This window comes from Rhodococcus sp. IEGM 1370 (assembly GCF_033142325.1).
In the GTDB taxonomy this organism is placed as follows: domain Bacteria; phylum Actinomycetota; class Actinomycetes; order Mycobacteriales; family Mycobacteriaceae; genus Rhodococcoides.
Map to the genome: position 1 here is coordinate 1 of NZ_JAWLRY010000023.1, position 56,263 is coordinate 56,263.

Annotated in this window: 61 protein-coding genes (1 of these 61 cut by a window edge); 20 read left to right on the forward strand and 41 right to left on the reverse strand. The window is 65.9% G+C overall.

What is annotated here, in order from left to right; genetic code table 11:
• Positions 1–157: 157 nt before the first annotated feature.
• On the reverse strand, positions 158–1,264 hold the full coding sequence (locus R4P47_RS21445; protein WP_068053785.1) for a LacI family DNA-binding transcriptional regulator: 1,107 nt from the start codon (positions 1,262–1,264) through the stop codon (positions 158–160).
• A 142-nt stretch (positions 1,265–1,406) separates the two neighbouring features.
• Between R4P47_RS21445 and R4P47_RS21450 the strand changes: the two genes are divergently transcribed.
• Genes R4P47_RS21450 through R4P47_RS21475 form a run of 6 tightly spaced genes read left to right on the forward strand, consistent with a single transcriptional unit; the run spans position 1,407 to position 6,382 of the window.
• On the forward strand, positions 1,407–2,420 hold the full coding sequence (locus tag R4P47_RS21450; protein WP_149406483.1) for a metal ABC transporter solute-binding protein, Zn/Mn family: 1,014 nt from the start codon (positions 1,407–1,409) through the stop codon (positions 2,418–2,420).
• A gap of 31 nt (positions 2,421–2,451) precedes the next feature.
• The gene (locus tag R4P47_RS21455; protein WP_094640928.1) at positions 2,452–3,285 is read left to right on the forward strand and encodes a metal ABC transporter ATP-binding protein; all 834 of its coding nucleotides are present in this window, start codon (positions 2,452–2,454) and stop codon (positions 3,283–3,285) included.
• Positions 3,282–4,160 carry a metal ABC transporter permease gene (locus R4P47_RS21460; protein ID WP_068053774.1) on the forward strand — a complete coding sequence of 293 codons (879 nt, stop codon included), beginning with the start codon at positions 3,282–3,284 and terminating at the stop codon, positions 4,158–4,160. The genes R4P47_RS21455 and R4P47_RS21460 overlap by 4 nt, the downstream gene beginning before the upstream one ends.
• 10 nt (positions 4,161–4,170) lie before the next feature.
• Entirely contained in the window at positions 4,171–4,929 is a 759-nt protein-coding gene (locus R4P47_RS21465) for a 5-oxoprolinase subunit PxpA (RefSeq protein ID WP_317785675.1), read from the forward strand.
• Positions 4,929–5,531, forward strand: coding sequence for an allophanate hydrolase subunit 1 (locus R4P47_RS21470; RefSeq protein ID WP_317785676.1), 603 nt, complete (start codon positions 4,929–4,931; stop codon positions 5,529–5,531). Before R4P47_RS21465 ends, R4P47_RS21470 begins: the two co-directional genes overlap by 1 nt.
• Entirely contained in the window at positions 5,528–6,382 is an 855-nt protein-coding gene (locus R4P47_RS21475) for a biotin-dependent carboxyltransferase family protein (protein WP_317785677.1), read from the forward strand. The genes R4P47_RS21470 and R4P47_RS21475 overlap by 4 nt, the downstream gene beginning before the upstream one ends.
• Here the strand turns inward: R4P47_RS21475 and R4P47_RS21480 are convergent.
• On the reverse strand, positions 6,372–7,208 hold the full coding sequence (locus R4P47_RS21480) for a hypothetical protein (protein WP_317785678.1): 837 nt from the start codon (positions 7,206–7,208) through the stop codon (positions 6,372–6,374). The two genes, R4P47_RS21475 and R4P47_RS21480, sit on opposite strands and share 11 nt — an antisense overlap.
• The gene (shiA, locus tag R4P47_RS21485) at positions 7,205–8,572 is read right to left on the reverse strand and encodes a shikimate transporter (protein ID WP_037178120.1); all 1,368 of its coding nucleotides are present in this window, start codon (positions 8,570–8,572) and stop codon (positions 7,205–7,207) included. The genes R4P47_RS21480 and shiA overlap by 4 nt, the downstream gene beginning before the upstream one ends.
• Positions 8,573–8,716: 144 nt before the next feature.
• Between shiA and R4P47_RS21490 the strand changes: the two genes are divergently transcribed.
• Positions 8,717–9,490 carry an IclR family transcriptional regulator C-terminal domain-containing protein gene (locus tag R4P47_RS21490; RefSeq protein ID WP_317785679.1) on the forward strand — a complete coding sequence of 258 codons (774 nt, stop codon included), beginning with the start codon at positions 8,717–8,719 and terminating at the stop codon, positions 9,488–9,490.
• A 2-nt stretch (positions 9,491–9,492) separates the two neighbouring features.
• Here the strand turns inward: R4P47_RS21490 and rlmB are convergent, their stop codons facing one another.
• Genes rlmB through R4P47_RS21515 form a run of 5 tightly spaced genes read right to left on the reverse strand, consistent with a single transcriptional unit; the run spans position 9,493 to position 13,543 of the window.
• Positions 9,493–10,476: a 23S rRNA (guanosine(2251)-2'-O)-methyltransferase RlmB gene (gene rlmB / locus R4P47_RS21495; protein ID WP_149406477.1), complete on the reverse strand. Its 984-nt coding sequence runs from the start codon at positions 10,474–10,476 to the stop codon at positions 9,493–9,495.
• Positions 10,476–11,891 carry a cysteine--tRNA ligase gene (gene cysS / locus R4P47_RS21500; protein WP_149406476.1) on the reverse strand — a complete coding sequence of 472 codons (1,416 nt, stop codon included), beginning with the start codon at positions 11,889–11,891 and terminating at the stop codon, positions 10,476–10,478. Before cysS ends, rlmB begins: the two co-directional genes overlap by 1 nt.
• A gap of 23 nt (positions 11,892–11,914) precedes the next feature.
• A complete protein-coding gene (gene ispF / locus R4P47_RS21505; RefSeq protein ID WP_094640924.1) occupies positions 11,915–12,379 on the reverse strand; it encodes a 2-C-methyl-D-erythritol 2,4-cyclodiphosphate synthase in 465 nt (154 codons plus the stop codon).
• Complete coding sequence (ispD, locus tag R4P47_RS21510; protein ID WP_317785680.1) at positions 12,376–13,053, reverse strand: 2-C-methyl-D-erythritol 4-phosphate cytidylyltransferase; 678 nt, start codon at positions 13,051–13,053, stop codon at positions 12,376–12,378. The genes ispF and ispD overlap by 4 nt, the downstream gene beginning before the upstream one ends.
• Position 13,054: 1 nt before the next feature.
• The gene (locus R4P47_RS21515) at positions 13,055–13,543 is read right to left on the reverse strand and encodes a CarD family transcriptional regulator (protein ID WP_027494344.1); all 489 of its coding nucleotides are present in this window, start codon (positions 13,541–13,543) and stop codon (positions 13,055–13,057) included.
• 288 nt (positions 13,544–13,831) lie between these two features.
• Here R4P47_RS21515 and R4P47_RS21520 point away from each other — a divergent pair, with 288 nt between their 5' ends.
• From R4P47_RS21520 to R4P47_RS21535, 4 genes are all read left to right on the forward strand, one after another.
• A complete protein-coding gene (locus R4P47_RS21520; RefSeq protein ID WP_317785681.1) occupies positions 13,832–14,440 on the forward strand; it encodes a hypothetical protein in 609 nt (202 codons plus the stop codon).
• A 43-nt stretch (positions 14,441–14,483) separates the two neighbouring features.
• A complete protein-coding gene (gene radA, locus R4P47_RS21525; RefSeq protein WP_068053746.1) occupies positions 14,484–15,881 on the forward strand; it encodes a DNA repair protein RadA in 1,398 nt (465 codons plus the stop codon).
• A 155-nt stretch (positions 15,882–16,036) separates the two neighbouring features.
• Positions 16,037–17,122, forward strand: coding sequence for a DNA integrity scanning diadenylate cyclase DisA (gene disA, locus R4P47_RS21530; RefSeq protein WP_068053740.1), 1,086 nt, complete (start codon positions 16,037–16,039; stop codon positions 17,120–17,122).
• A gap of 54 nt (positions 17,123–17,176) precedes the next feature.
• A complete protein-coding gene (locus R4P47_RS21535; RefSeq protein WP_317785682.1) occupies positions 17,177–17,818 on the forward strand; it encodes a TetR/AcrR family transcriptional regulator in 642 nt (213 codons plus the stop codon).
• 33 nt (positions 17,819–17,851) lie between these two features.
• Here the strand turns inward: R4P47_RS21535 and R4P47_RS21540 are convergent, their stop codons facing one another.
• The gene (locus tag R4P47_RS21540) at positions 17,852–18,343 is read right to left on the reverse strand and encodes a VOC family protein (protein ID WP_317785683.1); all 492 of its coding nucleotides are present in this window, start codon (positions 18,341–18,343) and stop codon (positions 17,852–17,854) included.
• Between the two features lie 145 nt (positions 18,344–18,488).
• Here R4P47_RS21540 and R4P47_RS21545 point away from each other — a divergent pair, with 145 nt between their 5' ends.
• On the forward strand, positions 18,489–19,082 hold the full coding sequence (locus R4P47_RS21545; protein WP_317785684.1) for a nitroreductase family protein: 594 nt from the start codon (positions 18,489–18,491) through the stop codon (positions 19,080–19,082).
• Between the two features lie 4 nt (positions 19,083–19,086).
• Here the strand turns inward: R4P47_RS21545 and R4P47_RS21550 are convergent, their stop codons facing one another.
• The 3 genes from R4P47_RS21550 to R4P47_RS21560 form a co-directional block, all read right to left on the reverse strand.
• Complete coding sequence (locus tag R4P47_RS21550) at positions 19,087–19,971, reverse strand: SCO6745 family protein (RefSeq protein ID WP_317785685.1); 885 nt, start codon at positions 19,969–19,971, stop codon at positions 19,087–19,089.
• 15 nt (positions 19,972–19,986) lie between these two features.
• On the reverse strand, positions 19,987–20,724 hold the full coding sequence (locus R4P47_RS21555) for a hypothetical protein (protein ID WP_317785686.1): 738 nt from the start codon (positions 20,722–20,724) through the stop codon (positions 19,987–19,989).
• A 91-nt stretch (positions 20,725–20,815) separates the two neighbouring features.
• Entirely contained in the window at positions 20,816–21,442 is a 627-nt protein-coding gene (locus tag R4P47_RS21560; RefSeq protein WP_068053727.1) for a carbonic anhydrase, read from the reverse strand.
• Between the two features lie 90 nt (positions 21,443–21,532).
• Between R4P47_RS21560 and R4P47_RS21565 the strand changes: the two genes are divergently transcribed.
• The gene (locus R4P47_RS21565) at positions 21,533–22,417 is read left to right on the forward strand and encodes an A/G-specific adenine glycosylase (protein ID WP_317785710.1); all 885 of its coding nucleotides are present in this window, start codon (positions 21,533–21,535) and stop codon (positions 22,415–22,417) included.
• Between the two features lie 7 nt (positions 22,418–22,424).
• Here the strand turns inward: R4P47_RS21565 and R4P47_RS21570 are convergent, their stop codons facing one another.
• Positions 22,425–23,234 (reverse strand): alpha/beta hydrolase, encoded by an 810-nt coding sequence (locus R4P47_RS21570; RefSeq protein WP_317533891.1) that lies wholly within the window; start codon positions 23,232–23,234, stop codon positions 22,425–22,427.
• 5 nt (positions 23,235–23,239) lie between these two features.
• Entirely contained in the window at positions 23,240–23,977 is a 738-nt protein-coding gene (locus R4P47_RS21575; protein ID WP_317785687.1) for an alpha/beta hydrolase, read from the reverse strand.
• A 36-nt stretch (positions 23,978–24,013) separates the two neighbouring features.
• Here R4P47_RS21575 and R4P47_RS21580 point away from each other — a divergent pair, with 36 nt between their 5' ends.
• A complete protein-coding gene (locus R4P47_RS21580) occupies positions 24,014–24,325 on the forward strand; it encodes an antibiotic biosynthesis monooxygenase family protein (RefSeq protein ID WP_149406467.1) in 312 nt (103 codons plus the stop codon).
• Positions 24,326–24,331: 6 nt separating this feature from the next.
• Here R4P47_RS21580 and R4P47_RS21585 read toward each other — a convergent pair whose 3' ends face one another.
• On the reverse strand, positions 24,332–26,644 hold the full coding sequence (locus tag R4P47_RS21585) for a bifunctional diguanylate cyclase/phosphodiesterase (RefSeq protein ID WP_317785688.1): 2,313 nt from the start codon (positions 26,642–26,644) through the stop codon (positions 24,332–24,334).
• 175 nt (positions 26,645–26,819) lie between these two features.
• Positions 26,820–27,257: an OsmC family protein gene (locus tag R4P47_RS21590; protein WP_068053702.1), complete on the reverse strand. Its 438-nt coding sequence runs from the start codon at positions 27,255–27,257 to the stop codon at positions 26,820–26,822.
• 101 nt (positions 27,258–27,358) lie between these two features.
• Here R4P47_RS21590 and R4P47_RS21595 point away from each other — a divergent pair, with 101 nt between their 5' ends.
• Positions 27,359–28,573: an alpha/beta fold hydrolase gene (locus tag R4P47_RS21595; RefSeq protein ID WP_317785689.1), complete on the forward strand. Its 1,215-nt coding sequence runs from the start codon at positions 27,359–27,361 to the stop codon at positions 28,571–28,573.
• Positions 28,574–28,748: 175 nt separating this feature from the next.
• Positions 28,749–30,074: a serine hydrolase domain-containing protein gene (locus R4P47_RS21600; RefSeq protein ID WP_317785690.1), complete on the forward strand. Its 1,326-nt coding sequence runs from the start codon at positions 28,749–28,751 to the stop codon at positions 30,072–30,074.
• A gap of 204 nt (positions 30,075–30,278) precedes the next feature.
• Here R4P47_RS21600 and R4P47_RS21605 read toward each other — a convergent pair whose 3' ends face one another.
• From R4P47_RS21605 to dacB, 19 genes are all read right to left on the reverse strand, one after another.
• Positions 30,279–32,819 carry an ATP-dependent Clp protease ATP-binding subunit gene (locus tag R4P47_RS21605; RefSeq protein ID WP_094640916.1) on the reverse strand — a complete coding sequence of 847 codons (2,541 nt, stop codon included), beginning with the start codon at positions 32,817–32,819 and terminating at the stop codon, positions 30,279–30,281.
• Between the two features lie 275 nt (positions 32,820–33,094).
• Positions 33,095–34,618 (reverse strand): lysine--tRNA ligase, encoded by a 1,524-nt coding sequence (gene lysS, locus R4P47_RS21610; protein WP_149406463.1) that lies wholly within the window; start codon positions 34,616–34,618, stop codon positions 33,095–33,097.
• Positions 34,619–34,654: 36 nt separating this feature from the next.
• Positions 34,655–35,077 carry a rhodanese-like domain-containing protein gene (locus tag R4P47_RS21615; protein WP_317785691.1) on the reverse strand — a complete coding sequence of 141 codons (423 nt, stop codon included), beginning with the start codon at positions 35,075–35,077 and terminating at the stop codon, positions 34,655–34,657.
• A gap of 11 nt (positions 35,078–35,088) precedes the next feature.
• Complete coding sequence (locus tag R4P47_RS21620) at positions 35,089–35,658, reverse strand: cysteine dioxygenase family protein (RefSeq protein ID WP_317785692.1); 570 nt, start codon at positions 35,656–35,658, stop codon at positions 35,089–35,091.
• Positions 35,659–35,795: 137 nt separating this feature from the next.
• Entirely contained in the window at positions 35,796–36,596 is an 801-nt protein-coding gene (locus R4P47_RS21625; RefSeq protein ID WP_269595900.1) for a type III pantothenate kinase, read from the reverse strand.
• A 4-nt stretch (positions 36,597–36,600) separates the two neighbouring features.
• A complete protein-coding gene (gene panD / locus R4P47_RS21630; protein WP_068053679.1) occupies positions 36,601–37,032 on the reverse strand; it encodes an aspartate 1-decarboxylase in 432 nt (143 codons plus the stop codon).
• Positions 37,033–37,041: 9 nt separating this feature from the next.
• A complete protein-coding gene (panC, locus tag R4P47_RS21635) occupies positions 37,042–37,944 on the reverse strand; it encodes a pantoate--beta-alanine ligase (RefSeq protein ID WP_094670018.1) in 903 nt (300 codons plus the stop codon).
• Positions 37,941–38,852, reverse strand: coding sequence for a Rossmann-like and DUF2520 domain-containing protein (locus R4P47_RS21640; RefSeq protein WP_149406459.1), 912 nt, complete (start codon positions 38,850–38,852; stop codon positions 37,941–37,943). The genes panC and R4P47_RS21640 overlap by 4 nt, the downstream gene beginning before the upstream one ends.
• A gap of 114 nt (positions 38,853–38,966) precedes the next feature.
• Entirely contained in the window at positions 38,967–40,292 is a 1,326-nt protein-coding gene (locus R4P47_RS21645; RefSeq protein WP_317785693.1) for a DUF6779 domain-containing protein, read from the reverse strand.
• 90 nt (positions 40,293–40,382) lie between these two features.
• Positions 40,383–40,853, reverse strand: a complete 471-nt coding sequence (locus R4P47_RS21650; protein WP_149406707.1) for a DUF3180 domain-containing protein — start codon at positions 40,851–40,853, stop codon at positions 40,383–40,385.
• A complete protein-coding gene (gene folK / locus R4P47_RS21655; RefSeq protein WP_317785694.1) occupies positions 40,850–41,392 on the reverse strand; it encodes a 2-amino-4-hydroxy-6-hydroxymethyldihydropteridine diphosphokinase in 543 nt (180 codons plus the stop codon). Before folK ends, R4P47_RS21650 begins: the two co-directional genes overlap by 4 nt.
• Entirely contained in the window at positions 41,389–41,793 is a 405-nt protein-coding gene (gene folB, locus R4P47_RS21660) for a dihydroneopterin aldolase (protein ID WP_317785695.1), read from the reverse strand. Before folB ends, folK begins: the two co-directional genes overlap by 4 nt.
• A complete protein-coding gene (gene folP / locus R4P47_RS21665) occupies positions 41,790–42,638 on the reverse strand; it encodes a dihydropteroate synthase (protein WP_317785696.1) in 849 nt (282 codons plus the stop codon). Before folP ends, folB begins: the two co-directional genes overlap by 4 nt.
• A gap of 19 nt (positions 42,639–42,657) precedes the next feature.
• The gene (folE, locus tag R4P47_RS21670) at positions 42,658–43,257 is read right to left on the reverse strand and encodes a GTP cyclohydrolase I FolE (RefSeq protein ID WP_037195562.1); all 600 of its coding nucleotides are present in this window, start codon (positions 43,255–43,257) and stop codon (positions 42,658–42,660) included.
• Positions 43,258–43,476: 219 nt separating this feature from the next.
• Positions 43,477–46,368, reverse strand: coding sequence for an ATP-dependent zinc metalloprotease FtsH (gene ftsH, locus R4P47_RS21675; RefSeq protein WP_317785697.1), 2,892 nt, complete (start codon positions 46,366–46,368; stop codon positions 43,477–43,479).
• Between the two features lie 298 nt (positions 46,369–46,666).
• Positions 46,667–47,218: a hypoxanthine phosphoribosyltransferase gene (gene hpt / locus R4P47_RS21680; protein ID WP_317785711.1), complete on the reverse strand. Its 552-nt coding sequence runs from the start codon at positions 47,216–47,218 to the stop codon at positions 46,667–46,669.
• 11 nt (positions 47,219–47,229) lie between these two features.
• The gene (tilS, locus tag R4P47_RS21685; protein ID WP_317785698.1) at positions 47,230–48,180 is read right to left on the reverse strand and encodes a tRNA lysidine(34) synthetase TilS; all 951 of its coding nucleotides are present in this window, start codon (positions 48,178–48,180) and stop codon (positions 47,230–47,232) included.
• A 41-nt stretch (positions 48,181–48,221) separates the two neighbouring features.
• Positions 48,222–49,319: a zinc-dependent metalloprotease gene (locus R4P47_RS21690; protein WP_300521113.1), complete on the reverse strand. Its 1,098-nt coding sequence runs from the start codon at positions 49,317–49,319 to the stop codon at positions 48,222–48,224.
• Positions 49,304–50,707, reverse strand: a complete 1,404-nt coding sequence (dacB, locus tag R4P47_RS21695; RefSeq protein ID WP_411567368.1) for a D-alanyl-D-alanine carboxypeptidase/D-alanyl-D-alanine-endopeptidase — start codon at positions 50,705–50,707, stop codon at positions 49,304–49,306. The genes R4P47_RS21690 and dacB overlap by 16 nt, the downstream gene beginning before the upstream one ends.
• 142 nt (positions 50,708–50,849) lie before the next feature.
• On the opposite strand from dacB, the gene R4P47_RS21700 reads away from it, so the two are divergent.
• Both R4P47_RS21700 and R4P47_RS21705 read left to right on the forward strand, forming a co-directional pair.
• A complete protein-coding gene (locus R4P47_RS21700) occupies positions 50,850–51,341 on the forward strand; it encodes an inorganic diphosphatase (protein WP_068053642.1) in 492 nt (163 codons plus the stop codon).
• 63 nt (positions 51,342–51,404) lie between these two features.
• Complete coding sequence (locus R4P47_RS21705; RefSeq protein ID WP_032395173.1) at positions 51,405–51,854, forward strand: PAS domain-containing protein; 450 nt, start codon at positions 51,405–51,407, stop codon at positions 51,852–51,854.
• Positions 51,855–51,903: 49 nt separating this feature from the next.
• Here the strand turns inward: R4P47_RS21705 and R4P47_RS21710 are convergent, their stop codons facing one another.
• From R4P47_RS21710 to R4P47_RS21725, 4 genes are all read right to left on the reverse strand, one after another.
• Positions 51,904–52,683, reverse strand: a complete 780-nt coding sequence (locus R4P47_RS21710; protein WP_317785699.1) for a GGDEF domain-containing protein — start codon at positions 52,681–52,683, stop codon at positions 51,904–51,906.
• On the reverse strand, positions 52,658–52,981 hold the full coding sequence (locus tag R4P47_RS21715) for a hypothetical protein (protein WP_317785700.1): 324 nt from the start codon (positions 52,979–52,981) through the stop codon (positions 52,658–52,660). The genes R4P47_RS21710 and R4P47_RS21715 overlap by 26 nt, the downstream gene beginning before the upstream one ends.
• A gap of 78 nt (positions 52,982–53,059) precedes the next feature.
• Positions 53,060–53,524, reverse strand: a complete 465-nt coding sequence (locus R4P47_RS21720; RefSeq protein WP_068053636.1) for a MarR family winged helix-turn-helix transcriptional regulator — start codon at positions 53,522–53,524, stop codon at positions 53,060–53,062.
• A 1-nt stretch (position 53,525) separates the two neighbouring features.
• Positions 53,526–54,353, reverse strand: coding sequence for a crotonase/enoyl-CoA hydratase family protein (locus R4P47_RS21725; RefSeq protein ID WP_068053633.1), 828 nt, complete (start codon positions 54,351–54,353; stop codon positions 53,526–53,528).
• A 118-nt stretch (positions 54,354–54,471) separates the two neighbouring features.
• Between R4P47_RS21725 and R4P47_RS21730 the strand changes: the two genes are divergently transcribed.
• A complete protein-coding gene (locus tag R4P47_RS21730) occupies positions 54,472–54,969 on the forward strand; it encodes a 2-oxo-4-hydroxy-4-carboxy-5-ureidoimidazoline decarboxylase (RefSeq protein WP_317785701.1) in 498 nt (165 codons plus the stop codon).
• A gap of 36 nt (positions 54,970–55,005) precedes the next feature.
• Here the strand turns inward: R4P47_RS21730 and R4P47_RS21735 are convergent, their stop codons facing one another.
• Positions 55,006–55,230, reverse strand: coding sequence for a DUF6480 family protein (locus R4P47_RS21735; RefSeq protein ID WP_068283967.1), 225 nt, complete (start codon positions 55,228–55,230; stop codon positions 55,006–55,008).
• A gap of 28 nt (positions 55,231–55,258) precedes the next feature.
• Positions 55,259–55,903: a TetR/AcrR family transcriptional regulator gene (locus R4P47_RS21740; protein ID WP_179271959.1), complete on the reverse strand. Its 645-nt coding sequence runs from the start codon at positions 55,901–55,903 to the stop codon at positions 55,259–55,261.
• A gap of 52 nt (positions 55,904–55,955) precedes the next feature.
• Here R4P47_RS21740 and R4P47_RS21745 point away from each other — a divergent pair, with 52 nt between their 5' ends.
• Positions 55,956–56,263 carry the 5' portion of a hypothetical protein gene (locus tag R4P47_RS21745; RefSeq protein ID WP_317785702.1) on the forward strand. Its footprint extends 697 nt past the window's final position, so the window shows 308 of its 1,005 coding nt (coding positions 1–308); the start codon lies at positions 55,956–55,958; the stop codon falls past the right edge of the window.

Here is a 56,263-nt window from a genome sequence, read left to right on the forward strand (position 1 = left end):
TGCACGCATACAAAACTCCCCGGTAGTCGGAACTGAATTACTCAGTCCAACTTCCGGGGAGCGGTGCACATACGTCTGAGCCGTGCAGTGGTCCATTGACGCGAACTGGGGCGGGCGAACGCGGGCGGGCGGCGGGGGCGAACGGGCGAGGGGCAGTTCAGGCGATAGCGGGCGGCTGTTTCGGCGGCGGTCCTGCGGTTCGTCCGCGGAAGAGTTCGGTCGGCAGAGTTTCGGCGGCGACGATGCCCGAGTGCGAGGACGAGAGCACCAGTTTTCCTGCTCGACGGCCTTTTTCCTCGGCGTCCTGGCGCACGGTGGTGAGGTTTTCGCGGATGGCGTCGGAGATGCCGTCGAATCCGGTGACCGAGAGTTGGCTCGGCACATCGATTCCGGAGACTCGGGCGAAGTTGAGTGCACCGAGGGCGATGACGTCGGTGGTGCACAGCAACGCCGTGGTTTCGCGGTTGGCCTGCAGTGCTTGGGCGGCGGCGGAGTGGCCTGAGCGAACGGTGTGGTCGAAGCGTTCGACCACGGTGAGGGTGTCGGGGTCGAGTCCGGCGTCGATCATGGCGGCCTGAACTCCGGCGATACGTTCGCGTTGGACGTGGAAGTGACTGTCCGCCAACCGCCCCGGGGGTACGACGCCATCGCGGCGGTCGCGTCCGAGCCGCATGCACAGTACCGCGAGGTGTTCGTGACCGAGCGCGATCAGATGTGCGGCAAGCATTTTCATCGCGCCGCGGTCGTCGATGGCGACGAGGGCGGCTTCGGGGATGTTGCGGGGCTGGTCGCACACGACGATCGGTAGGTGGCGTTCGCGCACGGCAGCGAGGTAGGGGTCGTCGTCGGCGACGGAGTAGACGACGAATCCGTCGACTCCTGCCTGTTGCACCACGGCAGCTGCTTGCACGTCGTCGCGTTCGGCTCCGGCGGGGATCAGCAGCAGGCCCTGTCCGGCGGCTTCGCAGGATTCGGCGAGTCCGGCGAGGAAGCTCATCGCGGCTGGGTCGCGGAAGGAGTAACTGAGTGCTTCGGTGAGGAGCAGCCCGATGGCACCTGCTTTACGGGTGCGCAACGATCGGGCGACCGGGTCGGGGCCGGCGTAGCCGCGGCGTTTCGCGGCCTGGAGCACGCGTTCGCGAAGCTCCGGGGAGAGCTGATCGGGTCGGTTGTAGGCGTTCGAGACAGTGGTGCGAGAAACCTTGAGCTCGGCAGCGATCGACGCCAACGTCGCCTGACGTCGCGGTTCGCTTGACCTGGCCATAACCGGGACGTTAGTCCCACAACGTGGCGCAGAGAAACTCGAGGTCGCGTTCATCCGATTCGATCCGCCACCCCACTGCGCGCTAGAGTACAACGGTAACGGTTTCCATTAGCGTCAAGTTCCGCTCATCAGGAGTACATCGATGTCGTCCAACCATCGCGCGTCCCGGACCAAGCTCACGGCCGTACTGGGCCTGACCTGCGCCGCAGCGCTCACGCTCAGCGCGTGCAGCTCCACCGAATCCGCGAGCACCGAATCCGCACCGGCCACCGCCGTCGACGGACCGATCACGATCGTTGCATCCACGAACGTGTGGGGAAGCGTCGCCGAGGCAGTCGCAGGCGACCTGGCGACAGTGACATCGATCATCTCCGATCCCTCTGCCGACCCGCACTCCTACGAGGCCAGCCCGGCCGATGCCGCCGCCGTCGCCGAGGCGTCGCTGGTGGTCTACAACGGTGGCGGCTACGACGAGTTCATCGAGGACATCCTCGCCTCCGAGGGCCAGAACGTACCGTCCGTCGACGCGTTCACGCTGCTCGACGACAGCCATGATCACTCCTCCGACGAGCCCACCTCGGATGCAGCAGCCGAACCGGCGAGCGAGGACGGCCATTCACACGGTGAGGTCAACGAGCACGTCTGGTACAACGCCGAGGTCGCCGCGCACACCGCCGAGGAGATCGCCGAGAAGCTCGGTCAGCTCGACCCCGACAACGCCGCGCAGTACACCGCCAACGCCGAGACTTTCCACGAGCAGGTGCACGCCATCACCGACGTGACGGCGCAGATCGCCGCCGATTTCCCGAACGCACCGGTGGCGCAGACCGAGCCGATCGCGCATTACCTCATCGAGGAATCCGATCTCGACGATCGCACTCCCGAGGACTTCAAGGATTCCATCGAGGAGGGCAACGATCCCTCGCCCGCTTCCATCGCTGCGACGCGAGATCTGTTCACGTCGAACTCGGTTCGCGCGTTGATCTACAACATCCAGACCGAGGATGCGGTCACCCAGGACATCCGTTCCACCAGCGAGGCGGCCGGCATCCCCGTCGTCGAGGTCACCGAAACGCTGCCTGCCGGCATGACGTACCTCGAATGGCAGACCAAGGCTGCAACGGATCTGCAGGCCGCGCTCACCACCGCCTCCTGACCCGAACCGGCGTGATGGAAAGCTGTAGTACATGCCTGCTGTAGAACTGCGCGATGCCGGACTGGCGTTCGGCGAGCGCACGCTGTGGCAGAACTTGGACCTGACGGTCGAGAAGGGTGAGTTCGTCGCCGTTCTCGGCCCCAACGGCTCGGGTAAGACCTCTCTGCTCAAGGTGTTGCTCGGCCAGAATCACCTCACGTCCGGCACGGCCGCGATCGACGGCAATCCAGTCCGTCGCGGCCAGTCGGGCGTCGGTTACATCCCCCAGCAGCGCAACATCGACGACGATCTGCCGCTGCGCGGACGCGACCTCGTGGGCCTCGGCTGGGACGGCCATCGGTGGGGCATGGGCCTGCGCGGCATACGAAGGCGCAAGGAGACGGTGCAGCGAGCGATCGATCAGGTCGACGCCAATTCGTTCGCGGGTGCGCCGGTCGGCTCCATGTCCGGCGGTGAGCAGCAGCGACTGCGCATCGCCCAGGCACTCGTCGGCGATCCGTCGGTACTGCTGTGCGACGAGCCCCTGCTCAGCCTCGATCTCGCCAACCAATCCCTGGTCTCGAGCCTCATCGATCGCCGACGGCGGGAGCACGAGACCGCCGTGTTGTTCGTGACGCACGAGATCAACCCGATCCTCCCCCTCGTCGACCGCATCGTCTACATCGTCGACGGCCGGTTCCGCATCGGAACTCCCGAGGACGTCATGACCACCGAGGTCCTCTCGGAGCTCTACGGCACCGAGGTCGAGGTCCTGAAGGTCCGCGGCCGGCTCATCGTCGTCGGAACCGGCGATTCCATCGATGCGCTCGGCTCGGCCGGCGCACACCACCCACCCGTGCCGCACGACAGAGAAGACAAGGCATGAACGAGAAGGTTCTCGACGCATTCTCGAAGATGCTCGACTTCGACACCACCGCCAACCTGCTGACATACGACTTCGTCCAGCAGGCACTCATCGCGGCCGCCATTCTCGGGCTGCTCGCCGGTGCCCTCGGACCGTTGATCGTCAGCCGTCAGTGGGCGTTCGCCGTGCACGGATCCAGCGAACTCTCGCTCACCGGTGCGTCCGCTGCACTGCTCGTCGGAATCACGGTGGGCCTCGGTGCCATCGTCGGATCCGTTGTCGCAGCGGTGATGTTCGCGCTGCTCGGCAGCAAGGCCCGCGACCGCGACTCGGTCATCGGCGTCATCATGTCCTTCGGCCTCGGCCTGTCGGTGCTGTTCATCTGGCTCTACCCCGGCCGAACCGGAACCAGCTTCTCGCTGCTCATCGGCCAGATCGTCGGCGTCGGACAGAGCGGTATCCAGCTGCTGCTGGTCTGTGCGGTGTTGGTACTGATCGTGCTGACCGTCGTCTACCGGCCGCTGCTGTTCGCCAGCACCGACCCCGAGGTGGCGCTGGCCCGCGGCGTTCCCGTCCGTGCCCTCTCGGTGGTGTTCGCCGTACTCGTCGGCGTCGCATGTGCACTGGGCGTCCAGATCGTCGGCGCACTGCTGGTGCTCTCGCTGCTCATCACCCCGGCCGCCGCTGCCGCGCGAGTGACGGCCAGCCCTCTCAAGGCGACGCTGCTGTCCATTCTGTTCGCCGAGGTCGCCGCCGTCGGCGGCATCCTGCTCTCCCTCGCCCCCGGCCTGCCGGTGTCGACGTTCGTCACCACCATCTCGTTCGTCATCTATCTCGTCTGCCGCGCGATCGGCGGAACCCGCAAGGCCAATTCCGGACGGCTCGTCGCCGCCTAGGATGTCGAGGGTGACGTCCATCGATCTCAACGCCGATCTCGGCGAAAGCTACGGTGCATGGACTCTCGGCGGCGACGACGCGATGCTCGCCCTGGTGTCGAGCGCCAACGTTGCGTGCGGCTTCCATGCCGGTGATCCCACCACTTTGCTGCGTACGTGCCGTTCGGCCTCGAACGCAGCCGTGCGGATCGGGGCGCAGGTGGGGTACCACGACCTGGCCGGGTTCGGCCGACGTTTTCTCGACGTCTCCCCCGCCGATCTCACTGCCGACGTGATCTATCAGATGGGTGCACTCGACGGCCTCGCCCAGGTCGCCGGATCGGCCATCGCCTACGTCAAACCACATGGGGCGCTGTACAACGCGATCGTGCACCATAACGGCCAGGCCAAGGCCGTGGTCGACGCCGTCCTCGCCTACGACCCCACGCTGCCGGTACTGGGGCTCCCCGGTTCGATCTTCCTCGAAGAAGCCGAGCGAGCCGGACTACGCACCGTCGCAGAGGCTTTCGCAGATCGCGCGTACACCCCGCAGGGCACGCTGGTCTCGCGCTCGGAACCCGGCGCGGTACTGTCCGATCCCGACGCCGTCGCCCAGCGCGTGTTGACCATGATCAGCGACGGCACCGTGCAGGCGGTGGACGGCTCGAGAATTGACGTTCGGGCCGAGTCGATCTGCCTGCACGGCGACTCCCCCGACGCGGTCGCGATGGCCACTGCCGTCTCGGAGTTGCTCCGCGCCAACGACATCGATATCACCGCTTTCGTCTGATGCGCATTCTCTCTGCCGGCGAGGGTGCAGCACTCGTCGAATTCGACGGACTGAACGAGACGATGGCCTATTACCGTGCGCTCACGCTGGACCCACCGGCCGGCGTCGTCGATCTGGTTCCCGCTGCTCGGACCGTGCTGGTGATGTTCGGCGGGCCGAAGCAACCGATACTGGACTGGATCGCGGCAGTGACACCCGCCGCGACGCCCGATGGAGATCACTCGGAGACCGTCACGATCCAGGTGGTCTACGACGGCGAGGATATCGCCGACGTCGCCCGTCTGACCGGGCTGTCCACCACGGACGTCGTTGCGGCACATACCGATCAGACGTGGACCGTCGCGTTCGGTGGTTTCGCACCCGGCTTCGGCTACCTCGTCGGCACCGATGAGCGGCTACACGTCCCGCGCCGCTCGTCGCCGCGCACCAGCGTCCCTGCAGGTTCGGTGGGCCTGGCAGGTGAATTCTCGGGCATCTACGCGCGGTCCTCGCCGGGCGGTTGGCAGCTGATCGGCCGCACCGACACACCACTCTGGAACCTCGACCGCGACCCACCGGCGCTGCTCCGGCCCGGCACCACCGTCCGATTCGAGCAGGCATGAGAGCCCTCACCGTTCTGCAGACGGGACCGCTGTGCACCGTGCAGGATCGCGGTCGCCCGGGGCATGCGTCGATCGGGGTCGGTCGCTCGGGAGCGGCAGACCTGCTCTCGCACGATGCAGCGAACAGGCTGGTGGGCAACACTTCCGACGCCGCAACACTGGAAGTGACGTTCGGTGGGCTTAAGGTCCGCGCCGAGTTCGACGCGATCGTGGCCGTCACCGGGGCGCAGGTGACCTGCCGAGTGGACGGCACAGAGCAGGGACTACATACGGCGCTCGTGGTCAGAGCCGGACAGACACTGGAATTATCCGCGCCCGCATGGGGTCTGCGCAGCTACCTCGCCGTGCGGGGCGGGATCGGCGTTCCTACCGTCCTCGGCAGTCGGTCGACGGACACGATGTCCGGTCTCGGCCCGGCTGTGGTCTCCCCCGGTACCGCCCTGCCCGTCGGGAACGACAAAGCCGGGTGGCCTGCAGCAGAGTTCGTTCCACCGCCCGCGTGGCCCGACACACTGCGCATCACCTTCGGTCCACGTGCAGACTGGTTCACTGCCCGCGCCCGATCGATTCTGCTCGAGCAGTCGTGGACCGTCACGCAGGATTCCGATCGCGTCGGGATCAGGCTGGACGGTGCCGAACCCTTGCGCCGCACGAGAGACGACGAATTGGCCAGTGAGGGAATGGTTCTGGGTGCGCTTCAGGTTCCGCCGTCCGGGCAGCCGGTGCTGTTTCTCGCCGACCACCCCGTCACGGGCGGTTATCCGGTGATCGCGGTTGTCACTGCGGCAGACGTCTCCGCAGCCGCGCAACTGACGCCGGGAACGCAGATACGCTTCCGCGCTATCGGTTGATCCCGGCTGCAGCGGGGCAGATCTCACGAATGCTGCGACGCAGTGCATCCGACATCCGATCGGGCAGGCCGAGCGGGCGAACCATGGCGTCGGCCTGGTGGAACAGGTGAGTCCATCCGTCGATCAGTTCGATTCCTCGGTCCGCCGCATAGGACTCGATGGCATTGCGCGTGTCGGCATAGACGAAGTCGTACACCGTCGCCGTTGGCCCGAGTTCACCTGCACCCCAGGCGAGTTGATCCTCCGAGCCGTCGCGGCCGATCGGCGTCGCGTTGATCACCAGGTCGTAGCACTCCAGATCCACTGCTCGGTCCGACCAGTCGACGACCGAGGCGGAACCGTCGTACCCGTCGAGTTCGCCCACGAGACCTTCCGCCGCACGACTGTCGACATCCGAGACCACCAGCCTCTCGATGTGGCCCCGCAGCGCGAAGGCTGCGGCGTGCGCGGCACCGCCGGCCCCGAGCAGGAGCGCCGAGCCGAAGGTACGTCCCGAGGTCGCCGCTCGCACCGCCGCGATGTCGGTGTTCATGGCGAACAGTGCACCCGATCGCAGAAACAACAGATTCGCCACCCCCGACACCACCACATCGGGATCCGCCTCGTCGGCAACCGTTGCAGCCCAATGCTTCCAGGGCATGGTTACGTTCGCAGCATCGGTACGGCCGCCCCTCAGGGCATCCTCGACATCGGGTAGGTCGGCAACGTCGGCGACCTCCCAGGCGTCGTAGCGGGACGGCACGTCGGCGATCTCGAACGCACGCGTCCACAGCGCGGGTGACATCGCTGTGGACGCGTGCGAGCCGACCAGGGTCAGCGAGCTCATACCGACTTCGAGACACGCTCTGCAACAACGGCTTCTGCTGCAGGGGCGGCCTGATCGGAGATGGAGGTGACATCCGAGGAGCCCATGTTCTTCATCAGCGCGGCGACCACGGCCGAGATGATGCAACCCAGGGCCAGGTACGCCGCGACGTAGTGCCAGGAGCCGTCGTTCCAGCTGACCAGAGCGGCTGCGATGAAGGGGGTGAAGCCACCGGCGATCGCGCTGGCGACCTGATAGCCCACACCTGCTCCGCTGTAGCGCAGTTCGGGGCCGAACATCTCGGTGAACAGCGGCTGCTGCACCGAGACAACCATGTCGTGCGAGACATTGACCAGGATGACGGCGAGGATCACGATGGCGACGACCGAGGCTGCCTGCAGGGAGAGGAAGAACGGTACGGCCGCCAGTGCGCCGACGACTGCACCGGTGACGAAGATCGGCTTGCGGCCGAAGCGGTCGGCGATGGCCGCGTAGGTCGGGATGCTCAGGATGCCGATGCCGCCGACGAGCAGCGCGACGTTGAGCATGAACTGACGCTCGTAGCCGAGTTCGTTGACGGTGTAGCTCAGGGCGAACGTGGTGACGATGTACATGGTGAACAGCTCGGCCATACGCAGCGCGATGATCTTGAGGAAGGAACCGGGGTGCTCGGTGATCGCCTGGATGACCGGCAGCTTCTTCTTCTCGCCGCTCTCCTCGACTGCCTGCTCGAACACGGGCGATTCTTCGACACCGGATCGGATCCACAGGCCGAACAGTACGAGCACGGCGCTGGCCAGGAACGGTACGCGCCAGCCCCAGCTGGTGAATGCGTCGTCGCTGAGCAGGTTGCTCATGATGGTGACCGCGCCGGTCGCGAGGATGAGACCGACGGAGTAGCCGACCTGGACGCCGCTGCTGTAGAACGCCTTCTTCTTCGCCGGCGCACTTTCGACGGCCATCAGCGATGCGCCACCCCATTCGCCACCGACCGCGAAGCCCTGGATCGCACGCAGCAGCACCAGCAGTAGCGGCGCGAACCAACCGATCGACTCGAAGTTGGGAACCAGGCCGATCAGCGCGGTTGCGACGCCCATCAGCAGCATCGTCCAGATCAGCATGCGCTTGCGCCCGAGGCGGTCACCGAAGTGGCCGAAGAAGATCCCGCCGAGAGGACGGAAGAGGAAGCCGACGCCGAAGGTGGCGAATGCGGCCATCACGCCGACGGCGGGCGAGACGCTCGGAAAGAACTGGGAGTTGAACACCAGCGCGGCGATGATGCCGTACAGCAGGAAGTCGTACCACTCGACCACGGCACCGACGAAGCTGCCGATGGCAGCCTTCCGTGCTCTGGATCCGTCCGCGACTGCGACGTCAACGTTCACTTGTCGGCCCTTCGATTTTGTGCGGATAGCGCACAGTTGTTTGTTATTCGCACAACTGTAACCAGATGCGCCATCTGTGGTCAAGACCACAAGCACCGAGCGATGTGATGCGGCGCGAACAGAGCAATGAGGCAGACTCGAACCATGACGGCCGAGATCGCTCCCGACGACCAACGCCCCGCCTGGTTCGTGCAGTCACTCGAACGCGGCCTGAGCGTGCTGCAGTGCTTCGACGACGCGCACCCGGCCCGCACCCTCACCGAGGTCGCCGAGGCCGTCGGAGTCACCCGAGCGACCGCCCGTCGACTGTTGCTGACGCTGACAGAACTGGGATTCGTGCGCCAGGACGGCCGTCAGTTCACCCTCACCCCGCGGGTGATGAATCTGGGCTTCTCGTTCCTGTCCGGCATGGACCTACCCCGTCTGGCCGAACCCCACATCGAGGCGCTCGCACGACAATTGGGCGAAACGACCTCGGTGGCCATCCTCGACGGATTCGACATCGTCTATGTCGCGCGCGTTCCGTCCTCGCGCATGTTGCGGGTCGTCATCACGCTGGGCACTCGATTCCCCGCACACGCGACGTCATCGGGCCGAGTGCTGCTCGCGGCCCTCCCCGAGAGCGACCTCGAACGCTATTTCGCCGACGCCCCCATCGAAGCCCTGACCCCGCGCACGCTCGTGGATCGAGATGCACTGCGCGCCGAGATCACTCGGGTACGCAACGCCGGTTGGTCCGAGGTGGTCGACGAACTGGACGTCGGAATGCGTGCTGCCGCAGTGCCGTTGCGCAACAGCAACGACACCGTCGTGGCAGCACTGAACACATCACTGCACGCAAAGAACTACAGCGCCACCGACATGGTCGAAATCGTCGTTCCCGCGATGCACGAGACCGCAGGCCGCATCAGAACCTAGGTCTATCCCCGGCGTTGCCGGGCGATGTCGGCCAATACGACGCCCGCCGCGACGGATGCGTTGAGCGATTCCACCGGTCCGGCCATCGGGATCGACAGGATGTGGTCGCAGGTCTCGCTGACCAGACGCGAGAGACCCTTGCCCTCGGATCCGACGACGATGACCACTGGGCCCTTGCCGTCGAAGGTGTCGAGTTCGGTGTCGCCGCCTGCGTCGAGGCCGACGACGGTGACGCCCTTGGACTGCCAATCCTTCAGTGTGCGAGTCAGATTGACTGCGCGTGCAATCGGCAGGCGAGCTGCCGCGCCGGCACTGGTTCGCCATGCCACCGCGGACACGCTCGCGCTGCGTCGCTGCGGGATCACGACGCCGTGGCCGCCGAACGCCGCCACCGATCGCACGACGGCACCCAGGTTGCGCGGGTCGGTGATGTTGTCGAGCGCGACGAGCAGCGCGGGTTCCTGGTGCGTGCGCGCGTTCGAGATCAGGTCGTCGGGGTGCGCGTAGCGATACGGCGGCACCTGCAGGGCCAGGCCCTGGTGCAATCCGTTGGCGCTGAGCTTGTCCAGATCGGAGCGGGGAACTTCGAGGATGGAGATCCGCGCGTCGCCTGCACGCTGCACGGCTTCCTTGAGTCGATCGTCGCTGTCGGTACCGACGGCAACCCACAGGGCCGTCGCGGGGACGCCCGCACGCAGGCACTCGACGACCGGGTTGCGACCGAGCACCACCTCGGGACCGTCCTCGGCCTTGCGTCCGGCCGGTCGTCCACCCGCGCGGCCACCGGTGGTGCCGCCGCGGTTCTGGGCAGACTTCTCGGCGAGCTTGGCCCGACGCGCGGCGGGATGCTTGGTGCGCTCGGAGGCGGGAGGCGTCGCGCCGCGGCCTTCGAGACCCTTCCGACGCTTGCCGCCCGATCCGGCGACCTGCCCCTTCTTGGTGCCGTCCTTGCGGATCGCGCCGCGCCTACTCGAATTGCCTGCCATCACAAACCTGCTTCGTCGGTCTTGCTCGTACCCAGCGACCATTCGGGCCCGTTGGGTGTATCTGTCACGTCTACTCCGGCCTTGGCCAGTCTCGTCCGTATCTCGTCTGCGGCGGCCCAGTCCTTGGTCGCCTTCGCCGTTGCCCGACGCTCCAGCTCGGCCTCGACGAGGACGCCGAGCGCACCGAGAGCTGCTGCGTCGGAACCACTGTCGCTGGCCCAATGCGGATCGAGTGGGTCCACGCCGAGGATGTCGAGCATCGCCCGGACGCTGCCTGCGTACTCCACCGCGGCCGGTAGGTCTCCGGATTCGAGTGCGGTGTTGCCGAGAGTGACGGTCGCGTGAATCTCGGCCAACGCCTTGGGAACTCCGAGGTCGTCGTCGAGAGCTTCGGCAAATCCGGCGGTCCACTTACCCAGCGGCACCTCGCCTGCACGTTCGACGGCTCGTCGAACGAACCCTTCGATGCCCCGGTAGGTCACGGCCGCCGTTTCGAGCGCAGTGTCGGAGTACTCCAGCATCGAACGATAGTGCGCTCCACCGAGATAGAACCGAAGTTCTTGCGGCCGAACCTTTTTCAACACATTGGGTACCGAGAGCACGTTGCCGAGAGACTTCGACATCTTCTCGCCGCCCATCGTCACCCAGCCGTTGTGCAGCCAGTACCGAGAGAAGCCGTCACCGGCCGCCATGGACTGGGCCCGCTCGTTCTCGTGGTGCGGGAACACCAGATCCAGTCCACCGCAGTGGATGTCGAAATCCGAACCGAGGTAGTTCTCCGCCATCGCGGAGCATTCGAGGTGCCAGCCGGGCCGACCGGGGCCCCACGGCGTCGGCCACGACGGCTCGCCCGGTTTCGCGCCCTTCCAGAGCGTGAAATCGCGAGGGTCGCGTTTACCCTCGGCGACGCTCTCGCCCTGGTGCACGTCGTCGAGCTTGTGACCGGACAGCGCGCCGTAGCTCGGGAAGCTCTGCACGTCGAAGTAGACGTCACCGCACTCGTCGGCGTAGGCATGGCCGCGTTCGATCAGTCGCTCGATCATCTGGACCATCTGGGTGATGTGCCCGGTGGCGCGTGGCTCGGCCGACGGCGGAAGTACCCCGAGTCGGTCGTACGCCCAGGTGAAGGACCGCTCGTACGTCGCAGCCCATTCCCACCACGGCCGGCCCGCGTCGCGTGCCTTGTTGAGGATCTTGTCGTCGATGTCGGTGACGTTGCGAACGAAGGCGACGTCGTAGTCGTGGGCGAGCAACCAGCGACGCAGTACGTCGAACGCGACACCGCTGCGCACGTGACCGATGTGCGGTTCGCCCTGCACCGTCGCCCCACACAGGTACACCGATGCATGGCCAGGGACCAAGGGGGTGAATTCCCGCAGGGCCCTCGTCTCGGTGTCGTGTAGGTGAAGGGTCACGACCAGCAATGCTACCGGTGGTTTTACCTCGTCATGACAAGTGCGGTCGCGATGGCCGCGATTCCTTCGCCCCGACCGGTCAGCCCGAGCCCGTCGGTGGTGGTCGCAGACACCGATACCGGCGCACCGAGTACCCGCGAGAGCACTTCCTGGGCCTCGGCGCGGCGCGGTCCGATCTTGGGCCTGTTGCCGATGATCTGCACCGCAGCGTTGCCGATCGCGAATCCATCGGCGTCGAGCAGTCGTTTGACCTCGGTCAACATGGCAGCTCCGCTGACGCCGTCCCATTCCGGACGCCCCGTCCCGAACACCGATCCGAGATCGCCCAGTCCGGCCGCGGAGAGCAACGCGTCGCACAGGGCGTGGGATGCGACATCGCCGTCGGAATGCCCGTCGAGTCCGTCCGCGTCGTCGAACAGCAGTCCGGCCAGCCAACAGGGCCGGCCGGGGGCGATGGGGTGCACATCGGTACCGATGCCGACTCTCATGAATCGCCTCTCGTCAGAGCCTCGGCCAGCAGCAGGTCGAGGGGTGTGGTGATCTTGAACGCGAGGGCGTCACCGACGATGGTGTGCACCGTCTCACCGATGCGCTCGACCAGGCCCGCGTCGTCGGTGGAGATGTCGGTGGTCGCGTCGTACGCGCGGCGCAGGACGTCGGCGTCGAAGCCCTGCGGGGTCTGTACCGACCGCAGGCTCGCGCGGTCCGGGGTGCCCACCACTGCGCCCATGATGTCGACTTCCTTGATGGTGTCGACGACCGGGAGAACCGGGATGACGGCGGAGCGGCCGGCGCGCACCTCGGCCACGACGCGGGCGATCAGCGTCGGTGGGGTGAGGGCGCGGGCGGCATCGTGGACGAGAACGACGGCTGCGTCGCCGACGGCGGCGAGACCGGCGCGCACCGAATCGGTGCGTTCGAGGCCTCCGGCAACGACGGTGACGTCGTCGCCGACATGACGGCGGGCCGCGTCGAGCAGCTCGGTCGGCACGATGACGACGATGCGGTCGACGGCACCCGAGGCCCGGAGGCCGTCGACGGACCGCGTCAGGAGAGAGTCCGTACCCAGACAGACGAATGCCTTCGGCTCGTCGAATCCGAGCCGAAGGCCTTTGCCTGCAGCGGGTACCAGGGCGACCACGTCGCCGGAAGTACCGTTCACTCTAAGAAGCTGTAGCGAGAACTTCGTCGAGCATGGTGTCGGCCTTGGCCTGGTCGGTTCCTTCGGCCAGTGCCAACTCGCCGACCAGAATCTGCCGTGCCTTGGCGAGCATGCGCTTCTCGCCTGCCGACAGTCCGCGGTCCTGCTCGCGTCGCCAGAGATCACGGACGACCTCGGCAACCTTGTTCACATCACCGGAAGCGAGCTTCTCCAGGTTGGCCTTGTACCGACGCGACCAGTTGGTGGGCTCTTCGGTGTGCGGCGCGCGGAGCACCTGAAAGACTTTGTCGAGACCTTCTTGCCCGACGACGTCGCGAACGCCTACGTACTCTGCGTTGTCCGCGGGAACTCGAACGGTGAGGTCGCCTTGCGCGACCTTGAGAACCAGATACTCTCTCGGTTCACCCTTGATGGTGCGTGTCTCTATCGCTTCGATCAGCGCCGCTCCGTGATGGGGGTAAACGACGGTGTCTCCGACCTTGAAAATCATGTGACAAGTGCCCCTTTCGATTTATCAAGAATACCACGGCCAATATCAACGGTGCAGGTCAGGGGCATAGCGGTGCCGAATCAGGGGTTGACACAGAGGATTCGACGTGTATCCGACGCCACATTTTCGGTCGGTTCGTTCCACTGTCTCCACTCCCGACAGGCACCCTCACCTGGCGTCATCGGGCCGTCGGCAGACCCCACGAGCGGCCGGTGGACCAGAACTACTACTCTGCCTAGTGGACGAGAAGGACCGAGCCGGCCCGGCACCACATGGAGGACGACCGAAGTGACTGCAATCGACGCTGCGACACCGCTTGGCCGCCATCGCAGGACGGCCGCCGCCCTCGCTCTTCTCGCCGGTGGCGCGCTCGCCCTCACCGCGTGCGGCGCAGGTCAGATCTCCCAGACGGCCACTCAGGTCGCCGCGGTCAACGGTAACTCCGCCGACGTCGGAGACATCCAGCTCCGCAACGTGCACGTGGTGTACCCCACCTCCGAGGAGTACAGCCTCGAGCCCGGCGGCACCGTCGAGCTCGGCTTCACGGCCATCAACGCCAACACGAGTGTGGCCGACGAGCTGACCGGCATCTCCTCCCCCGAGGCACAGGTCACCATCGTCGACGAGGCGGAAGCGGGCAGCAACGAGATCGCTCCGCAGACCGCGCTCGGCGCAGGTTCACCCGCCGACGTTCAGCTCGACGATCCACTGCTGCCGATCCAGCTGATCAAGGTCGAGATGGCCGACATCTCCGAGAACGTTCGACCGGGCCTGACGCTGCCGGTCACGTTCGAGTTCGCGAACGCGGGCGAGGTCGTCGTCAACGTTCCGGTCGATGCCGGTATCGAGCTCGAGCGCGACCCGTCCGCGGTCACCGAGCACAGCGAAGGCGAATAGCCGCCGCTCCGACCCTGTCGGTGCCGATCGTTAGGCTGCCGACGTGGTCAAACTGAAGTCGAGCTACCGCTGCTCTGCGTGCCGTCACTCGGTCTCGAAGTGGGTCGGTCGCTGTCCCGAATGCGGTGACTGGGGCTCGATGGAAGAGGTCCAGGCCACTGCGGCTCCGCTCGCGACGCGGGCAGGCGCATCATCCCTTCGCTCGGGCGGCGGAGCCATGATTCCCAGCACGCCCGCTGCTGCTCTGACGACCATCAGCAGTGCCACCTCGCAGGCCAACACCACCGGGATCGACGAGTTCGATCGCGTGCTCGGGGGCGGGCTCGTTCCCGGTTCGGTCGTCCTCCTTGCCGGCGAACCCGGAGTCGGCAAATCGACGCTGCTGCTCGAGGTGGTGCACCGATGGGCCCGCTCGGCACCGGATCGACGCGCGCTCTACGTCACGGGCGAGGAGTCGGCGGGGCAGGTGCGGTTGCGTGCCGATCGCACCGGCGCGGTACACGAACGCGTCTTCCTCGCCGCCGAATCCGATCTCGCCACCGTCTTCGGCCACGTGGAGCAGGTCAAGCCCAGCCTGCTGATCGTCGATTCGGTTCAGACGATGCTCGCCGCGGACGTCGACGGCGTCATCGGCGGCGTCACCCAGGTTCGCGCCATCACCAGCGCGTTGACCACGCTGGCCAAGACCACCGGCGTCGCGGTACTGCTCGTCGGGCACGTCACCAAGGAAGGCGCGGTGGCCGGTCCGCGATCTCTCGAGCATCTCGTCGACGTGGTGCTCAACTTCGAGGGCGACAAGCACTCCACCCTGCGGATGATTCGGGGCGTCAAGAACCGGTTCGGAGCCTCCGACGAGGTGGGTTGCTTCGAGCTCCGCGAGACCGGCATCGTCGGCATCAGTGATCCGTCCGGGTTGTTCCTGCATCATCGGAACGACGCCGTACCCGGCACTGCCGTCACCGTCACGATGGACGGCAAACGGCCGCTGTTGGCCGAGCTGCAAGCGCTGATCGTCGACACCACGATGCCATCGCCCCGGCGCGCGGTGAGCGGGCTCGATCACGCCCGCGTAGCGATGATCCTGGCCGTGCTGGAACGTCGCTGCGGCGTCAAGGTGTCCAAGGCGGAGGTCTACGCGGCGACGGTCGGTGGGATGCGCACCAGCGAACCGTCCGCCGATCTCGCGCTCGCCGCAGCGGTGGCCTCGGCGGTTCGCGATCAACCACTTCCCGCGGGCATGGTGATTCTGGGCGAGGTCGGTCTGGCCGGAGAGGTGCGCCGCGTCGCCGGGCTGGGTCGCCGTCTCGCCGAGGCCGCCCGATTGGGGTTCAACTACGCCATCGTCCCCGAGGACGCCGGTCCCATACCCGACGGCATCAAGGTCAAGACCGTCACCAACGTCGGAGAGGCGTTGACCTACACGCGTATGCGGCCCGTATGACACCGGGCAGTATTCTTCGTCCGACCGCCCGCGTGTAGCAGCGCAGTATCCTTTGTCTGGCTGCCTGCACGTGGCAGCGAAGTACTCTTTGTTCGCACGCACAGAAATCCGCAGCCCGAGCCGTAGCCGCTGCCAAGACACGAGGGGGTTGGCCGATGGAGGGCACCACGCCGTCCCCAGCGTTGCGCGAGACCATCGCCCGGCTCGCACCGGGAACCGCACTGCGAGACGGTCTCGAGCGAATTCTGCGCGGCCGCACCGGCGGGTTGATCGTCCTCGGCTACGACGACGAGGTCGAGGCGATCTGCGACGGCGGGTTCGAGCTCGATGTCGAGTTCGCCCCAACCCGGCTGCGCGAATTGTCGAAAATGGATGGCGCAGTGGTGCTTTCGACCGACGGCAAGCGCATCGTCCGATCCAACGTCCAGCTGGTCCCCGACCACAAGATTCCCACCGTCGAATCCGGTACCCGGCACCGCGCCGCCGAGCGAACCGCCATGCAGACCGGCTATCCCGTCGTCTCGGTGAGCCAGTCGATGAGCATCGTCAGCGTCTACATCGGTGGCATCAGGCACGTCGTGGAAGGCTCGGCCACCATCCTCTCGCGCGCCAATCAGGCCGTCGCGACTCTCGAACGCTACAAGGCCCGGCTCGACGACAACACCCGTCAACTCTCGGTGGTGGAGATCGAGGACTTCGTGACACTGCGCGACGCCCTGACCGTCGCGCAGCGTCTCGAGATGGTGCGGCGAGTGTCGGTGGAGATCGAGCAGAACGTCCTCGAACTCGGCACGGACGGCCGCCAGCTCGCTCTTCAGCTCGAAGAGTTGTTGGGCGACAACGACGTCGATCGCCAACTGATCGTGCGTGACTATCTGGCCGGCAACGAACCGTCGAGCACCACCGGAGTGGAGAAGGCGCTCGCCGCTCTGGACAAGCTGACCGACGTCGACCTGCTGGATCTGACGACACTGGCCCGCGCTTTCGGATATCCCGCGACCATAGAGGCCCTCGACACCCCGATGAGTCCCCGCGGGTACCGGGTGCTCACCCGAGTTCCGCGGTTGCAGTTCAGCCAGATTCACCGGCTGGTCGGCGCGTTCGGCACCCTGCAGGGGTTGCTCGCGGCCACCGCAGCCGACCTGCAGTCCGTCGACGGTATCGGTGGACTCTGGGCTCGTCACATCCGCGAAGGCCTGTCCAGACTGGCCGAGGCATCGATCTCGGGACCGTACGACTAGACGCCCTGCCGCAATCCCTTGCCCTTCATTGCATTGGGTGCAACACTGCATTCCATGCAACTCGACGCTCCCAGCCAGGGCCTTCGTTCCCGCAAGAAGGAACGAACTCGGGAAGCGATCGAGGAAGCCGCCATCCGCATCGCCACCGAACACGGCTATGCGGGCACGACGGCACAGGCGATTGCCGACGCCGCGAATGTCTCCTTGCGGACGATGTTCAACTACTTTCCTCAGCGCGACGAGGCCATTTCGGGTCCCACCATCGCGCTGGGAGACCTCGACGAGATCCGACGGCAACTGGCCGAGGCACCGACCGTACTGCAGGGCACGATAGACGTGTTCGACGCGTGCGCACCCGCGCTCGACGGTTCCTCCGAACTCCAGCGCAGGCGCAAAGCCCTCATCCAGTCCACCCCCGAGCTTCTCCACGTGCATCGCTCCGCCATCGACCGTTTCGAGAACGAGCTGATCATCGTCGTCGAGGAGGAGTTCGCAGCACGGCCGGAACGTCGACGTCTGGGACGGGGAGTGACCCCGCGAGAAGAAGCGCGACTACTGGTGACGATCGTCGGCGGTGCAATCCGGTTCGGCGTCGACGACTGGCTGTCGAATGGGCAGAACGACATTCTGTCGCGACGAGACGCGATGGCAGGCGTCATCCACCAATTCGCCCTGCTGCTGACGGACGAGCAGTAATTCCTCTGCCCGCAACTCCGGCGAGACGATCGATCAGCAGGACGCCATCGTCCGAGGCAACAGCAGGCCTGCCGACGCCTCCATCTCGTCGAGCACATCGAGTATCCGATCCTCGGGCAGTGTCAGGTCGATGGTGTCACTGCACGGCTGCGGGCAGTCGATGTCGGTGTGCCAGTACACCTCCACGCGATTGAGCTCCGGGTCGCGGAAGTAGCATCCGATCGCGTTGCCGTGGTTGCTGACCCGATCGATCCGGTAACCGCGCTCGAGTATCTGCGCATGGAACTCTCGGAGATCGGACAGAGTGTCGAGGACGAACGACAGCCGTTGCGGTTCGGTGCACCGTTCCGGATCTTCGGCGAGCAACAGGTCGTGATGGTCTTCGTCGGGACGCGAGGCGAGAAAGACATGTCGATCGTCCCTGGCGATGACCGTCATGCCGAGAAACCGCGAGTAGAACTCGACCATGACTTCCGGATCGTTCACGAACAGGTCGACGTGACCGAGCCTGGCTACCTTGGGCATGAGCCTTCTCCTCTGCGCGCTCGCGGATCCGAATTGGGCTAAACTTGCACTCCATGCAGTGTTGCACTGAATGCAAGTATTGGCAACGGTCGAACGCCGACCAGGGCGGAACACCGTCGATGGGAACAACGCGAAAGGCACGTCGGTGAAAACGCTCGGAAAGTCCTACAAGGACTCTGCACGGACAGAAGCACCCATAGCCCCAATTCTGGCGGATCGTTCGAGTCCGCGATCGTTCGATCCCGACCACGTCATCGACGCAGAATCCGTCTCTTCCATGCTCGAGGCGGCCCGGTGGGCACCGTCGGGATCGAACAGTCAACCCCGACGCTTCGTCGTCGGAGTCCGCGGAACCGAGACTTTCGATCTGTTGGCGTCGGTACTCGGTGCCGGCAACCGCCTCTGGGCACCACGCGCGTCGTTGCTCGTACTCGCAGTCCGGGTCGACACCGCTCCCGATGGAAAGCCCTACAAGACCGCCGATTACGACACCGGGCAGGCCGTCGCACATCTGGTGATCCAGGCGCACCACCTCGGCCTGGTAGCCAGGCAGATGGCCGGCTTCGACGCCGCACGAGCCGCGGAACTGCTGGGACTGTCGGCCCCTTTCGTGCCGCGCACCATCACCGCCGTCGGAGCACCGGGTTCGCTCGATGCCCTCGATGCCGGTACCGCCGAGAAGGAGAACGAGCCGAGAACACGAATCCCGCTCGAGACTCTCGTGCTCCGACGCGACTGACAGCCTAGGACGGCGGTGCCGACGCCTTCTTGGTTCCGGGGAGAAAGCCTGCGTCGATCACGGCCTTCACGTACGGTCGTGCGCTGGTGATCAACTGATCGGCGTCCTCGACGTCTCGCCATACGGCCGACGCCATGACGTCGGTCCGATCCTCGATGTGCCGATCGAGAGCGAGTCCGTCCTCGGTCAACGTCTCGCCGTCCGCCGAGGTGGTGAGCAATCCGCGAGTGGCGAGTCGTTCTGCAGCAGAGCCCCATTCGCTTTCGGACCACTGCCGGGTCAGCTGCGTGATGCGCTTGCCGAGTGCTCGACGGCCGGGCTGCGGGGTCGCGCGGTCGGCCTCGTGGAAGACGGCGGCTTCCGTCGGGTCGAGTTCTGCGTCGATCAAGGCGGCGAGGTGACCGTCGCCGCGCCACTCGCGTAGGACGGTGATCGAGTGCCAGAGCGCGAGATGCGGCACGTCGGGGTGCTCGGCCGCATGCCACGCTGCTGCAAGTGGCCGACCGGCGAACGAGGCTGAGTCGCCGATGACGCGGAGACGATCTGCGAGCGTGGCCAGGCCGGGGTCGGCGGCAAGTGAACCCAGCGCGGTGCCGAGGACGGAATCGAGCAGCGTCCACCGGCGATTCGACACCGAGTCCAAACCGACGGCAACAGCGGCCGGCCAGGCGCGTTCGATGAGCACCGGGTTGAAGTTGTAGAACGCCGCTGCGACGACACTCGGCGCACACGGACCCATCGGGGCAGCTCGAGCGCCGACGTACCAGGCATGACCGTCGAGGCCGGTGTCCTCGTATGCCGCACCCAGTTCAGGGTTGAAGTACGCGGTGACGTGGAAGGGCTCGAATGTCTTGTAGGCGGAGCGGGCGAGTGCGGTCGAGGTGGTCATGAGATTCGACCGTACTCAGCCGGTGATGTTGAACGGCTCCGGCACGCTCTTGAGCTCGCCGAGCTGCGCGATCGCCTGGTAAGCACCGACGCCGACCGGGATTCGCTCTTCGCCGCAGCCGGGTACCGAGTTGGTGCCGGACCACTTGACGGTGAAGCCTGCCTGCTCGCCGGGCTTGAAGGTACGCAGATCCGACGCGGCGTTGGGGAAGCAATCGACGTTGGACCAGATGCGCTGATTGTCGAGGGTGTAGACGAGCGCCTGCTGCAACCCGGCACCGACGTCACGCTGGCATTCGGTGGAGCCGATGTTGGTGATGACCACGGTGAACACGGGCTCTTCACCCAGACGGTACGTGGCCTTCTCCGGCGTCACCTTGATTGCGAGCGATTGATCCGGGCACTGGTTGGAGATCACCGGGGCCGGAGCGCCGCTGGTGGTTGCAGCCGCTCCGCCACCGGCAGCGGAGTCGGTCGCCCCACCGGAGCCGCCGGATCCGCCCGCACTTTCGCCGGAGCCGCCCGAACCGCCGGAATCGGCGTCGGTGGCGGACGAGCTGGGTGAAGGCAGGGCCGAAGTTGTTGCCGGAGCCGCAACGACGCCCGCGGGAGCAGCCTCGGTGTCGTCGGAACCGCCACTGAGCGAGGCGATGAACCACACGATCAGTCCGAGGACGACAACGGCCGCACCGATGGCGAGAGCGCGGCGTCGCCAGTAGATTTCGGGAGGCAAAGGCCCGGTCGGTTCCAACACGAATCAACCGTATGCGGCCGGAGCCACGCTATCCCTGAGCCCACGCGGCGTGTCGCGTCGGCGACCTCACTGATGTTGGGTTCGAGTCGGTTCAGGCGGGCATTTCGCCGATGTCGCCGATGACCTCACGCAACTGCGCATGACCCTTCGACAGCTGGTAGGTGAGGCCGACGATCGCGAGTTCCCCGGCTTCGACCTTCTCGGCGACGATCCGCGACCGCTGCATCAGCAGATTGCCGGTCTCCTCGACGTGGCGTGCCTCGAACTCGTCGACGGCCTGGTAGCCGTCACGGCGGGCCGAGAGCACCGACGGGGTGACGCGTTCGACGACGTCGCGAATGTAGCCGCCGGGGACATCACCACTCTCGAGGGCGTCTACGGTCGCCTTGACTGCACCGCAGTGATCGTGGCCGAGCACCACGATCAGCGGCGCGTTCAGCACAGCGACGCCGTACTCGATGGAGCCGAGCACCGCGGAGTCCACCACGTGACCGGCGGTACGCACGACGAACATGTCGCCGAGGCCCTGGTCGAAGATGATCTCGGCAGCAACACGCGAGTCGGCGCAGCCGAAGAGGATGGCACTGGGGTGCTGAGCACTCTCGAGGCGGGCACGATCCTCGATGCCCTGCGACGGGTGCAGGACCTCTCCGGAGACAAACCGTTGGTTGCCTTCCTTGAGGGACTTCCAGGCAGCGATCGGATTCGAAGCAGGCATGAGTCTCATTGTGCACGTGGATCGAGTTACCGGCGAGTCGGGTTGACTACTGTTGGGACCGATCACAGACACGACGAGAAGGGCGACCAGTTGCCGATCGATGCCGACGCTCTGCTCGGGTGGTTCGACACCGACGGACGCGATCTGCCGTGGCGACGACCCGGCGTCAGCGCATGGCAGATCCTGATGAGCGAGATCATGCTGCAGCAGACGCCGGTGGTGCGGGTCGCGCCCATCTGGGAGCAGTGGGTGCAGCGCTGGCCGGTGCCGTCTGCGATGGCCGCGTCCTCTCAGGCCGAGGTGCTCCGTGCGTGGGGCAAGTTGGGCTATCCGCGTCGAGCACTGCGATTGCACGAGTGCTCCCGCGTGCTCGCCGAGGAGTACGGCGACGAGGTGCCCGGAGACGTCGAAACACTGTTGGGCCTGCCGGGCATCGGGGCCTACACCGCGCGCGCAGTGGCGTGTTTCGCCTACGGGCAGCGAGTTCCGGTGGTCGACACCAATGTTCGACGCGTCGTCGCGCGTGCGTTGCACGGCAACGCCGAGCCTGGAAATCCCTCCACGACAAGGGATCTCGCCGACGTCGAACAGCTGCTCCCGGAGAGCGTCCCGCGGGCCGCCCGCTACTCGGCGGCGTTGATGGAACTGGGCGCGCTGATCTGCACGGCCAAGAATCCGGCTTGCCTGCTGTGCCCGCTCCCCGAGTGCGCCTGGATCGAGGCCGGCAGGCCCGCGCACACCGGGCCGGCCAAGAAGGTCCAGAAGTTCGCAGGCACGGATCGTCAGGTTCGAGGCAAGCTCATGTCGGTGCTGCGCGAGAGCACCGGCCCCGTCGAGCGGTCACAACTCGACATCGTCTGGCCCACCGACCCGACTCAACGCGACCGAGCTCTCGATTCACTGCTGACCGACGGCTTGATCGAACAAACGGAGTCGGGATTGTTCGCCCTCGCAGGTGAGGGTTCGGACGGCTGAATCTTCGCTACCGAGCGAGAAATTCGACGAGAGTGGCGTTGACTGCGTCGGGGCGTTCGAGGTAGCCGAAATGACCGGTATCGGCGATTTCGACGTATCGAGCACCAGGTATCGCGTCGGCGACGTCGCGGCACTGCTGCACGGGGATCATGCGGTCGTCGGCGAATCCGATCACCAGAGATTTCGCCCTGATTGCCCGGTATGCAGCCAATCGATCTGTCCCCGCTCGCATTTCGAGTCCGATCTGCGCTCGCATACCCGCAGTCTTCTTGCCGCCCGAGTATTCGAGGATCGCCAGCCAGTCACCGATCGCGCTGTCGTCGGCCAGCGTCTTGGGCGAGAAGTTCTGCATCGCAGTCATCGCAGCCCGGTACGACGCGGGTAGTTCGACCCCGGCGTCGTGAAGGTCCTTCTCGCCCTTCGACATCTGCGCACGAAAGGTGGTGGTCTTGCCGAACGTGGCCATCATCACTGCATGCGACACCAGATCCGGCCTGGCCAAGGCCAATTCCTGGGTAACGCGGGCACCCATGGAGGTGCCGACGACGCGTGCTGCGCCGCCACCGAGGTGCTCGACGAGGGCAGCGGTGTCGGCGACCAGGTCGTCGAGTGTCATCCCGCTCGCACACTCGGAAGACGGTGCGATACCGCGATTGTCGAACGTGACGACCCGGTACCCCTGCTTCACCAGGACCGGGACCTGATGGGTTCGCCAGACTCGTCCTGGGCTACCGGTGCCCATCACCAACACCACGAGCGGGCCGTCGCCGGTGACGTCGTAGTTGAGGTCGATTCCGTTGAGCTTCGCGAGCGGCATTCGGATCATCTTAGTGCGCGCAGGAACTCCTCGACCGCCGTGCGATAACGCTCGGGAGCCTCGTCGTGAATCAGATGGCCCGCCTTCTCGATCCGAATGTGAGTCGATTCGGGCTTGTCCGAGTGCATCTGCTGCATCTGGCCGGCCGGGGTGATGGTGTGCTCACCTTCGATCAGCAACACCGGAGCGGCGACGGCCTCCCACTCGTCCCAGAAGTGCCGCGTCCCCCATTCCTGCGAGATCGCCTCGAAGAAGTCCACCTCGCCGTGCAATCGCCAGCCGTCTTCGCTGCGAACGAAAGAGTCCAGAAAATATTGTCCCGCAACATCTCCGAAGAATCCGAGTACTGCGTCGGCGTCGGGAAAGGGCTGGGGCCAGGCCCGCATCATGGTGGCCCAGTCGTCTGCGGTGCGGCCCCGAAAGTCCGGGGCGATGTCCTCGACCACGAGCGCAGTCACCAGGTCTGGTCGCTGCGCGGCTGCACACCACCCGTGCAGTGCGCCCATCGAATGACCGATCAGCACGCTGGGACCCAGCCGGTCGAGATGCTCGAGCAAGTCGGCCACGAAGTACTCGGTGGTGGGCTCCAGCGGCGGAGGGCGACGATGCCCCGGTGCGTCGTAGGTGTGCACGTGCCCGAATTCTCGAAGCCACGGAACCTGCCTACGCCAGGTGGCAGCACTGCCCATCAGCCCGTGCAGCAGCAGAATCGAACGGCCGGATCCACCCTCGTCGTAGAGCATCACCGCCGAGCATAACGGCGGAGTAATCTCGCGAGCATGGCCATTGTGAAGATCAATGCGATCGACGTACCCGAGGGCGCAGGCCCCGAACTCGAGAAGCGCTTCGCCGCGCGCGCCGGGTCGGTCGACGGCTCCCCCGGCTTCCTCGGGTTCCAACTGCTGCGGCCGGTCAAGGGCGAAACGCGCTACTTCGTCGTCACCCAGTGGGAGGACGAGGAGTCGTTCCAGGCATGGTCGGCAGGACCGTCGCGGGAGGCTCATGCCGGTGCCCGTTCCCCGAAGCCGGTGTCGTCCGGAGCGTCGCTGCTCGAATTCGAGGTCGTATTGGACGTGCCTGCTTCTTCGTGACGCCGCTCAGATGTGTTGGCGCGCGAGCTTCCACTCGAGTTTCGTCGGCATCTCCGAATCCAGTTTTCTCACGGCATCGGCCAGGAATTCGGCGGGCATAGGTCTTCCCAGGAAGTAGCCCTGGGCACCGTCGCAGCCGAGTTCGCGAAGCGCATCCAGCGTGCCCGCGTCCTCGACCCCCTCTGCCATGACCCGCACCCCGAGGCTTCGAGCCAGGTCGATGGTCGAGCGCACGATCGACGCGTCGGTGTCGTCGGTGTTCATCTTCGACACGAACGAGCGGTCGATCTTGAGAGTCTGCACCGGCAGACTCTGCAGGTAGGCCAGCGAGCTGTAGCCGGTGCCGTAGTCGTCGATCGCGATGGTGACGCCGAGGCCACGCAGAGACGTCAGCGCATTCACCGAACGCACCGGATCAGTCATCGCAGTAGTTTCGGTGACCTCGAATTCCAAAGCATGAGCGGGAACCGCGTATTTCGCCAGCGCTGCTGCGACCTGCTCGGTGAGAGTCTCGTCGAGTAGGTTTCTCACCGAAAGATTCACCGACACAGACAGATCGACACCGCGTCGACGCAATTCGCTGCACTGCGCCAAGGCCTCGTCCAGCACGAGCGCGGTGATGGCGGGCAACATGCCGGTGCGCTCGGCGTCGGGCAGAAACATCGAGGGTCCGATCAGGCCCTCACGCGGGTGCTGCCACCGCAGCAACGCCTCGACGCGGTCCACGCTGCCGGATTCCAGATCCAGGCACGGCTGAAAGAACACTCGAAGCTGGTGGTCACGAATGGCTGTGTCGAGTTCACCCAGCAACCGCATCTGATCGTGGCGGTCGCGATCCATGTCGGGTTCGTAGCGGCCGACTCGAGTGTGGCCGGCCTTCGCGGCCGTCAACGCCACGTGGGCGCGCTGAAGCATCGCCTCACCGTCGACCGGATTGGCCTCCGGATTCTCGATGCCGCTTCGACTCGCGTCCGGCTCCTCGGTCGACGCGATTCCGACGACCGCATCGAGTGCAACGTTGATGTCGTGCACGAACATCGTTCTGCTGACTGCGAATTGGAGCCGCTCAGCGGTATCCGACACGTCGATCTGGGCGGGACGCCGACGCATGGCGACGACGAACTGATCCCCACCGAGCCGACCCACCAGGTCATCGGATCGCACCGATGCGACCAGACGGTGACCGATCTCGCGCAGCACACTGTCTCCCACGCTGTACCCGAAGGTCTCGTTGATCTGGGCGAAGCGATCGATGTCCACCACGAGCGTGAAGACGTCCGACTCACCACGCGTGGCGAGCATCGTGTCCAACCGCTCTCGGAGCAGCCGTCGACTGGCCAGTCCGGTGACCGCGTCCGTGCGAGCCACGTCCTCGAGCACTGCGGCCTGCAGGCGCAGCGTGGTCAGGAAGCACGCCATGCGGCACCCGACGAGGGCGATGACCAAGGCCGACGAGGCCACGATCACCCAACCCCACTGATCGACGGGTATCCCACGGGCCAACTGAACAGCCATCACGAAGGGCGTCACGGCGACCGCGACACTGAGTCCGAGAAATCTCACGCGCCCGAATCTGAACGGGCTGGACCGGTCCACACGCGAGACCGTTCTTTCCGGAATGTGCAGGGCGATCACCCCGAAACACACGTAGGCCGCCAGCCACAGCGTGTTCAGGAGAGTCGAACGGTAGAGCTCGTGGCTGCCGACCGCCGCATAGGACGCGAAATCGGCAGCCACGAGCAACACCACTCCCGCCGTGGCAGCCAGGAACGGCACCGTGGTCGCCCGGGTCAGCAGGTACAGACTGCCGACGAGCGTCAGCAGAAATGCGTCGACGGTGAGGTAGATCGTGGCCGGCCACAGTTCCAGCGCCGACGAAAACGACCACGACGAACCGTCGGAGATGACGAAGACCCAGGTGGCGAGGCCGAAGCCGACTGCAACCACCAGACATTCGAGAAGCTCCTCGATCCCGAACACGAGCCCGTTCTCGTCGGCGGCTCGGGCGAAGCCGATGGCGATCACCAGATAGCCGATCAGGTAGAAGACGTCGGACGAGGAGAACGTCGATACTCGGCCGCCGCCGACCTGCGCCATCGACACCAACGCGTCGCCGATGCCCCAGGAGCCGACACCGACGGCCATGTACTTCCAGGTCCGCTTGTCCGGACCGGGTTCCCGACGGTAGCGGTACACGAACGCAGCGACTGTGGCCAGGAGCACGATTGCGTACAACGCACTCTGGGGTATTCCCGGAGGGGCAATTGCGTACGCCGCCACGGCGAGTGCACCGAGGCCCAGGAAGCGCGTCCACAACATGGTGGGGCTGATCCTTCCTAGGCCGGTCGGTGCATACCCCGAACGTACGCATCAGCCGATCGAACCCGACGTTTGATCACGATTCGTTGCTGATCCACCCTGCAGATGGGTCGAGAAACGAACTATTTCAAACCTGACGATTGTTCGCCAGTCTCACTTCGGGCGGTTTGTCCGTTCAGCCCTCGAGAGCCGCGTCCAGTGTGATGTCCACGCCGGTGAGAGCCTTGCTGACAGGACAAGTTTCTTTTGCCGCCTGAGCCGCTTTGGCGAAGCCGTCGGCGTCGAGACCCTCGACCTCGCCCCGCACGGTCAGCTTGATGCCGGTCAGCTTGAAACCCGGCTCGTCGGGCCCCAGCGAGACATCGGCGGTGACCTCGAGGCTCTGCGGGGTGCCGCCCGCCTCCGCGATCAACGCCGACAACTGCATCGCGTAGCAGCTCGAATGAGCCGCGGCGATCAGTTCCTCGGGGCTGGTGGTGCCGTCTGCGTTCTCGGCGGCGCGCTTGGGAAACGACACATCGAAAGTCGCTGCGCCGGAACTGGACAGCTCCACCTGGCCGGAACCCTGTTCCAGCGTTCCGTTCCAAGCTGTGCGTGAGGTGCGAGTTGGCATCGAACCGAATCCTTTCGTTGTCGACCCTGTGTAGGCCTGTTTCTCAGGCTAACGTCAGCGGGGTGACCGGGCTACCGAGTGCGAGGATGTCGACACGACGGGTGCGACAAACGAAAAAGTTCTCGCGCACGGCGACGATCGCGGCCATCGCGATGCTGTCGATCGTCGGATTCTCGACGCCGACGGCAGAGGCAGGCCCCCTGACGGACTTCTACGACGCGCCGGTCACGACGGTCGGCACCGCGTCGCCCGGCGAGGTACTCCGAACCCTGCCCGTCAACTCACCCAAGGGGTTCGGACTCGGGTTCGACATCGAACGCATTCTCTATCGCTCCACCGACACCCACGATGACCCCATGGTCGTCTCCGGCTACTCGATGACACCCACAGCTCCGTGGACCGGCCCCGGACCGCGACCGGTGATCGCCTATGCGCCCGGCACTTCCGGGATGGCGGACCGTTGCGCCGGTTCGGTAGTTCTCGGGACAGTCGGCTCGTCACCGGCCATCCTGCCGCTTCTGCTCGCCGGATATCGCGTCGTCGCAACCGATTACCAGGGCCTGGGCACCCCAGGCGGACACACCTACCTCAACCGAATCGCCTCGGGCCGAGCTCTGCTCGACGCCGCCAGAACCGCAGACGATGACGCCCCCGTGGTGTTGTTCGGTTACTCGGAAGGCGGATTCGCGTCGGGGGCCGCTGCCGAACTCGCCGCCACCTATGCCCCGGAGCTGAAGATCCGGGGAGCGTATGTCGGTGCGCCACCGGCAGATCCGACGCTCAACATCGAGACACTCGACAACACCGGCCTCGGCAGCGCCGTGTTCTTCGCCGTCGATGGAATGATCAATGCCTACCCGGATCGGGCGGACAGCATCCGCAGCCTCTTCGACTCCGACGGAATCGCCGCACTCGACGCCGCACAGAACTGGTGTACCACCGACTCCGCGGCCACCGCGACAGTGCGCACGACCGAACTGACCCGCGACGGACGACCCCTCGACGATCAACTGAGCAACCCGGTTCTGGCCGACATCATCGAGACCAACACCGTCGGGCGCATCGCCCCTGTCATGCCTGTGTATCTCTCGCACGCAGTCGAGGACGACACCGTACCGATCGAGCAGAGCCGCACCCTGTTTCGACACTGGAGCGATCTGGGTGCCGACATCACCTACCGCGAATACGACCTCCCGGCCATACCGGTCGAGGGCGCGAACCACCTGCCCGGAGCTCTCGCGGCCTACTCCGACGTGATGCCCTGGATCGCCGGGCTGATTCTCGCAGGAGTGGAGCCTGCAGGAACGACCCGATAGGCAGGAGTGGAGCCTGCAGGAACGACCCGATAGGCAGGAGTGGAGCCTGCGGGAACGACCCGATGGGCAGGAGTGGAGCCAGCAGGAACGACCCGATGGGCAGGAGCTGATCTCAGGTGTGAAATCAGGGTGATCACCGAGGCGTCGGCCACGATGAGGTTGGTTCACTCCAACCATGCGCATCGTCCACGCCCTGCTCACCGTCGCAGCAGTTCTTACTGCGGGCTCCCCCACCCCACCGGATCCCGGCATGGCGTCGGACATCGAGATTGTCGCCGAGGAACTGGGGTTGCCGGGGGTTGCGTTCCGCGTCGTCTCCGAGGACGAGGTGGTGGAGGACGTCGAGTACGGGGTGGACGGGGACGGGGTGCCGATCGACGAGAGCACGCCGTTCGTGTGGGGTTCGGTATCGAAGTCGGTGACGGCGGCGACGGTGTACTCCCTCGCCTCGCAACATCGTCTCGATCCGAGTGGAACGGTGAATTCGATTCTCCCGGAGGTCGATTGGATCGTCCCCGGCGATGTCACGATCGACGACCTGATCCACCACACCAGTGGACTCCCCCACGACGTCACCGAACTTGACGTGTGGGGACGTTCCGAACGAGCGCTCGACGTCGTCCCCACCCTGGACGTCACCGTCGCCGACCGCGGCACCTTCCGCTACTCGAGCCTCAATTACCTACTGCTGCAGGCGATTGTCGAGAAGGTCACCGCCGAACCCTTCGCCGACGTCGTCGCCCGCGAGACCGGAATGCACACTGCCGGTGCCGTCACACCCGGCCACGTACCGTTCTTCACCTTCCCGCGCAGCATCGACACCGGCATCGACTCCGCGGGATTGGGCTACGGCTATCTGAGCGGATCCATCGCCGAGCTCTCCCGCTACGCATCCACGCAACTGACCGCACCGGCGTCGAACAGTTCGGATACGGTGCCGACGGGTTCGGGCACGGCGTACGGATACGGGTGGTACGTCGAGACGCTGCCCGACGGTACCGGGATGCGATGGCATTCCGGTGCCGTCCCGGGCTACTTCACTCACGTCGCACTCGTTCCGGAACGACACCTGGCCGTGGTGTTCGCGACCAACCGATACGGCGAACTCGACGCCGACAACCTTGCCTCCGCGGCCCGCTCCCTCGTACTCACCCGACTCGGTATCGACGAACCCCGCGCCGCCGGACTCGGTCTCTACGAGATAGCCCTGATCGGAGCGTCTGCACTCGCGGTGTTGTTGGCGATATGTGCCACGAGAACCCTGCTCGGATTCGGAGCCGCTCCCGGAAGATGGGCACTGGCGCGTGTTCTGGGTGCCCTCGGCGCAGGCGGACTGCTGTACTTCTCACTGCCCGCACTCACCGGAGCACCGATCTCGACCCTGGCCCGCTGGGCTCCTGACATCGCGCTGCTGTTCTGGATCCTGCTCGCCGAACTTGCCCTCATCGCTGTTGCCCTCGGCGCTCGGGTCTTCCGTCAATGGACCACTGCACACGTCTGAGCGGTGCAACGGTCCATTCACGCCCGTCCATGAGCTGCGTGAATGGACCGTTGCATACGTCTGGGCAGTGCAAGGGTCCATTGACGCGAACGGGGGGACGGGCGAACGGTGAGCGAACACGCGACGGGCGGACACACGACGGGCGGACACACGACAACGGGCGACCCTCCGAAGAGGATCGCCCGTTGTCGTGAACTGTGAAATTTACTCGCTGTCGCTGTCTCCGGTGGCCTTGGCCAGGTCGACCGGGACCTCGTCGGGGACGATGATGGCTTTCTTCTCGCCGCGGAACGTGAACTTCGCGTCCTCGCCTGCGCCTTCGCCGTCCCAGTTCTCGACGTCGACCAGGATGATCTGGCCGGCTTCGATTTCGCCGAAGAGGATCTTCTCCGACAGTGCGTCCTCGATCTCGCGCTGAATGGTGCGACGCAGTGGCCGCGCACCCAGGACGGGGTCGAATCCGCGCTTGGCCAGCAACGACTTGGCCTTCTCGGTGACCTCGATTGCCATGTCCTTGTTCTTGAGCGCACCTTCGACTCGGTTGAGCATGAGATCGACCATCTGGATGATCTCGTCTCGCGTGAGCTGGTGGAACACGACGATGTCGTCGATGCGGTTCAGGAACTCGGGGCGGAAATGCTTCTTCAGCTCGTCGTTGACCTTGAGCTTCATCCGCTCGTAGTTCGAGCCGGTGCCTTCACCCGAGGAGAAGCCGAGGCCCACTGCCTTCGAGATGTCTGCGGTACCGAGGTTCGAGGTGAAGATCAGCACGGTGTTCTTGAAGTCGACCGTGCGTCCCTGGCCGTCGGTGAGACGCCCGTCTTCGAGCACCTGCAGGAGCGTGTTGTAGATCTCCGAGTGGGCCTTCTCGATCTCGTCGAACAGCACGACGGAGAACGGCTTGCGGCGGACCTTCTCGGTGAGCTGGCCACCCTCTTCGTAGCCGACGTATCCGGGAGGAGCACCGAACAGACGCGACGCGGTGAAGCGGTCGTGGAACTCGCCCATGTCGATCTGGATCAGCGCGTCGTCCTCGCCGAAGAGGAAGTTCGCGAGAGCCTTCGACAGCTCGGTCTTACCGACACCGGACGGGCCGGCGAAGATGAACGAGCCCGACGGACGCTTCGGGTCCTTCAGACCTGCACGGGTACGACGGATCGCCTTGGAGACGGCCTTGACTGCCTCGACCTGGCCGATGATCCGCTTGTGCAGCTCGTCTTCCATGCGGAGCAGACGGGTGGTCTCCTCCTCGGTGAGCTTGAAGACGGGGATGCCGGTCCAGTTGCCCAGGACTTCGGCGATCTGCTCGTCGTCCACCTCGGCAATGACGTCGAGGTCGCCCGAGCGCCACTGCTTCTCGCGCTCGGCGCGCTGACCGACGAGGGTCTTCTCCTTGTCGCGCAGGTTCGCAGCCTTCTCGAAGTCCTGTGCGTCGATGGCCGATTCCTTCTCCCGGCGTGCGTCGGCGATCTTGTCGTCGAACTCACGCAGGTCTGGCGGCGCGGTCATCCGGCGGATGCGCATCCGCGCGCCCGCCTCGTCGATGAGGTCGATTGCCTTGTCGGGCAGGAACCGATCGTTGATGTACCGGTCGGCCAACGTGGCGGCCGCGACGAGGGCACCGTCGGTGATCGAGACGCGGTGGTGTGCCTCGTAGCGATCGCGCAGACCCTTGAGGATCTCGATGGTGTGCTCGACGGTCGGCTCGCCGACCTGGACGGGCTGGAAACGACGCTCGAGGGCGGCGTCCTTCTCGATGTACTTGCGGTACTCGTCGAGGGTGGTAGCACCGATGGTCTGCAGTTCGCCACGAGCCAGCTTCGGCTTGAGGATCGACGCTGCGTCGATGGCACCTTCGGCGGCACCTGCGCCGACGAGCGTGTGCAGCTCGTCGATGAACAGGATGATGTCGCCGCGGGTGTTGATCTCCTTGAGCACCTTCTTCAGGCGCTCCTCGAAGTCACCGCGGTAACGGCTGCCGGCCACGAGCGAGCCGAGGTCGAGGGTGTAGAGCTGCTTGTCCTTGAGCGTTTCGGGAACCTCGCCGTTGACGATGGCCTGCGCGAGGCCCTCGACGACTGCGGTCTTACCGACACCGGGCTCACCGATGAGGACGGGGTTGTTCTTGGTACGACGCGAGAGCACCTGCATGACGCGCTCGATTTCCTTCGCGCGACCGATGACCGGGTCGAGCTTGCCCTCGAGCGCGGCCTGCGTCAGGTTGCGACCGAACTGGTCGAGGACCAGCGACGTCGACGGGGTGCCCGCCTCGCCGCGGCCACTGCCGGACTCGCTGGGCTCCTTGCCCTGGTAGCCCGAGAGCAGCTGGATGACCTGCTGGCGCACGCGGTTGAGGTCGGCTCCGAGCTTGACCAGAACCTGAGCTGCGACGCCTTCGCCTTCGCGAATCAGACCCAGCAGAATGTGCTCGGTGCCGATGTAGTTATGGCCGAGCTGCAGTGCTTCACGCAGGCTGAGCTCGAGTACTTTCTTGGCGCGCGGGGTGAACGGAATGTGACCGGACGGAGCCTGCTGGCCCTGGCCGATGATTTCCTCTACCTGGCTGCGTACTCCTTCGAGGGAGATGCCCAGCGACTCGAGAGACTTGGCTGCGACGCCTTCGCCCTCGTGGATGAGGCCGAGCAGAATGTGCTCCGTGCCGATGTAGTTGTGGTTGAGCATCCGGGCTTCTTCTTGAGCCAGGACGACAACACGCCGCGCGCGATCGGTGAACCTCTCGAACATCGCTCTCCCTCACTTCTTGGCGGGTGGTTGCTCGCCCGCCAGTTCTTCTAGCGCTGCAGTGTCCATAACACTGCGGTCGCTTGTGCATTTGAAGGTAAGACTGCTTCTCACTGTAGTTGGCCGACGTTACGAACGCCGACCCTCCACCCCTGAAATGCTGCGCAACCGCCCACTCGAACGGACTTCCGTGGCTGCTTACTGTTCATAACGCAGGCACTATGCAAAACGTTTCCCATCGGCTGTCCGCTGCTGGCGAACAGTCCTTTACCGTCCGATCAGGTCTGGGACGGCTTGACGATCGGAAACAGGATCGTTTCGCGGATGCCGAGGCCGGTCAGCGCCATCAGCAAACGGTCGATGCCCATGCCGGTTCCGGTGGTCGGCGGCATGCCCTGCTCCATCGCGGCGAGGAAGTCCTCGTCCAGCACCATGGCCTCGTCGTCGCCGGCGGCGGCCTGACGCGCCTGGTCCTCGAAACGCTCGCGCTGGATGATCGGATCCACCAGCTCCGAGTAGCCGGTGGCCAGCTCGAATCCGCGAACGTACAGATCCCATTTCTCGGTGACGCCGGGCTTGCTGCGGTGCTGACGCGTCAGCGGGGACGTCTCGACCGGGAAGTCGCGGACGAACGTTGGCTCGGTCAATGCGTCGCCCACCTGGTGTTCCCACAGCTCCTCGACGAGCTTGCCGTGGCCGTAGATCGGGACGCCGTCCTTGCGCGGCACCTCGACGCCCACCTTGTCGGCGATCGCGAGCAGTTCGTCGACGGTGGTGTCGGGAGTGACCTCGAATCCGAGCGATTCCGACAGCGACGGGTACATCTCGAGCGTCGTCCAGTCGCCGCCGAGGTCGTAGGTGGTGCCGTCGGGCAGCGTCACGACCGTGGATCCGAGCGCGGCCATGGCCACTTCCTGGACCAGCTCACGGGTCATCTTCGCCGAATCGTCGTACGTGCCGTAGGCCTCGTACGTCTCGAGCATCGCGAATTCCGGCGAGTGGGAGGAGTCGGCACCTTCGTTGCGGAAGTTGCGGTTGATCTCGAAGACCTTCTCGATGCCGCCGACGACGCAGCGCTTGAGGAACAGCTCCGGTGCGATGCGGAGGTAGAGATCGGTGTCCATCGCGTTCGAGTGGGTGACGAACGGTCGGGCAGCCGCACCGCCGTGCAGCGTCTGCAGCATCGGCGTCTCGACCTCGAGAAAACCACGACGCTCGAGTGCGTTGCGCAGTTCACGAACGACGGCGATGCGCTTGCGGGCGGTCTCTCGTGAGACCGGGTTGGTGATCAGGTCCAGGTAACGCTGCCGGATGCGCGTCTCCTCGTTGAGCTCCTTGTGCGCGACGGGCAACGGCCGCAACGACTTCGACGCGATCTGCCAGCCGTCGGCCATGACGGACAGCTCGCCGCGACGGGAGCTGATGACCTCGCCGTGCACGAAGACGAAGTCGCCGAGATCCACATCGGACTTCCACTCCGCCAGAGCGTCCTCGCCGACGCCGGCCAGGCTGATCATCGCCTGCAGTTGAGTGCCGTCACCCTCCTGCAGCGTCGCGAAGCACAGCTTGCCGGTGTTGCGCACGAAGATGACGCGGCCGACGACTCCGACGATCAGGCCGGTCGTCGTATCGGGTTCGAGCTCGGGGAATTCGGTTCGGATCTCGAGCAGCGAATGGGTCCGCGGAACCGACACCGGGTACGCCTCGACCCCGCGCTCGAGCAACGAAGCGCGCTTGGCGCGACGAATCCGTAGCTGCTCCGGGGTGTCGTCGGCCGGCTGGGTAGAAGCTGTATCACTCACGCGCAGACACTTTACAGTCCAGGACTGTCAGGACGATCAGTGCGCTGCGACGGCCTCGGCTTCACGAACGCAGTGCTTGGCCTGCGTCAACACCCCGAGCAATCCAGCCGTTTTCAGGGCCTGGTAGCCGCCGACCAGATCGGTGGCCTTGTGCAGACCCAGCAGCTTGAGCGACGCGGCCGCGAGCGAGGAGGTGTAGCCCTCCGAGCAGATGACGACCCACTCCACGTCGTGATCGACGGCGATCGCCAGGCGCGCATCGCTCGTCGGGTCCAGACGCCATTCGAGGACGTTGCGTTCGATGGCGAGCGCTCCGGGCAGGGTCCCCTCGACGGCGCGCTGCGCCTGCGGGCGGATGTCGACGACGACGGCTCCGCGGGCGACGGCGTCGCGCAGCTCGAAGACGGTCGTGCGATCGATGGTCTCGCGCGCGGATTCGAGCATTTCGACGATGGTCATGGTCTGGATGGTCACAGCGTGGCCTTTTCGGGTGCGTCGGTGAGCTCGCTGCGGGTACGACGCAGCGTGGACCGTTCGGTCACTTCGTAGTAGGACATCGCCGTCAGCGGCGGCGAGTAGGCGTGCACACTGAGGGTGGGCCCGGTCGTCGCCGACGTCGGATCGTGCATCACGTCGTGCACCCAACCGAGCGGGAACGACGCCTGATCACCGGCGTCGAGACGACGCTGCTTCAGTCCTGTTCCAGCCCAACGATATTCGAGTAGCGATCCACTCAGAACGGTCAGCGCGCCGAGCGAGCCCGCATGGTCGTGCAGTTCGGTGGAACGATCGGGAACCCAGCTGATCAGCCAGACGTCGAGATCGTCGTCGGAATGCAGCCTGGCGGCCCAGCGCTCGACGGTCGGCCAGAGGCCGCCATCGGGAAGCAGGTGGTCGAAGCGGCCCTCGAGGACGTCGGATGCGCCTTGATCGGCGATCCGCAGCAGGTCGGGTGGACGCAACCGAGTCGGCAGCGTCGAGACCGAACGCGACGACAATCGGGTGCGGGAGGGTGCAGAAAGTACAGGTGTGGAAAGCATGAAGCTCTACTCCAGGGGTGTGTTACGAACGAGGCAGGGTTCAGCCTCGACAACACTCCTGGGTGGCCATGCACGTCATCACGCCGACGATTCTGACACACGAACACCCGATGCGCTACCCCACACCACCGAAACACTCAGCGCGGACGTCGTTTTGCCATGTTGCGTTCGTAGACCAGACGCAGGCCCTCGAGGGTCAGGTCGGGTTCGTGGTGCTCGATGGTGGTCGACTCGGGCAGGATCAGCGCGGCGATGTCGCCGGTGCCGATGATCGCGACATCCGTTCCGGTCACCTCGGGAACCTCGCGTCGAATTCGCCCGACGAGGCCGTCCACCAGTCCCGCGAACCCGAAGATGGTGCCCGACTGGATGCACTCGACGGTGTTCTTGCCCAGCACCGAACGAGGCCGAACCATCTCCACCTCGCGCAACGTGGCCGTGCGAGTCGACATGGCCGACGCCGACATCTCCAGTCCGGGAGCGATGGCACCGCCGAGGAATTCACCCTTGGCCGAGACGACGTCGACGCAGGTGGTGGTACCGAAGTCCACCACGATGCATGCCGAGCCGTACAGGTCGTGTGCGGCAAGGGTATTGACGATGCGATCGGCACCGACCTCTTTGGGGTTGTCGACCAGCAACGGCACGCCGGTCCGCACACCGGGTTCGACCATCACGTGCACCACGTGATCCCAGTAGCGCGCGAGCATCGTCCGCATCTCCCGCAGCACCGACGGCACGGTGGACAGCGCAGTGACTCCGGTGATCCGTTCGGCGTCCTCACCCAGCAGACCGCGCAACATCAGAGCCAGCTCGTCGGCCGTCACATGCGGGTCGGTCCGAATTCGCCAATCGCGCAGCAGTTTCGAGTGATCACCTGTGCCGGTGAACAGTCCTACCACGGTGCTGGTGTTGCGCACATCGATCGCGAGGAGCATCGAATCAGACCAGCACGGAATCGGCCCGCAGATCGCGCGGCGTGATCAGACCCGAGCCCGCAGGCGCATGGGCCGGGTCGCTGCCGAGTTCGACCGGACGGTTCTTCTCGTCGACGAACACCACCCGCGGCGCATAGTCGGCAACCTCCTGCTCGTTCATCACCCCGTAGGCGATCAGAATGACCAGATCGCCCGGGTTCACCAGATGCGCTGCGGCTCCGTTGATTCCGATGACACCGCTGCCGCGCTGTCCGGTGATCACGTAGGTTTCCAGTCGAGCACCGTTGTCGATGTCGACGATGGTGACCTGCTCGCCTTCGAGCAGATCGGCTGCCTCCATCAGATCCTGGTCGACGGTCACCGAGCCCACGTAGTGCAGGTCTGCATGCGTGACGGTGGCGCGATGGATCTTGGACTTCATCATCGTTCGAAACATGCTGTGCCCTCAGCTCTTCGGGTCGTCGGGGTACTCGAGGAAACCGGTGCCGACGGCGACACCGACGTTGTCGATCAATCTCGTGGTGCCCACCTTGGCGGCCACGAGCAGTCTTCCGTCTCCACGTTCGGGAGCGGGGCCGAGATGCGGGTCGCGTACCTCCAGGTAGTCGACCTGCACCAGCGGTGCCTCGTCGAGGACGGCACGCGCGGTGGCGATGATGGCCTCGGGACCGCCCGCCGCAGCGTGCGCCCCGGCCACCAGCGCGGCCGACAATGCCATCGCCGCGTCGCGCTGCTCGGCATCGAGATATCGGTTACGCGAGGACAGTGCGAGGCCGTCCTGCTCGCGAACCGTCGGCACCCCGATGACCGCGACGTCGAAGTTCAGATCGCGCACCATCTGTCGGATCAACGTCAGTTGCTGGTAGTCCTTCTCCCCGAAGTACGCGCGATGGGGAGCCGCGATCTGCAGCAGCTTGGCCACGACGGTGAGCATTCCGGCGAAATGCGTTGGCCTGCTCCGTCCTTCGAGTTCAGCGCCGAGCGGACCGGGATTGACGGTGGTGCGCGGACCCGACGGATACATGTCCGACGCCGACGGCGCGAAGACCAGTTCGACGCCCTCCTCACGCAGCAGTGCGACGTCGGCGTCGAGGGTCCGCGGGTAGGAATCGAGGTCCTCACCCACACCGAACTGCAACGGGTTGACGAAGATCGACACGATCACCACGGCACCGGTGAGCTTGGCCTGCCGCACCAACTGCAGGTGCCCGGCGTGCAGCGCGCCCATGGTCGGGACCAGAGCAACCTGCTTCCCGACGCCTCGCAGCGCTTTCGACACCGACGTGATCACCGCGGGATCGTGGTGAACCGTCAACTGCCCCTTGGTGTAGCTGCCCGCGAGGGTCATCGATTCCCTTCCAGAAGTTCGATCAGGTCTGCCTTGGCACCGATGCGCTGCGCCGAACGCAACGACAGGGCGCGGTATCCGGCTGCGATCCGCGCATCCACGGATTCGAGTACGTCGAGATGCTTGCCGACTGCAGCGGTGTCGCCGCGGGCCACCGGTCCGGTGAGCGCCGACTGGCCGTTGCGCAACGCGTTGTCCAGCGCAGCTTCGAGCAGTGGAGCCAGAACCCGCTCGGGTACACCACGTTCGGAGTCCGAACCGGGAAAACCTGGTCCCGCCAAGGCAACCCGGAGCGCTTCGACCGCGTCGACCACCAGAGTGACGAGGTGATTGCTGCCGTGAGCGAGCGCGGCGTGGTAGAGCGCTCGGTTGTTCTCGGGCACGTGCACCGGCTCGCCGCCGATCTCGAGGACGAGAGCCTGCGCCACCGCATAGCCGATCTCGTCGCCTGCAGTGATGCCGAAACACGCCGCCGTCATCCGGTCGGTGTCCTCGACTCCGCCGCTGAACGTCATCGCCGGATGGATGGCCAACGGCACGGCTCCGAGGGCAGCCAGGGGCTCGAGCACCGAAATTCCGTTCGCGCCGGAGGTGTGCACCACCAACTTTCCCGGTGCCACCGCCCCTGTGGACGCCAGGCCCGCGACGATCGACGCCAACTCGCTGTCCGGTACGGCCAGAACGAGCAGCTCTGCGCGACGAGCAACCTCGTCGACGGGCAGAACCTGGGACTCGGGAAGTCGCTCACGCACCCGTGCGAGGGACGCATCGGACACCGCGGCAGCACCGACGACGACATGCCCGACGCGTTCGAGCGCCTCACCGAATGCGGTGCCGACCCGTCCCGCCGAGACGACACCAACCGTCAGGCGAGCCGGAGACAGACCACCGGTGCCAGAAAAGGTCACCGAAAAATTCCTCTCGTTCGTTCCAGTCCCGCTCGGCGGGTACCAGACGTCCTGCACGGAACAATAGCGACCGCGACCCCTTGCAGGCCATGGGAGAGCTGTGTGATCTGGTTCTCAGTCTGCGCGACGACGACGGCGACGTGTACCCGGATCGGTCACGGCCGCATCACCGGACCCTCCGCCTTGCAGACCGGCCATGATCTCGGCAACCGATCGACCGTTCGAGTGTGCGCCCGACGCGTCCTCGTCGTCGGCCGATTCCGCGCGCCTCCGACCTCGCCGGGACGAGACGGCAGTGTCCTCGGCCGGTGTCTCGTAGTCCTGATCGGCCGTGAAGAACGCGTCGGCCGATTCACGCAACGAGGCGCGCGAGGCAGAGAAGGCGTCGTCGCTCGGTTGCGCTGCAGGTTCGGTTTCGTACTGCTCGGCCGGCTCCGCCGCAAACGACTGCGTGGAAAACGACTCCGTGGAATACGAACCGGCCGCATCTACGTCCGCGTGTCCGGTCTCGTACGTCTCTTCCTCGACCTGTGGCTCGGGCTCCGCCGCCGGTTCCGGCTCGGCAACGGGTCGACGCGTCTGCTCGAAGTCGTATGCGGTGAAAGGCGAGCTGGGCGGAGTGACGCGCCCCGCAGGCCTCGGTGCGCCGTAAGGACGTGCCTGCGCCCCGGTTCGTTCGAACGAGTCCGCATCGGAGGACTCGGTGTCGTAGCTCGTTTCCGCGAACGAATCCTCGGCATACCGATCCTGATCCGCCTCGGCGGCCGCCGCCGGTGCGGAGGCTGTGGCCTGCGGCATCTCGTCCGGATCCTCGGGGTACACCACCGAGGTCTCGGCCGTGACCGGCTCGTCGTAGGGCGTTCCGACACCGTTGAGGCCGGTTCCCGGTGCCATCGCACCGTTGCCGTTCCCGCGACCGGGGACGTACAGGCCGGACGGCGCAGGCTGGTAGCTGTCGTATCCGCGTCCGCCGAGTTCTTGCATCCTCATCGCTTCGGCGCGCAGTGCCACACGTTCGGTGGGCAGATTGCCGTCGAAGAGCACCTGGAGATTCTGGCGAAGGGCAGCGAGTTCGTTGCGCAGCGCTGCGACCTCGTCGATCTCGAGCTGCGATTCGCCACGAACCCGAGCTTCGACGCTCATCTCGTACTCGCGTCGCGCCGAGATCTCCCGAGCCAACTGCAGCTCGTAGACCGTCTGCAGGTCCTTGGCCTTGGTTTGATCTGCGGCCGCCTCACGCCGGTACTTGGTCATCGCGAACGCACCGATCACCGCAGCCCACAGCGCCGAGAGAACACCGACTCTCATCCACTGCACGCTCTCGGTGAAGAGCAACAACACACTGGCGATGATGCCGAACACGACGAGCGCCGCGAGGAACAGCTGGCTCGCACTACGCCTCTTACGGCGTCCCTTCTTTGCGCGAGTCTGATCTGTCATGTCCACAAGGGTAACTGGCAAATCGTTCGCAAATAGTCATCCTCGACCGATCACTTACACAACCGAGGTAACAATCAAATGTTTCGAGGGTTACCGAGAACGCTCGTCGTCACGGTCTTTCGGGGCACGGCAGCACTGTTCGAGCCACACCGCAGCAGCGACGACGGCCAGTCCGGCCACGAGCGCAACGACGGCTCCGGCCCGATCCGACGACGCTGCACGTATCGTCGCCGCACGCGGCAGCACGTACACCAGAAATCCGACGCACACGCCAACGACTGCAGTCCCCACCAGCATCGATGCCTTCGCCAACACCAACGCCCTGAACACCGTCAGCGGATGCAGATCGTGCAGACCGGTGCCCACCCGGTGCTCGGCGATGCGATTGCGCACGATCACCGCAGTCACCACTTGCACCACTGCCACCAGATACAACGACGCCCCGGCGTACACCGGAATCGGCGGCAACGAGCCGTAGAAGACCCGAACCAACAGCCACGTGCCGATCGCGGCCACCAGGAAAAGACCCAAGACATCCCAGACCTTGGTGGGATTGGTCACCACGACCCATCACCGACGCCGTCGTGCTCCACGGGTCGTTCCTGCAGGCTCCACTCCTGCTTCGTCACCCCGGCCCGCTCCTCCGCACTCAGTCGCGCGAGCAACTCGGTCACCGGCACGTCGTCGTCGCCGAGGCGCAGGGTGGCGTCCGGTTCGACGTCCAGCCACGGCAGCAGGACGAACGCTCGTTCGTGCGCGCGCGGGTGCGGAAGGATCAAACGAGGGTCGTCGCTGATCGTGTTCTCGCACACCACCACGTCGACGTCGAGGCTCCGCGGCCCCCACCGCTGCACTCGAACGCGATCGGCCGCCTCCTCCAGACGCTGACCGAAACGCAACCAATCCCAGGCGTCGAAGGCATCGTCCTCGGCCACTACGACGGCATTGAGGAAGTCCTGCTGCTCGACGCCACCCCAGGGAGCCGAACGGTACACCGGCGAGCAGGACACCAGGCGCGAACCCAATTCAGTTGTGACAGAACGCAAGTGGGCAAGGGAGTCGCCGATGTTGCTGCCGATGGACAGCACCGCGCGGGTCACGCCCGCTCCCGGTACGCCACCACGGCAACGTCCCCGAACGTCAGTGGGATCGGGGCCGACGGCTTGTGCAGCACCACTTCCACCGCGTCGACGCGAGAGTCGTACGCCAACACGACCTCGGCGATCTCGGCCGAGACCGTCTCGATCAAATCCTTGGACGGGCCCGCGACGACGGCCGCAGCGTGCTCGGCCAGTTCTCCGTAGTGCAGCGTTCGGGTCAGGTCGTCGGTCTCGGCCGCGGGCCGCAGGTCCATCCACACGGTGATGTCGACGACGAAGTCCTGCCCGTCTCGCTTCTCGAAGTCGAAGACGCCGTGATTGCCGCGCACCGTCAGGCCCCGTAGTTCGATGCGGTCGCCGCGGCGCGTCCCCCTGCCGCCGTGGCTGCTGATCTCGCTCATGCCCGATCACCCTGCCATGCCCGTACGACGGCGACCGCGTCGAGTGATGCGCGGGCGTCGTGCACGCGCACACCCCATGCTCCCCCGGCGACCGCGAGCGCCGACACCACGGCGGTGGCGATCTCTCGCCCGTCCGGCGGTCGCGGAGTACCGTCGTCGTCCGCCAACAGCGAGCCGAGAAAGCGCTTCCTGGAAGCACCGACGAGTACCGGGAAGCCGGCCGACACCAAGTCCGGCAGGCCCCGCAGCAGTTGCCAGTTGTGCTCGGCGTTCTTGGCGAATCCGAGGCCTGGATCGAGCACGAGCATCGCCGTGTCCACGCCCGCGGCCACCGCGTGATCGACCTGTTCGAGCAGTTCGCTGCGGACGTCGGCGACCACGTCGTCGTATCGATCGGCCGGGCCGGCGTGCCGATACTCGGATCCGGCAGCTCGCCAGTGCATCAGGATCCACGGCAATCCGCCGTCCGCAACGACCCCGGCCATGGCCGGATCCGCGCGACCACCCGAGACGTCGTTGACGATCGAGACCCCGGCCTCGATCGCGGCCTCGGCGACCGAGGCACGCATGGTGTCGACGCTGGTGGTCACCCCTGCTGCGGCCAGCGCAGCGATGACCGGCACGACGCGCTGCGCCTCGAGAGTCGGATCGATCCGGTCTGCTCCGGGACGCGTCGACTCGCCACCGACGTCGACGATGTCGACTCCGCGACGGTGCATAGCCAGCCCGTGTTCGACGGCGGCATCGACATCGAGGTATCGACCGCCGTCGGAGAACGAATCGGCGGTGACGTTGAGGACACCCATGACGACCGGTGCCGGGGGGATACTGCGCGCCGGGTTCATCGGGACTCGACCGGACGCGTCATTTCCGCAGAATCAGGTCCAGAGCTTCCGAACGCGATGCCGCGCTGGACTGCAACAGACCCCGCACCGCCGACGTGGTGGTGCTGGCACCCGGCTTGCGAATCCCGCGCATGGCCATGCACAGGTGCTCGGCCTCGATCACGACGATCGCACCGCGCGGGTCGAGCTTGCGCATCAACGCGTCGGCGATCTGGCTGGTCAGCCGTTCCTGAACCTGCGGGCGCTTGGCGTACATGTCCACCACGCGCGCGAGCTTCGACAGGCCGGTGACCTTGCCGCTCTTGCCCGGGATGTACCCGACGTGTGCGACGCCGTGGAACGAGACCAGGTGATGCTCGCACGTGGAGAACATGGGGATGTCGCGGACGAGCACCAGTTCCTGATGCCCCTCGTCGAATGTCGTGTTCAGCGCCGTGTCCGGGTCGGTGTAGAGCCCAGCGAAGATTTCCCGATAGGAACGCGCCACACGGGCCGGCGTGTCGAGCAGACCCGGACGGTCGGGATCCTCGCCGACGGCGATCAACAGCTCACGCACTGCGGCCTCGGCACGGGGCTGGTCGAAGACCGCGCCGGTGGCGTAGGCCACTGTCTGTTCCACTGCCCGCTGCTGCGCTGCTGGGACTTCTGCCGAGTCGATTGCCGACTCGTCGGTCCGGTTGACTGACACGAGAACGTACCTCCGGTTGGGCTCCGCGAATGTGACAGCTGGGCCGAACCGCACCTGTTCCTCACGGAGCAGCTGCGCCGACCTGCAGCACGGTTCGAACGACGGACTGGGCCGACCGAAAGGGTCGACCCAGCCAGCCTAATGACCGACCTAGCGGTACGAACCGCCCGGCCCTTCCCAGCGTTGGGTGCGTGGACCTTCGTCGCCGTCGTCCTCTGCTCGCTCGTCTCGGTGCGAGTCCTCGGACGGGTTGTGCGAGGGACGATCGTCTCCGGGCAGCGGATAACTCTGCGATGGAGTCGGCACCTCCCACGTGGGTGGCGACGCCTCGGCCGGTCCGGCATCGTCCTGGTGCTGGCCGTACGGGGGCTCGTGCCGAGAGGTTCGACCCTGGTCCCGAGTGTCCGGCCGGAACGGATCCGGCTGATACTGCGGCGGCTGATATCCCGGCTGTTGATTCGTCGGCGGTTGGTTCGACGGCACAGCGGTCGGCGGCTTGTATGCCTGCGGCTGCTGATAGGTCGGGTGCTGTCGGTACGTCGGAGGCTGACCCTGCGGCGGCTCGTACCGATTCTGGTCCGATCCCGGCTGCTCGCGGTTCGGCTGATCGTGAACCGGCGGCGTTGTCGGTCCCTGGTACCGGGGAACCGCAGGCTGGTCGCGCGGGGGCCACCCCGGAGCCGACCATCCGGCCGGGGCACCGTAATCGGGACGCGAGCCCTGGCCGGGGCCGCTCGGGCGAGGTTCCTGCCGACGCTGGCCTTCGGAGTATCCGCCCCCGTTGGGAGCGCCTCCGTTGGTCGGGCCGCCGTAACCACCGTTGTAGCCACCGCCGTTGTAACCGCCGGTTGCGGGGGCGCTGCGTCGGCCACCACCGGTGTTCGGCGCATCGACGTCCCCGGTGCTCGGTGATCCGTTGGCCGGGCCACCGTTGGTCGGAGCACCGTTCGACGGGGCGCCGTTGGTGGGCACGCCGTTGGTCGGTCCGCCGTTGTATCCGTTGCTTCCGTTCGGGTAGCCGCCCTTGGTCAGCTGCGGAGAACCGGCGTAGCTGGGCTGCGGAAACTGTTGCGGCGGAAGCTGCTTCGGGGCCGGCGGTACCGGAGGCCACGGCTCGCCGCGCTCGGCGGCGAGTTCGCGGGGTGTCTTGACCGGTGGCTTGTCCGAGGGCTTGCGATCACCGAAGTCGTTGAACAGGGTGATGCGCGGACGCTTGGTGACACTGTGGAAGATCTTCTCGAGGTCCTTGCGGGTGAGCGTCTCACGTTCGAGCAGCTCCGAGGCAAGGGTGTCGAGCAGGTCGCGGTACTCGTTGAGGATGGCCCACGCCTCGGTGTGCGCCGCTTCGATGAGTTTGCGCACCTCCTCGTCGATCTCGCGGGCTACCTCGTGCGAGAAGTCGGACTGCTGGCCCATCGAACGGCCGAGGAACGGATCGCCCTGTTCCTGCCCGTACCGAACGGCTCCGAGCTTGCTGCTCATGCCGTACTCGGTGACCATCGCGCGGGCGATCTTGGTCGCCTGGTCGATGTCCGAGGACGCACCGGTGGTCGGCTCGTGGAAGACGAGTTCCTCCGCTGCGCGGCCACCCATGGCCATGACGAGACGAGCGATCATCTCCGACCGCGTCATCAGGCCCTTGTCGTCCTCGGGCACCGTCATCGCGTGGCCGCCGGTGCGACCGCGAGCGAGGATGGTGACCTTGTAGACGGGCTCGATGTCGGGCATCGCCCACGCGGCGAGAGTGTGACCACCCTCGTGGTACGCGGTGATCTTGCGCTCGTGCTCACTGATGATGCGGCTCTTGCGGCGCGGGCCACCGACGACGCGGTCGACCGACTCCTCGAGCGACGCCTCGGTGATGACGGTGCCGTTCTCGCGAGCGGTGAGCAGCGCTGCTTCGTTGATGACGTTGGCCAGGTCGGCACCGGACATCCCGACGGTTCGCTTTGCGAGACCTTCGAGGTCGGCGTCCTGAGCAACGGGCTTGCCTGCCGAGTGCACCTTCAGGATTGCTCGACGGCCGGCCAGGTCGGGGGCACCGACCGGGATCTGGCGGTCGAAGCGGCCCGGACGCAGCAGGGCGGGGTCGAGGATGTCGGGGCGGTTGGTGGCGGCGATGAGGATGACGCCGGTGCGCTCACCGAAGCCGTCCATCTCGACGAGCAGCTGGTTGAGCGTCTGCTCGCGCTCGTCGTGGCCGCCGCCCATGCCCGCGCCGCGCTGGCGACCGACGGCGTCGATCTCGTCGACGAAGATGATGCAGGGGCTGTTCTGCTTGGCCTGCTCGAAGAGGTCGCGCACACGAGATGCACCGACGCCAACGAACATCTCGACGAAGTCCGAGCCGGAGATGGTGAAGAACGGGACGCCGGCCTCGCCTGCGACGGCGCGCGCGAGCAGCGTCTTGCCGGTTCCGGGAGGGCCGTACAGCAGCACGCCGCGCGGAATCTTGGCACCGAGCGCCTGGTAGCGGGCCGGGTTCTGCAGGAAGTCCTTGATCTCGTAGAGCTCTTCGACGGCCTCGTCCGCGCCTGCGACATCGGCGAACGTGGTCTTGGGCATGTCTTTCGTCAGCTGCTTGGCCTTGGACTTGCCGAAGCCCATGACCCCGCCGCGGCCGCCACCCTGCATGCGGCTCATGACGAAGATGATCACGCCGAGGATCAGCACCATCGGAAGAATCAGCAGCAGGAACGAGCTGAACCAGCTCTCCTGGGTGACGGTGGTGTTGTAGCTCGCCAGGCCCTGCGAGTCGACCTTGTCGAAGATCTGCTCCGACGCCGAGTCCGGGTACTTGGCGATGATCTGCGTCTCGTTGTCGGTGGCGTCGGACGCCTCCCGCAGAGTCAGCCGGATCTGCTGCTCGCGGTCGTCAATCTGCGCGGACTCGACATTGCGATCGTCGAGCTGGGCGATCGCCACCGAGGTGTCGACCGTCTTCCAGTCCCGCGTGTCGTTACCGAAGTAACTGAAGGCATAGATCACCAACAGAATGCCGAAAACGATGGCAAGATTTCGTATTACTGTCTTCCGATTCATACAGCTTCAGCCGAGTCGGCCGTGTCCTTTCAGTCCGCTCCCGCGCGCTGGCTGCTCCCTGCCCGCCGGATACTCCAGGCTAGCGCGAGACTCGGACATCTGACTCGCTCATACCTGGCGCTGTGCGTCCACGCACCTGTTTGCGTCGACGCTTCTTCCCCTCCAACGACTGCACTCCCCCGGCAGTTCCCCACCTGTCGGGCACACTATCCGCATCGATGGACCCTTGCACACGTCTCGGCGCGGCAATGGTCCATTCACGCGAACGGGGTGGACCGGACGAACCGAAGAAACCAGCTCAGCTGTAGACCTTGGGATCGAGCAGACCGATGTAGGGCAGATCTCGGTAGCGCTCGTTGTAGTCGAGGCCGTAGCCGACGACGAACTCGTTGGGGATGTCGAAGCCCACGTTCGCGACCTCCACGTCGACCTTGATGGCGTCGGGCTTGCGCAGCAACGTCACCACCGACAGCGAGGCAGGCGAGCGGGTCGCGAGGTTGCGCTTGAGCCAGCTCAGCGTCAGACCGGAGTCGATGATGTCCTCGACGATGAGCACGTGGCGTCCGGTGATGTCGCGGTCGAGGTCCTTGAGGATTCGAACGACACCCGACGACGAGGTGGACGAGCCGTAGGAGCTGACCGCCATGAACTCGAGCTGCGCCGGGATGGGCAGGGCCCGGGCGAAGTCGGTCATGAACATGATCGCGCCCTTGAGGACACCGACCAGGAGCAGGTCACCTTCGGGTGAGCCTTCGGGATACCGCTGGGCGATCTCTTCTGCGAGTTCCGCAGTGCGCACTTTGATCTGTTCCTCGGAAATGAGAACCGATTCGATGTCGCCCTCGTACACGGGGTTTCCCTTCATTCGTTCTCCAGGCCGACGCTCAGCCTGCCATGCCGACGCGAGCACACCAACCTGGCGTCGGGCGTACCTCCCGGCAGCGCAACCCCGCCCTGGCCGGTCCACCGTCCGACGAGGGCGTCGACGGCCCGGATCTGCCGGTCGGTCAGCGACGTCACACCCCGGCCGAGCAACCATCGGCGCAGTACGCGGCGACGAATCGCGATGTCGAGCGAGTCGATCGAGGACACCTCCAGTTCCGACGCACCCAACCCGACGACGGATTCGGCCATCGCGTCGAGCACCCGGCCGTCCTCGCGCAACTGCTCGGCGGTCCGGGCGAGTGCAGCGGCGACACCACCGCCGAGCACGTCCTCGAGCAGGGGCAGCACCTCGTGACGCAACCGCACCCGAGTGAAATCGGGGTCGGTGTTGTGCGGATCCTCGAACGGCTCCATCCCCAACTCGACGCAGGCAGCCCTGGTCACGCTGCGTCGAATCCCTAGCAGCGGCCGACCCCACGGCGCATCGAACGCCGCCATGCCCGCGATCGACCGCGGGCCCGATCCGCGCCCCAGCCCGAGCAGCACCGTTTCGGCCTGATCGTCGAGGGTGTGCGCCACCAGCACCGACGCGTCGCCGCGCTCGCGATCCAACGCGTCGTACCTGGCCCGGCGGGCGGCGGCCTCCGTCCCACCCGAGCCGGTCACCTCCACCGGCAGCACGCGCGCATCGACCACTCCCAAGTCCGACGCCCGTGCCGCAGCCGTCGCCGCAACCTCTGCCGAGCCGGCCTGCAGGCCGTGATCGACGATCAGGGCGCGCACGTTCTGGGCCTCGGCCACGGTCGCGGCCGTCAAAGCGAGCGAATCCGCGCCACCGGACAGCGCGACGGCCACCGGCCCGGGATAAGCCGCGAGCCATCCACGCACCGCATGCCTGACCTCCAACAGTGCGGGCCCCTCGGGCATTTTGGGTCGTTCCGCAGGCTCCACTCCCTCGGGTAGGAGCACTAGCCCAGCACTCGGGCGATCCAGGCGTCCGGGTCCTCGATTTCCGACAGCAACGGCAGCGTGTCGGGGCCCGTCCACACGGTGTTGAAGCGTTCCATTCCCACTGCGGCGACAACGTGATCGACGAACGCCTTGCCGCGCACGTACTGCGCCATCTTCGCGTCCATGCCGAGCAGTGCCCGGATCACACGTTGGAGCGGGTTCACCTTGCGTTGCCTGCGCTGATCGAAGGCGCCGCGAATCTGCGTCACGGTCGGCACGACGGCCGGTCCGACGGCGTCCATCACGTGGTCGGCGTGACCCTCGAGCAGGGTGCCCAGCACGAGGAGCCGGTCGATGGCGTCGCGCTGGGGCTGCGGTTGGGTGGCGCGCAGCAGCCCGACGATGCCTGCGTCCTCGGACTTCGACGCCCCGCTCGGATTCTTGCGGGCCTTCAGCGCGCCGGTCAGCCGGTTGGCGACATCGGTGAGCGGCTCGTCCGTGCCGTCGGAGAGCACCCCCACGTTCTCGCGCATGTAACCGCCGAGCCAGGGAGCGGAGGAGAACTGCACTCGGTGCGTCACCTCGTGCAAGCACACCCACAGCCGGAAGTCGCTCGGCGAGACACGAAGCGCCCGCTCGACGGCAATCACGTTGGGCGCGACCAGAAGCAGCGTTCCGTTCTCGCCGGTGAACGGATCGTACTGTCCGAGAATGGCGCTGGACAGAAAGGCCAGCATCGCTCCGGCCTGCAGTCCGGCCGGCTTTCCGCCGAGCAGGCCCGACGGCGGCGTACCGTCGTCGTCTCCGGTCAGGTGCTTCATCGACGACGCGGCCGCGGCGATCCAGCCGGCGCGGTCGACCACCTGGGCGTCGGGCACGGGGAGTCCGTCGGCCAGGCCGGTGGTCTCGCGAACCGGCCCCTCGGCCCGAATGGACGCGGCGGCAAGCTCTTCCACGGCTGCAGCGGCGGTGTAGCGAGAGGTGGCCGGGCCCTTGCGGGCCAGCTTCGCTCCGGTCTTGGCCGCAACGGACCAGTCGACGGCTCCGGCGAAACCGGAGGTGGCTGCGCTGTCGTCGGCCTTCGTTGCTGCGTCCGTGTTCACTGGCAACCACACAATCTCAGGGTCGATGCGACGGCATCGAGGGCGGGGCGACTGACGTCGGGCGGCCGGTCGTTGGACATCAGGGCGAAGGTCAGGATTCGGCCGTCGACGTCGACGACATATCCCGCCAAAGCGCTTGCAGCAGAAAGGGTTCCGGTCTTGGCTCGAACCCACCCCGCTCCGGTTCGGTTCCCCGAGGCGTATCGATCCGTCAGGGTTCCGGTGGCACCGGCGACGGGAAGGTAATCGAGCATCGGACGCAGCGCCGGCTGCTCGGTTCCGGCTGCCGACGTCAACACCTGATCGAGCAGCCTGGCCGGAATCCTGCCGTCGACCGACAGCCCGCTGGCGTCCTCCAGCGTGAGTCCGGTCATGTCGAAACCTGCGGAGTACAGGGTCTGCCCGATCGCTGCCGTTGCACCGGAAAAGCTTGCGGCCGTGTTCATCTCGAGTGACAGTTCGCGTCCGATGGCCTCGGCGAGGACGTTGTCGGAGCGGTAGATCATCTGCTGCAGGCGGTTTCGCAGCGGCGCGGATTCGACGGATGCGATCTGATCGGCCCCGTCGGCCGCTCTGCCGGTCGTCACCGCCGCCGGGTCGACGCCCAGCCCGGCTGCCAGTGCGCGGCCCGCGTCCAGTGCCGGGGTGGTGCTGCGCGGGGACTCGTCGACCAGTGGGTCCGATCTTCCGCCGTCGAGCATGATCGGTTCGATCGGAGTGATCGAGCCGGCGGCGATATCGGCGGGAAACCAACCCTGCGCCATCGTGTCACCGGAGTAGATCGAGGTATCGACGCCGATGCTGCGCACCACCGTTCCGCTGCGCCGAATCTGCTCCACCAGGTCGTCGATGCGCGCCGCCCCGGGATAGAACCCGTCGGTGCCGACCGGCAGCGAGGTGAGGGTGGGGTCGCCGCCCGCGATCAGCACGATGTCGCCCTCGCCACTGCCCTGGACCACGCGAGTGGTGACGCGATGATCCGCCGGGAGCCCGAGCATCGCTGCCGCCGCGGTGAGCACCTTGGTGGTCGAGGCAGGTGTCATCGGGGTATCGGGGTTCTGAGACCAGAGCACCTGCCCGGTCTGCGCGTCGGCGACGGTTCCGGTGAACGTGCCGAGGGCTGGATCGTCGACCACCTGGGCCAGCGCCGCTGCCAGACCTGCCGCGTTCGGCATCGGTGCCGATTCCGGAAACGGGGTGATCAGCGGGTTCGGCAGCACCGTCTCGGGTGGAGGCTCGATGGCGGTCTCGGCACCGTCGGACACCGACGGCAGCACCAGCGCGGCGGTCGTCGCAGCGAGGATCACCACGAACAGCGCACACAGCGTCAGGATCACGCGCTTCTTCCTGCGCCGTCGACCCGCTGTGGGGCCGAGGAACCGCCGTGTCAGCCCCGCCACCGTTCCTCCGTAACTGCCGTGGTCGTACCCATGATCGTCCAGTCAACAGTATCCTCGGGTCCGGTAGCCTTGCGCCGCCACCATCGACACATTCCCAACGACTCGAGCCGTTCCGGCTCGACGACGACAGTGAGGACTGCACGTGCCGTTCGACGTCACCATCGAGATCCCCAAGGGGCAGCGCAACAAATACGAGGTAGACCACGTCACCGGACGTGTTCGCCTCGATCGCTACCTCTACACCGCGATGGCGTATCCAGCCGATTACGGCTTCATCGAGAACACGCTCGGCGAGGACGGCGACCCGCTCGACGCACTGGTGCTGCTGCCCGAGTCGGTGTTCCCCGGCGTCATCGTCGAGGCCCGCCCCGTGGCGATGTTCAAGATGGTCGACGAGGCCGGCGGCGACGACAAGGTGCTGTGCGTTCCGGCCGGTGACACCCGCTGGGATCACATCCAGGACCTGAGCGACGTCTCGACGTTCGAGCTCGATGCGATCAAGCACTTCTTCGTCCATTACAAGGATCTCGAACCCAACAAGCACGTCACCGGGGCAGACTGGGTGGGGCGCGCAGAGGCAGAGGCCGAAATCGCTGCATCATTCAAGCGCTTGGCGGACAATCCGGGTCACTGATCGTTTCGGCACCACACACCTCGTCTCGGCCGTGGGCCGACGAAACATAGTTTGGGGAGACGTATGACCGACAGCACTTCCAACGGTGATCGGCGCAATCTCGATTCGCGACCGATTTCGGATCCGACTCAGTTTCCCGATCTGCCGGTGACGGTCGTCCTCGACCGGATCCCGGTGCCGATCCTCGCGGTCGACCCCACCGGTGCCATCGTGTTCGCGAACGAGGCCTTCGACGATCTGTTCGGTCTCGACCGCACCGAGCGGGAGGACTTCCACCTGCACGACATCTTCCCCGACCGGGCTCCGGAGGGTGTCAACGTCGCTGACATGTTCCTCACGACGGTGGCCACCCGCGCGGATTCTCTGTGGCGGATGACCGACAAGACCGGCGATATCGTGCAGGTGCGCGCCAGCAAGTCGATCCTGCGCCGTACCGAGGACACCATCGTTCTCGTCGCGTTGGAGGACTTCACCGATCAGCTGTGGAACGACCCCAAGAGCGCCTTGCGCTGACGCACGGAGCACATTCTTCCCCGAACGACGAACGGTGTATGCCGGCGGATCATTCGCCGGCGTACACCGTTGCTCTGTTTCCGCCCGCGTGCTTGGACTCGTACATCGCCGTGTCGGCGTCGAGCAGCACGTTGTGGACCAGACCGGCACTGTCACCGGACTCACTGGCGGTGAACCATCGGCTGCCGTCGAGCAGGGCCACCCCGACACTGACCGTCACCGGCACGTCGTCGGCTGGGTCGTGAATCGACTCCAGGATCTCGTGGGCGATCCGGTGCGCGGCGGCATCGTCGACCGGTAGCGCGATGGTGAACTCCTCACCGCCGGTGCGTGCCACGCACGGCCTCGTGCCCGTGACCGCGGTCAGCCTGCGGGCCGTCCGGCGCAACACTCGGTCCCCCACCGCATGACCGTAGGTGTCGTTTACCCGCTTGAACTGGTCCAGATCGACCACCATGAGTGCGACGGAACGGTGCTCGTCCAGCGAGTTCATCATGCGTTGGAGCCGCAATTCCAGGCCGCGTCTGTTGAGCAGTCCGGTCAGCGAGTCCGTGTTGGCGAGATCGAGCTGGCGCTGGATCACTGCGCGGAACGCGAGTACCGAGTTGACCACCAGAACCGTCACGAGGGTGCGGGCGAGGATCGACGCCGGATCCTCCGGCCGCTCGACCAGGGCGAGCACTGCGAGTAGCAGAATGACCGCGTTGACGAATGCCGTGTGGAACTTGAGCACCGTTCGCCGCGAGAAGTACGCGATGTAGGTCCCGATCACGGCGAACAGGGCAGCGCCGTACAGCGCGAGATCACGGTCGTCGAAGGTCAGCAGCATCGTCGTGTACGCCCACGTCGGCGTACACGACGAACCATCCCGGCATGTGGGAGGCGTCCGAAGAGCGCAGCCACCACCATGCCCCTACCGGGAGAGTCGACAGCAAGACCACCAGGCACACGACAACAGCAGTCGGTCCAACAGGACCGTCCGAGGACAGCATCGCTATCGCCCCGATGAGACCGAACGAGGGCACCAGCACGGCGATTCCTCGCGCCACCCGGCGTTCGAGTCGTACCGAGTTCCGACGGGTCCCGGCATCGGACGCGAGCGACGGCTTGTCACGACCGATCGGCACAGCATCCCCTCCGTCCGCGCTTGCTCTACGAGCGACTGCGCACTGCCTCGATCGCCCCGATCGTGGATCGCCCGCCGATCAGACGCTACCTGCGCGACGGTCGGGCAGGTCCGGCCTGATGGTTTCGTAATCGGTCAAGAATCGATCGAGCAACGTCACGAGCGATTCTCGGTCCTGCCGTGTCCACCCCTCGATCACCCGTCCGAGATTGTCGGTTCGTCGTTGCTGGATCGCTGCCGCCGCTTCCTGACCCGACGCGGTCACCGCGAGCACGAACGCTCGACCGTCACGTTTGTCGGGCAGCCGCTCGACGTGCCCCCGTTCGACCAGCTGAGCCACCTGCCTGCTCACCGTCGACGGATCGGAATTCACCATGGCGGCGAGTTCACTCGACCGCATCGGTCCGTCGCGCAGGAGCCGGAACAAGCATACGTACGCGGCACCGTCGACACCGCCCGAGGACGAGATCGCAGCGATGTTGCGCTCACGCAGGCGTTGCAGCCGAACCAGCTGCGTGCCCAGCTCCTCGGCGAACTCGACCACGTCAGTTACCGGTGAACTGCGCCGGTCGCTTCTCGAACACCGAGGTGATCGCCTCGGTGAGGTCGTGCGAGGCGAGGAAGGCGGCGTTCCAGGCCGCGACGTAGCGCAGGGAATCGTCGACACTGGAGGATCGGGAATGATCCAACACGGTCTTGATGCCCTGCACCACCAGGGGCGGATTGGCGGCGATGGCGGCGGCGCATTCGCGAGCAGCGGCGAGGGCGGCGTCGTGATCCTCGAACACGTCGTTGACCAGGCCGATCTTCTCGGCGCGCGCGGCGTCGATGTCCTTGCCCGTCAGTGCCAGCTCACGCATGTGCCCATCGCCGATGATCGCGGGCAGTCGAGCCAACGACCCCATGTCCGCGACGATCGCGACCCGCACCTCGCGCACGCTGAACTTCGCGTCGGCACTGGCGTAGCGCACGTCCGCGGCGGTGATGAGGTCGACGCCACCGCCGATGCACCAGCCCTGCACGGCCGCGACGACGGGCTTGCGGCAGTCCGCCACGGCGTTGATGGCCTTCTGCATCGTCTTGATGGTGTCGTGGAACGTCGTTCGGGGACCGGCCAGTGCCTTGTCCGCCATGAGCGGACCGAAGGTTCCTGCCATCGCGGCGAGGTCGAGTCCGTAGGTGAAGTTCTTGCCCGAGCCCGCGAGCACGACTGCACGAACCTCGGGATCGGCGTCGAGCTGAGCGAACAGCTCGGGGCTCTCGCTCCAGAAGTCCGGGCCCATGGCGTTGCCCTTGCCCGGTCCGAGGAGGGTCACTTGCGCGATGTGGTCGGCGATCTCCACGGAGAAGGCTTTCCAGGTTCGTTCCGTCATGCCTGCGAGCCTAGCGGCAGAGTCGCCCATCCCGCACCGCATGTTACGGCGCGTAACGTCTGCGCTAAGTCCCTGCTCAGCTCTGGTGCATACGCCGAATGAGGCTCACCATCTATCCATGCTGATGCATCAGGGACTCGGCCTGGAGACGTTCAACGATCTGCCGCGCCGCAAGGCGGTGCATGCGTTGTACGAGTGTTGTTGCTCGGTGGCGTGGGCGTCCAGGGTGGCGGACGGCCGCAGGTATCGCTCGCGGGTAGAGCTGTTCTCGGCAGCCGACGCGGAACTGGCGGAGCTGTCGGACGGCGACATGGACATGTTGGCCGCGACGCGTCCCGAGCCGAGCAAGGTGTGCGCAGCCATGGACGCGGATACGCGAGGCGCTCTGGTGACCGCGGCGCGCGCGTACTGCGAGCGGTTCGGCTATCCGTACATCTGGAGCGGGTTGTTCGAGCCCGAGGGCTTCGAGCCGCGCGACATCCTGGTGGATCTGGGCCATCGACTCGACAACGACGATCGGACCGAACGCAAGATCATGCGCGACGAGCTGGCGAAGATCAACCACATTCGATTGGATCGCCTGCTCGGGCCCGAGGGCGGCTGGCCGCAGTACTGATCGTTCGCCGAGTACGGACGGGCCGCCGACCCGGGATCAGCCGAACAGACCGACGACGCGACCGATCAGTCCACCGGCGATCAGGATCGCCAGCAAGGCCACCACACCGATGATGAGGATCGGCATGACACGGCTGCGCTGCGGCGGTTCGTGATTGGGGCCGCCGACTCCCGTTTCGGCGGGCGGGGTGTCTCCTGGCGTGACGCTGCCACCCGCTTCGAGTCCTGCGGTGACGTCGGGATCGGGATTCTGAGCATTCATCTGTCCCGGTTACCCGGTGCCGTGTCCCTCAATCGAGATGTGCCCTAGCTATCGCTCCCGCGAACAGTTCGGAGACCGCGTCGGCAATGACTCCCTCGTCGATTTCCTCCGGATCCACCGAATGTTCGACGGCCAATCCGGAGATCAAGGCCGCCAGTGACGTCGCGAGGCGTCGGGCATCGAACTTCTCGCCGACTCCCCAGTCGTCCGCTCGCTCGGCGATGAGGCGTTCGAGCTCGCGCCGCAGTGCTCGACGGTCGGTGCGATAGCGCTCCGCGACGGCCGGGTCGCGTCCGGCGAGAATCCCGAATTCGACGGTCAGCAGCGGCCAGCGGGGTTCGGCGACCACCCACGACGCGATCTCTCCGCCGCCCGCTCCGGCTGCCGCGCCGGGGTCCAGATCGGAAATGTGAGCCAGAACGCGGGCCGCGAGGTCGAGGGACCGCCTGGCCAGCAGCTCGGCGAACAGCGCTTGCTTGGACTCGAAATTGGAGTAGACGGCCCCCTTGGTGAAGCCGGCACGGTCCGCAATGTCGGTGAGTTTGGCTGCGGCATAGCCGTTTTCGGTGAACTCGTCCGCTGCGGCGGCGAGCAGTCGGTCTCGAACGTCGGCACGCTGCGGTCGTCGCTGCGACTGTGTCGACCCCCACTTTTCTTGCTCGTCGGCATTCACGATACCTAGAGTATTGAATACCTCGGGTATCGACAAGATTCAGGAGTCACCCATGCGCAAGATGTCACTGCTCGCCGCCGCGGTGCTGATACTTCAGCTCGGCTTCATCCTCAGCTACGTCTCGGCGTTTCATCAGCCGACTCCGCATACGATCCCCATCGCGGTGGTGACCGAAGCCGGCCTCCCCGAGGGGCTGGACCAGCAGACGACCGATCGCCTGAACGCCATCGACGGTGCCCCACTCGAGGCACGCACCGCGGCCGATACCGCCGAGGTCCGTTCGTTGCTCCGCGACAGGGACATCATCGGGGCCTATATCGTCGGCGCGAACGGAACGGACACACTGATCACCGCCAGCGC

Bases quoted from the DNA above. Each gene is read 5' to 3' on its own strand.
- R4P47_RS21445 (WP_068053785.1), bottom strand. From the start codon at position 1,264: ATGGCCAGGTCAAGCGAACCGCGACGTCAGGCGACGTTGGCGTCGATC.
- R4P47_RS21450 (WP_149406483.1), top strand. From the start codon at position 1,407: ATGTCGTCCAACCATCGCGCGTCCCGGACCAAGCTCACGGCCGTACTG.
- R4P47_RS21455 (WP_094640928.1), top strand. From the start codon at position 2,452: ATGCCTGCTGTAGAACTGCGCGATGCCGGACTGGCGTTCGGCGAGCGC.
- R4P47_RS21460 (WP_068053774.1), top strand. From the start codon at position 3,282: ATGAACGAGAAGGTTCTCGACGCATTCTCGAAGATGCTCGACTTCGAC.
- R4P47_RS21470 (WP_317785676.1), top strand. From the start codon at position 4,929: ATGCGCATTCTCTCTGCCGGCGAGGGTGCAGCACTCGTCGAATTCGAC.
- R4P47_RS21475 (WP_317785677.1), top strand. From the start codon at position 5,528: ATGAGAGCCCTCACCGTTCTGCAGACGGGACCGCTGTGCACCGTGCAG.
- R4P47_RS21480 (WP_317785678.1), bottom strand. From the start codon at position 7,208: ATGAGCTCGCTGACCCTGGTCGGCTCGCACGCGTCCACAGCGATGTCA.
- R4P47_RS21490 (WP_317785679.1), top strand. From the start codon at position 8,717: ATGACGGCCGAGATCGCTCCCGACGACCAACGCCCCGCCTGGTTCGTG.
- rlmB (WP_149406477.1), bottom strand. From the start codon at position 10,476: ATGGCAGGCAATTCGAGTAGGCGCGGCGCGATCCGCAAGGACGGCACC.
- ispF (WP_094640924.1), bottom strand. From the start codon at position 12,379: ATGAGAGTCGGCATCGGTACCGATGTGCACCCCATCGCCCCCGGCCGG.
- R4P47_RS21515 (WP_027494344.1), bottom strand. From the start codon at position 13,543: ATGATTTTCAAGGTCGGAGACACCGTCGTTTACCCCCATCACGGAGCG.
- disA (WP_068053740.1), top strand. From the start codon at position 16,037: ATGGAGGGCACCACGCCGTCCCCAGCGTTGCGCGAGACCATCGCCCGG.
- R4P47_RS21535 (WP_317785682.1), top strand. From the start codon at position 17,177: ATGCAACTCGACGCTCCCAGCCAGGGCCTTCGTTCCCGCAAGAAGGAA.
- R4P47_RS21540 (WP_317785683.1), bottom strand. From the start codon at position 18,343: ATGCCCAAGGTAGCCAGGCTCGGTCACGTCGACCTGTTCGTGAACGAT.
- R4P47_RS21550 (WP_317785685.1), bottom strand. From the start codon at position 19,971: ATGACCACCTCGACCGCACTCGCCCGCTCCGCCTACAAGACATTCGAG.
- R4P47_RS21560 (WP_068053727.1), bottom strand. From the start codon at position 21,442: ATGCCTGCTTCGAATCCGATCGCTGCCTGGAAGTCCCTCAAGGAAGGC.
- R4P47_RS21570 (WP_317533891.1), bottom strand. From the start codon at position 23,234: ATGCCGCTCGCGAAGCTCAACGGAATCGACCTCAACTACGACGTCACC.
- R4P47_RS21575 (WP_317785687.1), bottom strand. From the start codon at position 23,977: ATGCTCTACGACGAGGGTGGATCCGGCCGTTCGATTCTGCTGCTGCAC.
- R4P47_RS21580 (WP_149406467.1), top strand. From the start codon at position 24,014: ATGGCCATTGTGAAGATCAATGCGATCGACGTACCCGAGGGCGCAGGC.
- R4P47_RS21585 (WP_317785688.1), bottom strand. From the start codon at position 26,644: ATGTTGTGGACGCGCTTCCTGGGCCTCGGTGCACTCGCCGTGGCGGCG.
- R4P47_RS21590 (WP_068053702.1), bottom strand. From the start codon at position 27,257: ATGCCAACTCGCACCTCACGCACAGCTTGGAACGGAACGCTGGAACAG.
- R4P47_RS21600 (WP_317785690.1), top strand. From the start codon at position 28,749: ATGCGCATCGTCCACGCCCTGCTCACCGTCGCAGCAGTTCTTACTGCG.
- R4P47_RS21605 (WP_094640916.1), bottom strand. From the start codon at position 32,819: ATGTTCGAGAGGTTCACCGATCGCGCGCGGCGTGTTGTCGTCCTGGCT.
- R4P47_RS21615 (WP_317785691.1), bottom strand. From the start codon at position 35,077: ATGACCATCGTCGAAATGCTCGAATCCGCGCGCGAGACCATCGATCGC.
- R4P47_RS21620 (WP_317785692.1), bottom strand. From the start codon at position 35,658: ATGCTTTCCACACCTGTACTTTCTGCACCCTCCCGCACCCGATTGTCG.
- R4P47_RS21625 (WP_269595900.1), bottom strand. From the start codon at position 36,596: ATGCTCCTCGCGATCGATGTGCGCAACACCAGCACCGTGGTAGGACTG.
- panD (WP_068053679.1), bottom strand. From the start codon at position 37,032: ATGTTTCGAACGATGATGAAGTCCAAGATCCATCGCGCCACCGTCACG.
- panC (WP_094670018.1), bottom strand. From the start codon at position 37,944: ATGACCCTCGCGGGCAGCTACACCAAGGGGCAGTTGACGGTTCACCAC.
- R4P47_RS21645 (WP_317785693.1), bottom strand. From the start codon at position 40,292: ATGACAGATCAGACTCGCGCAAAGAAGGGACGCCGTAAGAGGCGTAGT.
- folB (WP_317785695.1), bottom strand. From the start codon at position 41,793: ATGAGCGAGATCAGCAGCCACGGCGGCAGGGGGACGCGCCGCGGCGAC.
- folP (WP_317785696.1), bottom strand. From the start codon at position 42,638: ATGAACCCGGCGCGCAGTATCCCCCCGGCACCGGTCGTCATGGGTGTC.
- ftsH (WP_317785697.1), bottom strand. From the start codon at position 46,368: ATGAATCGGAAGACAGTAATACGAAATCTTGCCATCGTTTTCGGCATT.
- tilS (WP_317785698.1), bottom strand. From the start codon at position 48,180: ATGCCCGAGGGGCCCGCACTGTTGGAGGTCAGGCATGCGGTGCGTGGA.
- R4P47_RS21705 (WP_032395173.1), top strand. From the start codon at position 51,405: ATGACCGACAGCACTTCCAACGGTGATCGGCGCAATCTCGATTCGCGA.
- R4P47_RS21710 (WP_317785699.1), bottom strand. From the start codon at position 52,683: ATGCTGCTGACCTTCGACGACCGTGATCTCGCGCTGTACGGCGCTGCC.
- R4P47_RS21725 (WP_068053633.1), bottom strand. From the start codon at position 54,353: ATGACGGAACGAACCTGGAAAGCCTTCTCCGTGGAGATCGCCGACCAC.
- R4P47_RS21730 (WP_317785701.1), top strand. From the start codon at position 54,472: ATGCTGATGCATCAGGGACTCGGCCTGGAGACGTTCAACGATCTGCCG.
- R4P47_RS21735 (WP_068283967.1), bottom strand. From the start codon at position 55,230: ATGAATGCTCAGAATCCCGATCCCGACGTCACCGCAGGACTCGAAGCG.